54 protein-coding genes (1 of these 54 only partly in view) are annotated in these 55,185 nt (G+C 65.2%); 20 read left to right on the top strand and 34 right to left on the bottom strand.

Annotated elements, in window-relative coordinates:
- A protein-coding gene (locus CUR21_RS01895; protein ID WP_100195330.1) for a hypothetical protein crosses the window boundary here: on the bottom strand, nucleotides 1-484 show its 5' portion. Its footprint begins 71 nt before the window's first position; 484 of the gene's 555 nt are visible here — the first part of the coding sequence; it begins with the start codon at nucleotides 482-484; its stop codon lies off the left edge, out of view.
- 209 nt (nucleotides 485-693) lie between these two features.
- Between CUR21_RS01895 and tkt the strand changes: the two genes are divergently transcribed.
- Nucleotides 694-2,709, top strand: a complete 2,016-nt coding sequence (gene tkt / locus CUR21_RS01885) for a transketolase (protein WP_100195328.1) — start codon at nucleotides 694-696, stop codon at nucleotides 2,707-2,709.
- Nucleotides 2,710-2,778: 69 nt separating this feature from the next.
- On the opposite strand, the gene CUR21_RS01880 is transcribed toward tkt, so the two are convergent.
- The 3 genes from CUR21_RS01880 to CUR21_RS01870 all read right to left on the bottom strand — a co-directional run bounded on the left by CUR21_RS01880 (nucleotide 2,779) and on the right by CUR21_RS01870 (nucleotide 6,246).
- Nucleotides 2,779-3,351, bottom strand: a complete 573-nt coding sequence (locus CUR21_RS01880; RefSeq protein ID WP_100195327.1) for a manganese efflux pump MntP family protein — start codon at nucleotides 3,349-3,351, stop codon at nucleotides 2,779-2,781.
- A 253-nt stretch (nucleotides 3,352-3,604) separates the two neighbouring features.
- A complete protein-coding gene (gene cueR / locus CUR21_RS01875; RefSeq protein WP_100195326.1) occupies nucleotides 3,605-4,030 on the bottom strand; it encodes a Cu(I)-responsive transcriptional regulator in 426 nt (141 codons plus the stop codon).
- Entirely contained in the window at nucleotides 4,027-6,246 is a 2,220-nt protein-coding gene (locus CUR21_RS01870) for a cation-translocating P-type ATPase (RefSeq protein WP_100195325.1), read from the bottom strand. Before CUR21_RS01870 ends, cueR begins: the two co-directional genes overlap by 4 nt.
- A 119-nt stretch (nucleotides 6,247-6,365) precedes the next feature.
- Between CUR21_RS01870 and CUR21_RS01865 the strand changes: the two genes are divergently transcribed.
- Both CUR21_RS01865 and CUR21_RS01860 read left to right on the top strand, forming a co-directional pair.
- On the top strand, nucleotides 6,366-6,557 hold the full coding sequence (locus CUR21_RS01865; RefSeq protein ID WP_100195603.1) for a heavy-metal-associated domain-containing protein: 192 nt from the start codon (nucleotides 6,366-6,368) through the stop codon (nucleotides 6,555-6,557).
- 373 nt (nucleotides 6,558-6,930) lie between these two features.
- Entirely contained in the window at nucleotides 6,931-7,269 is a 339-nt protein-coding gene (locus CUR21_RS01860; RefSeq protein ID WP_100195324.1) for a TfoX/Sxy family protein, read from the top strand.
- Between the two features lie 19 nt (nucleotides 7,270-7,288).
- Here CUR21_RS01860 and ndk read toward each other — a convergent pair whose 3' ends face one another.
- From ndk to CUR21_RS01840, 4 genes are all read right to left on the bottom strand, one after another.
- Nucleotides 7,289-7,711 (bottom strand): nucleoside-diphosphate kinase, encoded by a 423-nt coding sequence (gene ndk / locus CUR21_RS01855; RefSeq protein WP_100195323.1) that lies wholly within the window; start codon nucleotides 7,709-7,711, stop codon nucleotides 7,289-7,291.
- A gap of 107 nt (nucleotides 7,712-7,818) precedes the next feature.
- Nucleotides 7,819-9,279: a ribosome biogenesis GTPase Der gene (gene der / locus CUR21_RS01850; RefSeq protein WP_100195322.1), complete on the bottom strand. Its 1,461-nt coding sequence runs from the start codon at nucleotides 9,277-9,279 to the stop codon at nucleotides 7,819-7,821.
- 54 nt (nucleotides 9,280-9,333) lie between these two features.
- Nucleotides 9,334-10,683 (bottom strand): PQQ-binding-like beta-propeller repeat protein, encoded by a 1,350-nt coding sequence (locus CUR21_RS01845; protein ID WP_232622651.1) that lies wholly within the window; start codon nucleotides 10,681-10,683, stop codon nucleotides 9,334-9,336.
- Nucleotides 10,684-10,724: 41 nt separating this feature from the next.
- Nucleotides 10,725-11,384 carry a hypothetical protein gene (locus CUR21_RS01840; RefSeq protein WP_100195321.1) on the bottom strand — a complete coding sequence of 220 codons (660 nt, stop codon included), beginning with the start codon at nucleotides 11,382-11,384 and terminating at the stop codon, nucleotides 10,725-10,727.
- A gap of 225 nt (nucleotides 11,385-11,609) precedes the next feature.
- On the opposite strand from CUR21_RS01840, the gene CUR21_RS01835 reads away from it, so the two are divergent.
- Nucleotides 11,610-12,746 (top strand): efflux RND transporter periplasmic adaptor subunit, encoded by a 1,137-nt coding sequence (locus tag CUR21_RS01835; protein WP_100195320.1) that lies wholly within the window; start codon nucleotides 11,610-11,612, stop codon nucleotides 12,744-12,746.
- Nucleotides 12,743-16,243, top strand: coding sequence for an efflux RND transporter permease subunit (locus tag CUR21_RS01830; protein ID WP_100195319.1), 3,501 nt, complete (start codon nucleotides 12,743-12,745; stop codon nucleotides 16,241-16,243). The genes CUR21_RS01835 and CUR21_RS01830 overlap by 4 nt, the downstream gene beginning before the upstream one ends.
- Before the next feature lie 28 nt (nucleotides 16,244-16,271).
- Here the strand turns inward: CUR21_RS01830 and CUR21_RS01825 are convergent, their stop codons facing one another.
- Together CUR21_RS01825 and CUR21_RS18830 are read right to left on the bottom strand one after the other, a co-directional pair.
- Nucleotides 16,272-18,086 (bottom strand): ABC transporter ATP-binding protein/permease, encoded by a 1,815-nt coding sequence (locus CUR21_RS01825; protein WP_100195318.1) that lies wholly within the window; start codon nucleotides 18,084-18,086, stop codon nucleotides 16,272-16,274.
- A gap of 61 nt (nucleotides 18,087-18,147) precedes the next feature.
- Nucleotides 18,148-19,692 carry a LysM peptidoglycan-binding domain-containing protein gene (locus CUR21_RS18830; RefSeq protein ID WP_232622650.1) on the bottom strand — a complete coding sequence of 515 codons (1,545 nt, stop codon included), beginning with the start codon at nucleotides 19,690-19,692 and terminating at the stop codon, nucleotides 18,148-18,150.
- Between the two features lie 133 nt (nucleotides 19,693-19,825).
- On the opposite strand from CUR21_RS18830, the gene CUR21_RS01815 reads away from it, so the two are divergent.
- Nucleotides 19,826-20,380 (top strand): TIGR00730 family Rossman fold protein, encoded by a 555-nt coding sequence (locus tag CUR21_RS01815; protein WP_100195317.1) that lies wholly within the window; start codon nucleotides 19,826-19,828, stop codon nucleotides 20,378-20,380.
- A 37-nt stretch (nucleotides 20,381-20,417) separates the two neighbouring features.
- On the opposite strand, the gene CUR21_RS01810 is transcribed toward CUR21_RS01815, so the two are convergent.
- The 3 genes from CUR21_RS01810 to hisI form a co-directional block, all read right to left on the bottom strand.
- Nucleotides 20,418-20,837, bottom strand: coding sequence for a host attachment protein (locus CUR21_RS01810; protein ID WP_100195316.1), 420 nt, complete (start codon nucleotides 20,835-20,837; stop codon nucleotides 20,418-20,420).
- A gap of 142 nt (nucleotides 20,838-20,979) precedes the next feature.
- Nucleotides 20,980-21,579, bottom strand: a complete 600-nt coding sequence (locus CUR21_RS01805; protein ID WP_100195600.1) for a superoxide dismutase — start codon at nucleotides 21,577-21,579, stop codon at nucleotides 20,980-20,982.
- A gap of 93 nt (nucleotides 21,580-21,672) precedes the next feature.
- The gene (gene hisI, locus CUR21_RS01800) at nucleotides 21,673-22,044 is read right to left on the bottom strand and encodes a phosphoribosyl-AMP cyclohydrolase (protein WP_100195315.1); all 372 of its coding nucleotides are present in this window, start codon (nucleotides 22,042-22,044) and stop codon (nucleotides 21,673-21,675) included.
- A gap of 87 nt (nucleotides 22,045-22,131) precedes the next feature.
- Here hisI and CUR21_RS01795 point away from each other — a divergent pair, with 87 nt between their 5' ends.
- The gene (locus tag CUR21_RS01795; RefSeq protein WP_100195314.1) at nucleotides 22,132-22,575 is read left to right on the top strand and encodes an iron-sulfur cluster assembly scaffold protein; all 444 of its coding nucleotides are present in this window, start codon (nucleotides 22,132-22,134) and stop codon (nucleotides 22,573-22,575) included.
- Between the two features lie 136 nt (nucleotides 22,576-22,711).
- On the opposite strand, the gene CUR21_RS01790 is transcribed toward CUR21_RS01795, so the two are convergent.
- From CUR21_RS01790 to CUR21_RS01765, 6 genes are all read right to left on the bottom strand, one after another.
- Nucleotides 22,712-22,858 carry a hypothetical protein gene (locus CUR21_RS01790; protein ID WP_157791915.1) on the bottom strand — a complete coding sequence of 49 codons (147 nt, stop codon included), beginning with the start codon at nucleotides 22,856-22,858 and terminating at the stop codon, nucleotides 22,712-22,714.
- 73 nt (nucleotides 22,859-22,931) lie between these two features.
- Nucleotides 22,932-25,031, bottom strand: coding sequence for an ATP-dependent DNA helicase RecG (recG, locus tag CUR21_RS01785; protein WP_100195313.1), 2,100 nt, complete (start codon nucleotides 25,029-25,031; stop codon nucleotides 22,932-22,934).
- Nucleotides 25,028-27,136, bottom strand: coding sequence for an NAD-dependent DNA ligase LigA (gene ligA / locus CUR21_RS01780; protein WP_232622649.1), 2,109 nt, complete (start codon nucleotides 27,134-27,136; stop codon nucleotides 25,028-25,030). The genes recG and ligA overlap by 4 nt, the downstream gene beginning before the upstream one ends.
- An 80-nt stretch (nucleotides 27,137-27,216) precedes the next feature.
- Entirely contained in the window at nucleotides 27,217-27,828 is a 612-nt protein-coding gene (locus CUR21_RS01775; RefSeq protein ID WP_100195311.1) for a hypothetical protein, read from the bottom strand.
- Nucleotides 27,829-28,720: 892 nt separating this feature from the next.
- Nucleotides 28,721-29,428, bottom strand: a complete 708-nt coding sequence (ctrA, locus tag CUR21_RS01770; protein WP_100195310.1) for a response regulator transcription factor CtrA — start codon at nucleotides 29,426-29,428, stop codon at nucleotides 28,721-28,723.
- 92 nt (nucleotides 29,429-29,520) lie between these two features.
- Nucleotides 29,521-29,799: a DUF1153 domain-containing protein gene (locus tag CUR21_RS01765; RefSeq protein ID WP_100195309.1), complete on the bottom strand. Its 279-nt coding sequence runs from the start codon at nucleotides 29,797-29,799 to the stop codon at nucleotides 29,521-29,523.
- 142 nt (nucleotides 29,800-29,941) lie between these two features.
- Between CUR21_RS01765 and mnmA the strand changes: the two genes are divergently transcribed.
- The gene (gene mnmA, locus CUR21_RS01760) at nucleotides 29,942-31,078 is read left to right on the top strand and encodes a tRNA 2-thiouridine(34) synthase MnmA (RefSeq protein ID WP_100195308.1); all 1,137 of its coding nucleotides are present in this window, start codon (nucleotides 29,942-29,944) and stop codon (nucleotides 31,076-31,078) included.
- Between the two features lie 67 nt (nucleotides 31,079-31,145).
- Here the strand turns inward: mnmA and ispG are convergent, their stop codons facing one another.
- The 4 genes from ispG to CUR21_RS01740 all read right to left on the bottom strand — a co-directional run bounded on the left by ispG (nucleotide 31,146) and on the right by CUR21_RS01740 (nucleotide 35,521).
- Nucleotides 31,146-32,267 carry a flavodoxin-dependent (E)-4-hydroxy-3-methylbut-2-enyl-diphosphate synthase gene (gene ispG, locus CUR21_RS01755; RefSeq protein WP_100195307.1) on the bottom strand — a complete coding sequence of 374 codons (1,122 nt, stop codon included), beginning with the start codon at nucleotides 32,265-32,267 and terminating at the stop codon, nucleotides 31,146-31,148.
- 104 nt (nucleotides 32,268-32,371) lie between these two features.
- Nucleotides 32,372-33,595, bottom strand: a complete 1,224-nt coding sequence (locus tag CUR21_RS01750) for a helix-turn-helix domain-containing protein (RefSeq protein WP_100195306.1) — start codon at nucleotides 33,593-33,595, stop codon at nucleotides 32,372-32,374.
- Between the two features lie 116 nt (nucleotides 33,596-33,711).
- The gene (gene hemA, locus CUR21_RS01745; RefSeq protein ID WP_100195305.1) at nucleotides 33,712-34,941 is read right to left on the bottom strand and encodes a 5-aminolevulinate synthase; all 1,230 of its coding nucleotides are present in this window, start codon (nucleotides 34,939-34,941) and stop codon (nucleotides 33,712-33,714) included.
- Nucleotides 34,942-35,113: 172 nt separating this feature from the next.
- On the bottom strand, nucleotides 35,114-35,521 hold the full coding sequence (locus tag CUR21_RS01740) for a hypothetical protein (RefSeq protein ID WP_100195304.1): 408 nt from the start codon (nucleotides 35,519-35,521) through the stop codon (nucleotides 35,114-35,116).
- Nucleotides 35,522-35,656: 135 nt separating this feature from the next.
- Here CUR21_RS01740 and CUR21_RS01735 point away from each other — a divergent pair, with 135 nt between their 5' ends.
- Both CUR21_RS01735 and CUR21_RS01730 read left to right on the top strand, forming a co-directional pair.
- Nucleotides 35,657-37,027 (top strand): M20/M25/M40 family metallo-hydrolase, encoded by a 1,371-nt coding sequence (locus CUR21_RS01735; RefSeq protein ID WP_100195303.1) that lies wholly within the window; start codon nucleotides 35,657-35,659, stop codon nucleotides 37,025-37,027.
- A 76-nt stretch (nucleotides 37,028-37,103) separates the two neighbouring features.
- Nucleotides 37,104-37,556: a GNAT family N-acetyltransferase gene (locus tag CUR21_RS01730; RefSeq protein WP_100195302.1), complete on the top strand. Its 453-nt coding sequence runs from the start codon at nucleotides 37,104-37,106 to the stop codon at nucleotides 37,554-37,556.
- On the opposite strand, the gene CUR21_RS01725 is transcribed toward CUR21_RS01730, so the two are convergent.
- Nucleotides 37,551-37,874: a hypothetical protein gene (locus tag CUR21_RS01725; protein WP_100195301.1), complete on the bottom strand. Its 324-nt coding sequence runs from the start codon at nucleotides 37,872-37,874 to the stop codon at nucleotides 37,551-37,553. The two genes, CUR21_RS01730 and CUR21_RS01725, sit on opposite strands and share 6 nt — an antisense overlap.
- Nucleotides 37,875-37,952: 78 nt before the next feature.
- Here CUR21_RS01725 and purB point away from each other — a divergent pair, with 78 nt between their 5' ends.
- The 5 genes from purB to CUR21_RS01705 all read left to right on the top strand — a co-directional run bounded on the left by purB (nucleotide 37,953) and on the right by CUR21_RS01705 (nucleotide 42,527).
- Nucleotides 37,953-39,257, top strand: a complete 1,305-nt coding sequence (gene purB / locus CUR21_RS01720) for an adenylosuccinate lyase (protein ID WP_100195300.1) — start codon at nucleotides 37,953-37,955, stop codon at nucleotides 39,255-39,257.
- Between the two features lie 106 nt (nucleotides 39,258-39,363).
- Entirely contained in the window at nucleotides 39,364-39,525 is a 162-nt protein-coding gene (locus CUR21_RS18525) for a hypothetical protein (protein ID WP_157791914.1), read from the top strand.
- Between the two features lie 70 nt (nucleotides 39,526-39,595).
- Entirely contained in the window at nucleotides 39,596-40,678 is a 1,083-nt protein-coding gene (locus CUR21_RS01715; RefSeq protein ID WP_100195299.1) for a flagellar motor switch protein FliG, read from the top strand.
- Nucleotides 40,679-40,750: 72 nt separating this feature from the next.
- Complete coding sequence (locus tag CUR21_RS01710) at nucleotides 40,751-41,635, top strand: DMT family transporter (protein WP_100195298.1); 885 nt, start codon at nucleotides 40,751-40,753, stop codon at nucleotides 41,633-41,635.
- Nucleotides 41,636-41,645: 10 nt separating this feature from the next.
- A complete protein-coding gene (locus CUR21_RS01705) occupies nucleotides 41,646-42,527 on the top strand; it encodes a lysophospholipid acyltransferase family protein (protein WP_100195297.1) in 882 nt (293 codons plus the stop codon).
- A gap of 3 nt (nucleotides 42,528-42,530) precedes the next feature.
- On the opposite strand, the gene CUR21_RS01700 is transcribed toward CUR21_RS01705, so the two are convergent.
- Nucleotides 42,531-43,235, bottom strand: coding sequence for a DUF1223 domain-containing protein (locus CUR21_RS01700; RefSeq protein ID WP_369802500.1), 705 nt, complete (start codon nucleotides 43,233-43,235; stop codon nucleotides 42,531-42,533).
- Nucleotides 43,236-43,488: 253 nt separating this feature from the next.
- Between CUR21_RS01700 and acnA the strand changes: the two genes are divergently transcribed.
- Together acnA and CUR21_RS19000 are read left to right on the top strand one after the other, a co-directional pair.
- Nucleotides 43,489-46,263, top strand: a complete 2,775-nt coding sequence (acnA, locus tag CUR21_RS01695) for an aconitate hydratase AcnA (protein ID WP_100195295.1) — start codon at nucleotides 43,489-43,491, stop codon at nucleotides 46,261-46,263.
- Between the two features lie 192 nt (nucleotides 46,264-46,455).
- A complete protein-coding gene (locus CUR21_RS19000; protein ID WP_255413768.1) occupies nucleotides 46,456-46,581 on the top strand; it encodes a hypothetical protein in 126 nt (41 codons plus the stop codon).
- Nucleotides 46,582-46,589: 8 nt separating this feature from the next.
- On the opposite strand, the gene CUR21_RS01690 is transcribed toward CUR21_RS19000, so the two are convergent.
- The 5 genes from CUR21_RS01690 to ccmA are packed head-to-tail and all read right to left on the bottom strand — an operon-like array spanning nucleotide 46,590 to nucleotide 49,355.
- Nucleotides 46,590-47,126 carry a DsbE family thiol:disulfide interchange protein gene (locus CUR21_RS01690; RefSeq protein ID WP_100195294.1) on the bottom strand — a complete coding sequence of 179 codons (537 nt, stop codon included), beginning with the start codon at nucleotides 47,124-47,126 and terminating at the stop codon, nucleotides 46,590-46,592.
- Nucleotides 47,126-47,296 carry a heme exporter protein CcmD gene (gene ccmD / locus CUR21_RS01685; RefSeq protein ID WP_198431593.1) on the bottom strand — a complete coding sequence of 57 codons (171 nt, stop codon included), beginning with the start codon at nucleotides 47,294-47,296 and terminating at the stop codon, nucleotides 47,126-47,128. The genes CUR21_RS01690 and ccmD overlap by 1 nt, the downstream gene beginning before the upstream one ends.
- Nucleotides 47,293-48,024, bottom strand: a complete 732-nt coding sequence (locus tag CUR21_RS01680; protein WP_100195293.1) for a heme ABC transporter permease — start codon at nucleotides 48,022-48,024, stop codon at nucleotides 47,293-47,295. Before CUR21_RS01680 ends, ccmD begins: the two co-directional genes overlap by 4 nt.
- Nucleotides 48,025-48,078: 54 nt before the next feature.
- The gene (gene ccmB, locus CUR21_RS01675) at nucleotides 48,079-48,735 is read right to left on the bottom strand and encodes a heme exporter protein CcmB (protein WP_100195292.1); all 657 of its coding nucleotides are present in this window, start codon (nucleotides 48,733-48,735) and stop codon (nucleotides 48,079-48,081) included.
- Nucleotides 48,732-49,355 carry a heme ABC exporter ATP-binding protein CcmA gene (gene ccmA, locus CUR21_RS01670; protein WP_100195291.1) on the bottom strand — a complete coding sequence of 208 codons (624 nt, stop codon included), beginning with the start codon at nucleotides 49,353-49,355 and terminating at the stop codon, nucleotides 48,732-48,734. The genes ccmB and ccmA overlap by 4 nt, the downstream gene beginning before the upstream one ends.
- Nucleotides 49,356-49,458: 103 nt before the next feature.
- Between ccmA and CUR21_RS01665 the strand changes: the two genes are divergently transcribed.
- Complete coding sequence (locus tag CUR21_RS01665) at nucleotides 49,459-50,457, top strand: aldo/keto reductase (protein ID WP_100195597.1); 999 nt, start codon at nucleotides 49,459-49,461, stop codon at nucleotides 50,455-50,457.
- 112 nt (nucleotides 50,458-50,569) lie between these two features.
- On the opposite strand, the gene CUR21_RS01660 is transcribed toward CUR21_RS01665, so the two are convergent.
- Nucleotides 50,570-51,181, bottom strand: a complete 612-nt coding sequence (locus tag CUR21_RS01660; RefSeq protein ID WP_100195596.1) for a lytic transglycosylase domain-containing protein — start codon at nucleotides 51,179-51,181, stop codon at nucleotides 50,570-50,572.
- 257 nt (nucleotides 51,182-51,438) lie between these two features.
- Between CUR21_RS01660 and ssb the strand changes: the two genes are divergently transcribed.
- Complete coding sequence (gene ssb, locus CUR21_RS01655; protein WP_100195290.1) at nucleotides 51,439-51,969, top strand: single-stranded DNA-binding protein; 531 nt, start codon at nucleotides 51,439-51,441, stop codon at nucleotides 51,967-51,969.
- Nucleotides 51,970-52,208: 239 nt separating this feature from the next.
- On the opposite strand, the gene CUR21_RS01650 is transcribed toward ssb, so the two are convergent.
- From CUR21_RS01650 to fabD, 3 genes are all read right to left on the bottom strand, one after another.
- Nucleotides 52,209-52,442 carry an acyl carrier protein gene (locus CUR21_RS01650; protein WP_097069993.1) on the bottom strand — a complete coding sequence of 78 codons (234 nt, stop codon included), beginning with the start codon at nucleotides 52,440-52,442 and terminating at the stop codon, nucleotides 52,209-52,211.
- 207 nt (nucleotides 52,443-52,649) lie between these two features.
- Complete coding sequence (gene fabG, locus CUR21_RS01645) at nucleotides 52,650-53,387, bottom strand: 3-oxoacyl-[acyl-carrier-protein] reductase (RefSeq protein WP_100195289.1); 738 nt, start codon at nucleotides 53,385-53,387, stop codon at nucleotides 52,650-52,652.
- Nucleotides 53,388-53,475: 88 nt separating this feature from the next.
- On the bottom strand, nucleotides 53,476-54,405 hold the full coding sequence (gene fabD / locus CUR21_RS01640; RefSeq protein ID WP_100195288.1) for an ACP S-malonyltransferase: 930 nt from the start codon (nucleotides 54,403-54,405) through the stop codon (nucleotides 53,476-53,478).
- Between the two features lie 175 nt (nucleotides 54,406-54,580).
- On the opposite strand from fabD, the gene CUR21_RS01635 reads away from it, so the two are divergent.
- The coding region (locus tag CUR21_RS01635; protein WP_198431592.1) for a cytochrome b at nucleotides 54,581-55,185 on the top strand (605 nt) is incomplete at its 3' end.

The raw sequence follows: 55,185 nt of genomic DNA, 5'->3' as shown, positions 1-55,185 counted from the left end.
CGACCGCCTCCGCCGAACGCAGCGCACGCAACGCCTCAAGCTCGGTCAGCATCGCCTTGTTGATCAGATGCGGCTCCACCCGACCTTCGGCCTGTGCTTCCGCCATCAGGCGCAGCTGTTCCAACAGGCCAACGACCGTGCGCTTCAGGCGCTGCATCTCAAGCCCCTGTGTGTCGAGAAGCTTGCGCAACCGCTCGACCTCGGCCTGCTGTCCCGGCGCAGCGGCGCTTTCGGGCCCGCGCAATTCGGCATTCTGCGTCCGCATGGCGCGGATCTGCGCGTGCAATTGTGCGACACGCCCGCGCTCATCATCCAAGGCTTCGTTCAGACGCGCGATTTCGGCTTCGGCCACCCCATCGGCCAAGGTCGCCACGGGTGCCCCAAGTTCGGCAGGCGCGGGCGCCACCGACAGGGATTCCACCCCGTTTCCAATCCGCATCAGCGCCGCGGTGATCCGGCGCTCCAGTTCGGCAATGTTGTCCATGCCCCCTCTTTCCCGGCTGTCCCGGTTTGTGCTGTCCTCTCTTCCTATCAGTGCGAATCGTGAAAGAACAGGTCAAGGCCGATCTTAGCGCAAAGCACCCCCACAGAACGCCCCATATCGCCCACAGCTTGGCCGCTGTGCTTGATCTTGCTGGCCGGGGTGGTAAGGAACCCGGGACACGCATTGATCCAAGTATGAGGAGCCCGGCCTTGGACATCCAGACCCTGCGCGACCGCCACCCCGACCATTGGATGCGCGCCACCGCCATCCGTGCCCTGACGCTGGACGCCGTCGCCGCTGCCAATTCCGGTCACTCCGGTATGCCGATGGGCATGGCCGATGTGGCCACCGTGCTGTTCGCCAATCACCTGAAATTCGACGCCTCCGCCCCGCGCTGGCCCGACCGGGATCGCTTCATCCTGTCAGCAGGCCATGGCTCCATGCTGCTCTACAGCCTGATGTATCTCACAGGCTACGCCGACATGACGCTGGATCAGGTCAAGAACTTCCGCCAGTGGGGCGCCATCACCGCCGGTCATCCGGAATATGGCCATGTCTCGGCGGCGGAAACCACCACCGGCCCGCTGGGCCAAGGCATCTCCAACGCCGTCGGCTTCGCCATGGCCGAAGAATCGCTGCGCGCACGCTGGGGTGCCAAGGTGCAGGATCACTACACCTACGTGATCGCGGGCGATGGCTGCCTGATGGAAGGCGTCAGCCAAGAAGCCATCGGTTTGGCCGGAAAGCTGCAACTGTCGCGCCTCATCGTCCTTTGGGATGACAATGGCATCACCATCGACGGCAAGGTGTCGCTCTCGGATGTCACCGATCAGGCCGCGCGCTTTACCGCCAGCGGCTGGGATGTGTTCAGCTGTGACGGGCACGACCCGGAAGACATTGACCGAGCCATCACCGCCGCCAAGGCCAGCCCGCGTCCGGCGATGATCGCCTGCAAAACCCACATCGCCATCGGCCACGCGGCGCAAGGCACCTCCAAAGGCCATGGCGCGCTCACCGACAAGGCCCAGTTGCAAGCCGCCAAGGATGGGTATGGCTGGCCCGGTGGTCCGTTCGAGGTTCCGGCGGATGTGAAATCCTGGTGGGAAGCCGTCGGCGCGCGCGGCGCGGTCGACCGGGCCGCGTGGGAATCGCGGCTCGAAAGCCTGTCGCTGGCCAAGCAAACCGAATTTGCCCGCATCTTCGCAGGCGACGCCCCCAACAAACTTTCCGCCACCATCCGCGCCGTGAAAAAGCAGGCGGTGGAAGATCTGCCGAAACTCGCCACCCGCGCCGCTTCGGAAAAGGTTCTGGCCGCCGTCAACCCGGTCTGTCAGGAAACCATCGGCGGCTCGGCGGACCTGACGGGCTCGAACAACACCAAGACCGCCGATCTGGGCGTCTTCTCGGCCGAGGATCGCAAGGGCCGCTACGTCTATTACGGCATCCGCGAACATGGCATGGCCGCCGCGATGAACGGTCTGGCCCTGCACGGCGGCGTGCGCGCCTATGGCGGCACCTTCATGTGCTTTACCGATTACGCCCGCCCCTCCATGCGTCTCTCGGCGCTGATGGGCGTGCCGGTCGTTTATGTGATGACGCATGATTCCATCGGTCTGGGCGAAGACGGCCCGACCCACCAGCCGGTCGAGCATCTCGCGATCAGCCGCGCGACGCCCAACACCTATGTGATCCGCCCGGCCGATCTGGTGGAAACCGCCGAGGCATGGGAAATCGCGCTGTCGACCAAGACCACGCCGACGGTTCTGGCCCTGTCGCGGCAGAACCTGCCCGCAGTGCGCAAGACCCACACCAACCAGAACCTTGTGTCGAAAGGCGCCTATGTTCTGGCCGAAGCCACCGGCAAGCGTCAGGTCATCCTGATGGCCACCGGGTCTGAGGTGGAAATCGCGCTGAAAGCCCGTGATCTTCTGGAAGCCGAAGGCATCGGCACCCGCGTCGTCTCCATGCCGTGCCAAGAACTCTTCGCCGAGCAAGACGCCGCCTATCGCCGCAAGGTGCTGCCCCCCGGTGCGGTGCGCGTGGCCATCGAGGCTGGCGTGCGCTTTGGCTGGGACACTTGGCTCTTTGGCGAAGGCGGCAAGCGCGACAAGGCTGATTTCGTCGGCATGCAGGGCTTTGGCGCCTCTGCCCCGGCAGAGCGGCTCTATGCCGAATTCGGCATCACCGCCGAAGCCGCTGCCGCCAAAGCCAAGGCCTTGCTCTGACACAAGGCAGATCCCGAAAATGAACAGGCCCGCCCCTTTCCGGGGGCGGGCCTTTTCTTCTGGCGCGGCTCAAACGGCGTGGGCCGTCAGATGCTCGTGCAGGATCAAAGCTCCCAGCACGATCAGCGCCAACCCACCAAACGCCTCGGCATAGCGGCCAAAGCGCCGCCCCAGATAGCGCCCCATCACCATACCGGTGGTCGACATCACCATGGTCGCGAGCCCAATCGCCACCGCCACCACCAGTATGTTGACATCCAGAAACGCCAGCGACACCCCAACCGCCATCGCATCCAGCGAAGTGCCGACCGCGGTCACAACCAAAGCCACCAGCGAGGCAGAGCCCGCCGAAACGGGGGCTTCGGGCGATCGGCTCAGCGCGGCCCAAGCCATATGCGCCCCCACCGCCCCCAGCAGGCCAAAGGCAATCCAATGGTCAAAAGCCTGCACATATTGGCTGGCCACCACCCCCAGCAGCCAACCGATCAGCGGCGTGATCATTTCCACCACGCCAAACACAACACCCGTGCCAAGCGCGATCTGAAAACTTGGCCTTTGCACAGCCGCCCCGCGACCCAGCGAGGCGATCATCGCGTCAACAGACATGCCAATGGCCAGCACGCCGATGGAAATCGGAGACATGGTCTTATCCTTCTGGGGCGAGAAACCGGACGGATCTGCACTGCCCTTGCCCAAAAAGGGGCTGCACCGTCACGGTCTCGCAGAACCATTTCTGGTCGAACGCACCACGCAGAAGCCTCTGCGATCATGTTGACACGTTCCCACAATCGGTTGTGGTTGCTACTCCCCGATGGGGGGGGCAATAGGCCGCCACTCGCGCCAAGTCAATGATTTTGTTTGACAATAGTTATGACACGCATTCGCAATTTGCGCATCAGCGCGTCCCGCCGCTGCCCGTTTGTCCCGTCTGCGGCAACCCCGTCTCCAGCCCGGCCAAGATCGGGCAATCGGGCCGCGCGTCCCCGGCGCAGGCCCCCACCAGATGCCGCAGCGCCGCCTCCATCGCGCGCAATTCCGCAATCTTCTCCGCGATCCGCGCCAGATGGGCATTGGCCACCGCTTTCACATCTGCCGAGGCGCGGGCGCGGTCCTCATACAGCGCCAGCAGCGTCCGGCAGTCTTCAATGGAAAAGCCAAGCGAGCGCGCACGCGACAGAAAGGTCAGCTTGTGCAAATCGCTCTCGCGAAAGCTGCGATAGCCGTTCGCCGCCCGCAAAGGCCGGATCAGCCCGATCTCTTCATAATAGCGAATGGTCTTGGCAGGCAGGCCCGACCGGTCAGCCACATCCTTGATGTTCATCGCCTCACCCCCTGATAGCCGCGCAACCGCAGCGCATTGCTGACCACAAACACCGAAGACAGCGCCATCGCCGCCGCCGCCAGCATCGGCGAAAGTCCCGGCCCTCCAAAAGGCACCAGCACCCCCGCCGCCACCGGCACCAGCGCCGCATTATAGCCAAAGGCCCACAGCAGGTTCTGCCGGATGTTACGCAAGGTGGCGCGGGCCAGCCCGATGGCATCCACCACCGCCAGCGGATCACCGCGCATCACCACCACATCCCCCGCCTCGATGGCAATGTCGGTGCCGGTGCCCATCGCAATCCCCACCCCAGCGGCGGCCAGCGCAGGCGCGTCATTGATACCATCGCCCACAAAGGCCAAACCATCCCCCGCGTCGCGGATCGCCTCCAGCTTGCCCTCGGGCAGCACCCCGGCCTCGATTCGCCGGATGCCGATCCCGGCCCCCACCGTCTCTGCCGCCGCCTGCGTATCGCCCGAGATCATGCGCACCGTCAGCCCCATGTCCTGCAAGGCTGCCACCGCCCGCGCCGCCTGCGGCTTCAGCGGATCGGCCACGGTGATCAGCCCACTCACCTCTCCGGCCACCGCAACGAACAGCACCGATTGCCCTTGCGTCGCCGCCCGCGCGGCGGCGGCCGCAAGACCCTCTGGCACCGCATCAAACATCCGCGCGGCCCCCACGGCCACCGTTTGCCCGCCTACCTGCGCCACCGCGCCAAACCCCGGCCGCGCGGCAAAGCCGCTTGCCCCCGGCACAGCCACGCCCTGCCGCACGGCTTCGGCCAGCACCGCCTGTGCCAGCGGATGCTCGGACGCCGCCTCCACCGCCGCCGCACGTGCAAGCGTCCCCGGCGCGCCCATGACCTCTACCACGCTCGGACGCCCCATCGTCAAAGTGCCGGTCTTGTCAAAGGCCACCTCGCGCACGCGGGCCAGCTTTTGCATCGCCGCCCCGCGCCGGAACAGTACGCCCAGTTCCGCCGCGCGCCCGCTCCCCACCAGAATCGACACCGGCGTCGCCAACCCCATGGCGCAGGGGCAAGCGATGATCAGCACTGCCACCGCCGCCGCCACCGCCTGCGCAAGCCCCGGCCCAAAGGCCAGCCACAGCGCGAAACTCAAGGCCGAGATCCCCATCACCACCGGCACAAACCACAGCGTCACCCGGTCCACCAAGGCCTGCACCGGCAGCTTGCCGCCCTGCGCCTCGGCGACCATCGCCGTGATCCGCGCCAGCACCGTGCCCGCGCCGACCTGTGCCACCTGCACCCGCAACGCCCCGGTGCCGTTCACCGTGCCCCCCGTCACCGCATCCCCCGGCCCCTTGGCCACCGGCACAGGCTCACCGGTCAGCATTGCCTCATCCACCGCGCTCTGGCCCGCCAGCACCACCCCATCCACCGGCAGCCGCGCGCCGGGGCGGATCTGCACCACCATCCCGGGCAGCAAGGCCGCCACCGGGCGCTCCACCACGGTGCCGCCGTCTTCCACCCATGCCGTCTTGGGCTGCATGCCGACCAGCCGCGCAATCGCCGCCCCCGCCTGCCCGCGCGCCCGCGCCTCCAGCGCGCGCCCCAGCAGGATCAGCGTCACGATCACCGCTGCCGCCTCAAAATACACCGCGCGTGACGCCTCTGGCACCAAGGCAGGCGCAAACAGCACCACGCTCGACCAGCCCCATGCCGCCACGGTGCCCACCGCCACCAGCGCGTTCATGTCCGGCGCGCCCCGCAGCAAGGCAAGCCCCCCCTTGGTCAAAAACAGCCGCCCCGGAAACGCCAGCACCAGCGTGACCAGCACAAACTGCATCGCCCAAAGCCGCTCCATGCCAAAACTGGCGTGCAGCCAATGGTGAAAGGCTGGCAGCAGATGCCCGCCCATCTCGGTCACGAACACGGGCAGCGTCAGCATCCCGGCCACAGCCGCCGCGCGCCACAGCGCCCGCTCTTCGGCCTCGGGGCTTTGCGGCGCGGCCTCGTCCAAGGGCTGGGCGGCAAAGCCCGCCCCGCGCACCGCCGCCGCCAACGCCTGGGCCTGCACGCCATCCTGCACCTGCACCTGCGCCCGGCGCAGCGCCAGATTGGCGCTTGCCGCCACCACCCCGGCCTGCGCCCGCAACACCCGCTCCACCCGTCCCGTGCAAGCGGCACAGGTCATCCCTTCAACCGAAAGGGTGATCTCGGAAACGGGCTTTGGCTCGGCAAGTTCAGACATGGTCGCTCCTTTGTTCGGGATATAGGGCTTCCAGTCACGGGAAGGTCAAGCCCATCAACTTCCCCCTTGACCTTCCCGCCACTGGACTCCCCATATGCTCCCCAACACAGGAGATGCAGATGACCAAACTGTCCGTCCCCGATATGTCCTGCGGCCATTGCAAAGCCTCGGTCGAAGCCGCGCTTGCGCCCCTTGCCACGCATGTCTCGGTCGATCTGGCGACGCGTCAGGTCACGGTGGAAGGCGGCGATCCCGCCCGTCAGATCAGCGCCCTTGCCGCCATCGGCTTTCCCGCACAAATCCTGCCCTAAGCCTCGGCGCCATTTTGCCACGCAAAGGCGAAATCGAAACCGTGATCACTTCCCCTGTTGCGGCTTTTCCACAGCCAGCATATGGCGTCGCCGCAATGTCATGATTTCGTCTTGATGCGGCCCGAAGCCGTGCCAATGCTGAAGCCATGGCAGCACATGGTCAGATGGAGCAAAACATGACCCCGCAGCAGAATTCGACGCCCCAGCAAAGCGGCCAACAGCAGCAAAGTGGTGGCAAGCCCGCACCGCAGCAGCAAGGTGGCACGCCGGTCTTCAAGGACTGGGCCTCGATCTGAAGAACAGATAAAGAACACGCTTGCATAATGCGGGGTCAGCGGTCACGCTGGCCCCGTTTTGACTCTGTGGATGCGCCATGTCCGACCCGGTTTCCTCGATCCCCAACCTTGGCCCTGCCTCCGAAGCGGCCTTTGCCCGCGCAGGCATCCACACCGCGGCCGACCTGCGCGCGATGGGGGCGGATGAAGCCTATCGCCGCCTGCTTCTGTCGGGCACTGCACCGCATTTCATCGGCTATTACGTGCTGGTCATGGGGCTCCAAGGCCGCCCGTGGAACGATTGCAAGGGCGACGAAAAGGTCGCCTTGCGCAAACGCTTTGATGCGATCAAATCCAGCATGATCGGCACAAAGGAAAAGGGCCGCTCCGATCTGGAGGCGGCCCTTCAATTTTTCGGCGTGGTGGAGCGGCGCTAGCCGCTCCCCCCGGTTGGCCTTAGCCAACCAGTTCAAGACCCGAGAAGAAGAACGCGATTTCGCGCGCAGCCGACTCCGGGCTGTCCGACCCGTGAACCGAGTTCTCGCCTTTCGACAGGGCGAAATCCTTGCGCACGGTGCCGTCAGCGGCTTGTGCCGGATCGGTGGCCCCCATCACTTCGCGGTTCTTCGCAATCGCGCCTTCGCCTTCCAGCACCTGCACAACCACCGGCTCCGACGCCATGAACTCGCACAGCTCGCCATAGAAGCCACGCTCGGAATGCTCGGCGTAAAACGCGCCAGCCTGTGCGGCGGTCAGGTGGATGCGCTTGGAGGCCACAACGCGCAGACCGGCTTCTTCGAACTTGGCAACGATTTTGCCGGTCAGGTTGCGCTTGGTTGCGTCGGGCTTGATGATGGAAAGCGTGCGTTCGATGGCCATTTCGGCGTCTCCTGTAATGGGTCAAGGCCTCTGCCTTGCACCCGTTAAATTTCGGCTCGCGTCCCTATCATGGGTCGCGGATGATGAAAAGCCCGCGAAACGCGCGGCTATTTCTTGTCCATATGCTTGCGCAAGCGGCTGGGCGTGTGGAATTTGCGATCCTTGAACGGGTTCTCATTCGCCTGAGAGCGGAAGAACAACCGGATCGGCGTGCCCGGCATGTCGAAATGATCGCGCAAGCCATTGATCAGATAGCGCTTGTAGCTTTCCGCCAACTCATCCGGACGGCTGCATTTGATGACAAAACCCGGCGGGCGCGTCTTCACTTGCGTCATATAGCGCAGCTTGATCCGGTGGCCGCCCGGGGCCGGTGGAGGGTGCGCCTCGGTCATGGCGCCCAGCCACGTGTTCAGCCGGTTGGTGGTGATGCGCTTGTTCCAAGTGTCATGCGCGCGGCGGATGGCATCATGCAGCCGGTCCAGACCCCGCCCGGTTTTGGCCGACACGGTCACCAAGGGCGCGCCGCGCAGCTGTGGCAGCAGGCGGTCGAACATCTCTTTCAGCTCAGCCAGCTTGTCCTGCTTGTCTTCCTCCAGATCCCATTTGTTCACCGCGATCACCACGGCGCGGCCTTCGGACTCCGCATAATCCGCGATCCGCAAGTCCTGAGATTCAAAGGGAATATCCACATCCAGCAGCACGACGACCACTTCGGCAAAGCGCACGGCGCGCAAGCCATCGGCCACCGACAATTTCTCAAGCTTTTCCGTGACTTTCGCGCGCTTTCTCATGCCCGCGGTGTCAAAGATCCGCACCGGCGTGCCCTGCCATTCGGACCGCACCGAAATCGCGTCCCGCGTGATCCCGGCCTCGGGCCCGGTCAGCAAGCGGTCTTCGCCGATGATCTTGTTGATCAGCGTGGACTTGCCCGCATTCGGCCGCCCGATCACCGCAATCTGCAACGGCTTTTTCACCGTGGGCCGGTGCGCGAATTCATCGGCCTCCAGCTCGGCATCTTCTTCCGAGATGTCCACATCTGTCAGCGGCGTGTTCTCGGCCTCGCGCTCGGCAAACTCACCTTCCAGCGGCTTGAGCAGACGGTACAGATCATCCATCCCCTCGCCATGCTCGGCCGACAGGCGCAGCGGCTCGCCCAGACCCAGGCTCCAGGCCTCCAGCGCGCCTTCTTCACCGGCGCGGCCCTCGGCCTTGTTGACGCCCAGAATAACCCGGGCGGCCTTCTTGCGCAGGATATCGGCAAACACCTCGTCAGAGGGGTTCACGCCCGCGCGGCCATCGATCAGGAACAGGCAGATATCCGCCATATCCACCGCGCGCTCGGTCAACCGCCGCATCCGGCCCTGAAGGCTGTCATCGGTGACTTCCTCCAGCCCGGCGGTGTCGATCACCGTAAAGCGCAGGTCGAACAACTTGGCGTCGCCCTCACGCAGATCGCGCGTCACACCCGGCTGGTCATCGACCAAAGCCAGCTTGCGCCCCACAAGGCGGTTGAAAAGCGTCGACTTGCCCACATTGGGGCGGCCCACGATGGCGAGGGTAAAGCTCATGTCTTATACAGGTTCCGCATTCATTCAAGCCGAACCCCATACAGGTCTTTGGCCTTAACGGAAAGCGTGAAGTTGCCCGTTGCCACCCACCACATACAGGGCACCCCCCGCAAGCGCCGGGGCCGAAGCCGCCCCACCGGGAATTTGGGCGCTGCCCACCAGCGCGCCGTTGGTCGGATCAAACATCCGCAACAGCCCGTCGCCCGAGACCACCACCACACGCCCCCCGGCCAGAACCGGGCCGTAATGCGCGGTGATGGCCTTTTGCCGCCGCGGACGGTCATTCTCGAAATAGGGCATGTCGGCCATCCAGATCACCGATCCGGTCGCCGCATCCATCCGCACCAGCCGCGCCTCGTCGTTCACGACAAAGACCGATCCCCCCACCACCAGCGGCGGGTTCATCGCGCCTTCCACAGCCGTCCAGATGCGCTCACCGGTGCCCGCGTCAATCGCCGCGGTGCGGCCCGCGGCGGTGCCCGCATAGATCGTGCCTCCCACGATCACCGGATCACCTGTCACATCCGTCAACCCGGCATAGCCGCGCCCCGGGCGCTGCCCCGTCACCGGTGCACCCCAGACGCGCACGCCGTTCAGCCGCAGGGCCGACACCAGCTCACCGCTCGGAAACGGGAAAATCACGTTGCGGTCGGTTACCGCCGGGGCCGAAGACCCCGCAACCGAAAGCGCATTGGGCAGGCCCGGCACGGTCCACTGCACCTTGCCATTGCGCGCATCCACCGCCCAGCCCGCGCCATCGCGTGTCGACACATAGACGGTGCCGCCATCATAGGCCGGCGCGCCCGACACCGGGCTGGCCAAGCGCTGACGCCAGACCACCGCGCCGCTTGCCGCCTGCAAGGCCACCAACTCGCCATAGCCCGTCGCGACAAACACCATGCCGCCGCCCATGGCCACGCCCCCGCCCGAGACATTGCCGCCCCGGTCGAATTGCGGGGTCAGGTCAGCGCGCCACAGCGTCGCCCCATTGGTGCCGGTGGCCACCACCTGCGCGCGGCTGTCCATCGTCACGATCCGGCCATCTGCCACCACGGGTGCCGCCGTCAAACGGTTCATCCGGCTTGATCCGGCACCGATATTCGCGCTCCACACCCGTTGCGGCGCGGCGGAAAACCGCCCATGCGGCGAAGAATGGCGGGCAGACCCGCCCCGATGCGTCCATTCGGCATTGGCCGCCGCGGCAGGCAAAGAGATCGGCACGCTTTGATTCACCGGGCGCGACGCGGGCGCGACCGGTGCAGGCTGGCCCGCCACCGGAATCGAGGCCTCCAGATCAGCCCGCACAGGAAAGCGTTCGCCCGGAAGAACCAATTCGCGCTCGCACGCCGACAGCAGCATGACAGCGGCCACCGCCGACAGTCCCAAACAGCGCTTCTGTTTCACCACCCGCTCCACTCCCTCGGACCCAAGCCAGCCGCGCCGGATCACCCGGCGTCACCCACGGGGGCGGTTTCGCCCCCCAGTGCCACAATCATCTGTCCTGCACGGCCACGCAAGCCCGCCGGGGCTTGCTGATCTTGCGACAGGGCCTGCAAAGCGGCGATCGCCTCTTCGGTCCGGCCCTCTTCCACCAGCAGATAGGCCAGTTGCTCCAGCGCCAGCGGGCGGAACGGACGGCCCGGCGCCGCCACCGGGTCCAGCGCCGCGCGACGCTCGGCCAGCGGCAGGTCTGCCCCAGCCAAGATCACCCGCCGCACCACCGCCAGATCGCGGTAGCTTTGCGGCTGCGATGCGTCCGCCGCCAATTGCTCCAGCGCAGCAATACTCGCCGCCCGGTCCTCGGTCGGGTCCGATGCCAGCAAAAGCGACAGCACTGCCTGCTGCGCGCCCGAAACCGGCGCCGCCGCCAATGCTTCGCGCCGCTCGGCGGCACCGCCCAGATCCAGCGCATCCAGCACCGCATCGCCAAAGGCTTGCGCCTGTGCGGCATTGCGCGCCTTCGACCATTCGGTCCAGCCGGTGCCCGCCACAACGCCCACCACGATCAGGGCCGGAATCCAGCCATATTTGCGGAAATAGGCATAGAGCCGGTCGCGGCGCACCTCTTCCGTGACTTCCTGGATGAAATTTTCGGGATTGCTCACGTCACTCTGGCTTTCTACAGGCGCATTTCAGTCCGGGGCGGCAGGGCACGCGCCCTTTGGTCAGGCCAGCCCCTCCGGCCCTGTCTTACACGCAAGCACAAGGGCTTGCCAAGCCCTGCGCCCGCATCGCCCCCGCCTGCCCGCACGCCCGTCCCGCGGCGTGACTTGCCGCGACGCGGCACAGGCCCTAGACTGCACGCAGCCAGAGCGGCCTGAAAGGTGTCCATGCGTATCCTGCCCCCTCTCACTGCTCTGGCCGTCGCCGCCATCCTCTATCTCGCCGTGTTCGAGCGGGATCGTTTGACCGAGCACTCTCTTGGCGCGGCGCCCGCCACGCCCGCCGCCGATCCCGCCCCTGCGGCCTTGCCGGAAAACGGCCCCATTTCGGTGGTGGGTCTGACCTCCACGGCCACACAGGTGCAAGACGCTGTCATCGCGCGCGGGCGCACCGAAGCCGCGCGTCAGGTTGAGGTGCGCGCCGAAACCGGCGGCTTGGTGCGCTCCGATCCCCTGCGCCGCGGTGCCTTTGTCACCCACGGCCAAACGCTCTGTGAACTTGATCCCGGCACCCGCCCTCAGCAAGAGGCCGAGGCGCAGGCCCGTCTGCGAGAGGCCCAAGCCCGCCTGCGCGAGGCCGAGGTGAACGCCGAAGCCGCCACCCGCCTTCAGGAGGGCGGTTTTGCCTCGGAAACACGCCGCATCGGCACGGCGGCCTTACTCGAATCCGCGCGGGCAGGCGTGCAATCCGCGCAATCCGCGCTTGATGCCATCCAGATCGATCTGTCTCGCCTGCGCATCACCGCCCCGTTCCAAGGGCTTTTGGAAAGCGATACCGCCGAACTGGGCAGCCTCGTGCAGCCGGGCAACCCCTGCGCGACCGTGATCCAGCTGGACCCGATCAAGCTCGTGGGATTCGTCCCCGAGGCCGAGGTGGACCGCATCTCTGTCGGCGCCATGGCGGGCGCGCGCCTGATTTCGGGGCGCGAGGTGCAGGGCCGCGTCACGTTCCTGTCGCGCTCTGCCGATCCCGCCACCCGGACCTTCCGGGTCGAGGTCACGGTGCCCAACCCCGATCTCGCCATCCGCGATGGCCAGACCGCCGAAATGCTGATCGCCGCCGATGGCGTCATGGCGCATTTGCTCCCGGCCTCCAGCCTCACGCTCGACAACGCGGGCACCTTGGGCGTGCGGCTCGCGGTGGACGGACAAGCCCGCTTTGCCCCCGTCACCCTGCTGCGCGATACTCTGGACGGCGTGCTTGTCACCGGCCTGCCCGACAGCGCCACCGTGATCACCGTCGGTCAGGACTACGTGACCGAGGGCACCCCCATCATCCTCTCGCTGCCGCAGGCCACCCCATGACCGGGCTGATCGACTGGGCCGCCGCCCGCGCCCGGATGGTGGTGGCCTTCATCCTGCTTTCTGTCGCGGCAGGCGTGCTGGCCTATGTCAGCCTGCCCAAGGAAGGCGAGCCCGACATCGACATTCCCGCGCTGTTCGTCTCGGTCCCCTTTCCCGGCATCTCGGCCGCTGATTCCGAAACCCTGCTGGTCAAGGTGATGGAACAGGAACTTTCGGGCCTCGATGGGCTCAAACGCATCTCGGGCACCGCCGCCGAAGGCTATGGCGGCGTCGCGCTGGAATTCGAGTTTGGCTGGGACAAATCCCAGACCATTGCCGATGTCCGCGACCGCATGAACACCGCCGAGGCAAAGTTTCCCGCAGGCGCCGACAGCTATTCGGTCAATGAGATCAACTTCAGCGAATTCCCGATTCTGGTGATCGCGTTGTCCGGCAACCTCCCCGAACGCACCCTTCTGCGCGCGGCCAAGGATCTGCAAACCAAGATTGCCGCCCTTGAACCCGTGCTGAAAGCCGAACTCGCGGGCCACCGCGACGAAATGCTCGAGGTGCTGATCGACCCTTTGAAGCTCGAAGCCTATAACATCACCGCCGCCGAACTGATCACCGTCGTCACCCGCAACAATCAGCTGATCGCCGCAGGCGAGGTGGAAACCCCCACCGGCGCTTTCGCGGTGAAAATCCCCTCCAGCTTCAACAGCCCCGCCCAGATCTACGCGCTTCCCGTCAAGGTGAACGGCGACCGCGCCATCACTTTGGGCGATCTGGCGCAGATCAACCTGACCTTCGAAGATCCGACCGGCACCGCCCGCTATAACGGCGAATCGACCGTGGCCATTCAGGTGGTGAAACGCAAAGGCTTCAACCTGATCGACACGTCGCGGCTGGTGCAGGAGGTGGTCGCCGCTGAAGTCGCCGCTTGGCCCGAACCGCTGCGCCGCTCTGTCTCGGTCGCGGCCTCGCTGGATCAGTCCACCAATGTCGAAGGCATGGTGCGCCAACTCGAAGGCGCGGTGCTCACCGCGATTGCGCTGGTGATGGTGGTGGTGCTGGCCGCCCTTGGCACCCGCTCGGCCCTTTTGGTGGGCTTTTCCATCCCCACCACCTTCCTGCTCACCTTCGCCTTCTTTGCGGTGCTGGGGATTTCCGTCTCCAATATCGTGATGTTCGGCCTGATCCTTGCGGTGGGGATGCTGGTCGATGGGGGCATCGTGGTGGTGGAATATGCCGACAAGCGCATTCAAGACGGCTCCGGCCCGATGGCCGCCTATACCGAAGCCGCCAAGCGCATGTTCTGGCCGGTGGTCAGCTCCACCGCCACCACGCTTTGCGCCTTTCTCCCCATGCTGTTCTGGCCCGGGGTGGCGGGCGAATTCATGGGGATGCTGCCCGTCACCCTGATCTTTGTGCTGTCCGCCTCGCTTTTGGTGGCGCTGGTCTATGTGCCGGTGCTGGGCGGAGTGGCGGGCCGCATCACCCGCCAGCTCGAGGCCGCCGCCGCCCTGCTGCGCCCGCGCCCGCTCTGGCTGCGGCTGGTGCTGGTGGCGCTGTCAATGGCGCTCCTCTTTGCGGGCGTGGCCCTGATGCTCGCCCCGCGTGGAACCGGTGCCGCTGCGCTTTTGCCCGGGGTGGCGCTTGCCATGGTGGGCGGTTTCGTGGCCTCCATCACGCTCGAAGCCGCCAAACCGCAACGCCGCGCGCCCATCGTCGCAGGCTACCGCCGCACCGCCTTTGGCCACGTCATCCGCGCCCTGACCGGCAACCCCGTCATGCCGCTGGTCACCATCGCCGCCGTGGTGGCCTTTGTCGCCACTGTCTTCGGCCTCTACGCCCAACATGGCAAAGGCGTCGAATTCTTCGTGGCCACCGAACCCGAACAGGCCATCGTCTATGTGCAGGCGCGCGGCAATCTCTCGCTGGCCGAGAAAGACGCGCTCTTGCGTCAGGCCGAGGCGCTGGTGGTTGGCACCCCCGGCGTGAAATCCACCTTCTCCTTTGCCGGCGCAGGCGGGCTCAACGCCAACACCGGCGGCGCTCAGGCCCCGCTCGACAGCGTGGGCCAGATCCAGCTCGAACTCGCCCCGTGGGAAGAGCGCAGCGATGATCCCGCCCAAGGCGGCGAGCGCATCATCGCGGACCTGACCGAACGTCTCAACGCCCTGCCCGGCATCCGCATTCAGGTGCTAGCCGGCGCCTCCGGCCCCGCCTCAGGCAAACCGCTGCACCTGCGCCTATCAGGCGATGATTTCGCGGCCCTCGGCACCGCCACCGAACAGATCCGCGCTCAGATGGCCCGCATGGACGGCATCCGCAGCATCGAAGACAGCCGCCCCCTGCCCGGCATCGATTGGGAGATCACCGTCGATGTCGCCCGCGCCGGCCGCTTCGGTGCCGATGTCGCCACCGTGGGCGGCATGGTGCAACTCGTCACCCGGGGCGTCCTCCTTGATACCATGCGCGTCGACTCCTCGGATGAGGAAATTGAAATCCGCGTCCGCCTCCCCGAAGGTGACCGCCTGCTCTCCACCCTCGACTCGCTCAAGGTGCGCACGAATGATGGCCTCGTGCCCTTGTCGAACTTCATCACCCGCCAGCCCGTCGCCAAACTCGGCCGGATCGAGCGGGTGGACGAAACCCGCATCTATGACATCAAGGCCGATGTCGCCCCCGGCCTGATCCGGCCCGATGGCGTGCCGATCACCCCCACCGAGCGCATCGAAACCCTGACCCGCTGGCTCGAAACCGCGCCGCTTCCCCAAGGCGTCACCTGGGCCTGGACGGGCGATCAGGAAGATCAGGCCGAGGCCGGAGACTTCCTTGCCAAGGCCTTCGCAGGCGCGCTGGGGCTTATGTTCATCATCCTCTTGGCGCAGTTCAACTCGGTCTACAATGCCGTGCTGGTGCTCCTTGCTGTCGTGCTCTCCACCACCGGCGTGCTGATCGGCATGATGGTGATGGGCCAGACCTTCAGCATCATCATGACAGGCACCGGCATCGTGGCGCTGGCGGGGATCGTGGTGAACAACAACATCATCCTGATCGACACCTATCAAGAATTCAGCCGCTACATGCCGAAACTCGAAGCGATCACCCGCACAGCAGAACAGCGCTTGCGCCCGGTGCTCCTGACCACGATCACCACCATGGCGGGGCTCGCGCCGATGATGTTCGGCCTCTCGGTCGATTTCATCGGCGGCGGCTACACGCTCAACAGCCCCTCAGCGCTGTGGTGGATTCAACTCGCCACCGCCGTGGTCTTTGGCCTTGGCGTCGCCACCGTGCTCACATTGGTGCTCACGCCCTCGCTTCTGGCGCTGCGGGTCTGGTTCTGGGCCGGGGCCTATCGCGGCTGGGCGCAGCTTTCGGCCCTTGCCCATGGCAAAACCAGCGCCACCGCGCGCGATTTGGCCCTCGCCCGCACCGCCCGCGCCCTGCAAGGCCCGCTCATCCTGTGGGAGGACGCGCCCGAACCCGCTCGCGCCACAGAAGAGCGATGAGCGCGTGCAAGCGTGGCGAGCGTGGCGCTTACGCCGCCGCGTCTTCCTCTTCCGCCGACTGCCGTGCCCACATCGCCGCATAGCGCCCGCCATTGGCCAGCAGCACCTCATGCGTGCCCTGCTCGACAATCTCGCCCGCCTCCAGCACGATGATCTGGTCGGCATCGGCAATGGTCGACAAGCGGTGCGCAATGGTGATCACCGACCGCCCCTTGCCCATCAGCAGCAGACTGTCCTGAATGTCGCGCTCGGTCTGGGTGTCCAAGGCACTCGTCGCCTCATCCAAAAGCAGGATCGGCGGGTTCTTCAAAAGCGTGCGCGCAATCCCCACCCGCTGCTTTTCCCCGCCCGAAAGCTTCAATCCCCGCTCGCCCACCGTCGTCTCATAGCCTTCGGGCAGCGACAGGATGAAATCATGGATGCGCGCCGCCCGGGCCGCCGCCTCCACTTCTTCGCGCGTGGCCCCGGCGCGGCCATAGGCGATGTTGTAATAGACCGTATCGTTGAACAGCACGGTGTCTTGCGGCACCACCCCGATATTGGCATGCAGGCTCGTCTGCGTCACATCGCGCAAATCCTGCCCGTCAATCCGAATGGCACCTTCGCGCACATCATAAAACCGGAACAGCAGCCGCCCGATGGTCGACTTGCCCGATCCCGACGGCCCGACCAGCGCCACCCGCTGCCCCGGTGCCACCGTAAAGCTGACGCCCTTCAGGATGGGGCGCGAGGGATCATAGTCAAAGCGCACATTGTCAAACCGCACCTCGCCTGCGCGCACGTCCAGATCGGGCGCGCCCGGCTTGTCCACCACTTCGGCTGGCTGCGCGAGCAGGCCAAACATCTCGCCCATATCCACCAGCGCCTGCCGGATCTCGCGGTAAACCGTGCCCAGAAAGTTCAGCGGCATGGTGATCTGGATCATATAGGCGTTCACCATCACGAAATCGCCCACCGTGAGCGTGCCCGCCTGCACCCCGCGCGCCGCCATCACCATCACGATCACCAGCCCGCTGGTGATCACAAACGCTTGGCCCAAGTTCAGAAACGCCAGCGACAGCCCGGTCTTGACCGCCGCCACCTCATAGCGCTGCATCGCATGGTCATAGCGCTGCGCTTCCATCGCTTCGGCGTTGAAATACTTCACCGTCTCATAGTTGAGCAGGCTGTCGATCGCCTTCTGGTTGGCATCCGTGTCCTGCGCGTTCATCTCGCGCCGCAAGGCCACGCGCCATTCCGTCACCTTGAAGGTAAAGGCGACATAGATCGAGATCACCACCACCACCACTGCCGCATATTGCCAGCCAAACAGCACCGCAAAGATGATCGACACCATCGACAGCTCAAGGATCAGCGGCCCGATCGACAGCAGCATGAAGCGCAGCAGGAAATCGACGCCCTTCACCCCGCGCTCGATGATCCGGCTCAGCCCCCCCGTTTTGCGGGTGATGTGATAGCGCAAACTCAGGCGGTGAATATGCGTAAAGGTTTCCAGCGCCAATTGGCGCAGGGCGCGCTGCCCCACCCGCACGAACACCGCATCGCGCAGTTCCTGAAACGCCACCGTCATCAGCCGCGCCACACCATAGGCAATCGTCAGCCCCACGGCCGCCAGCCCCAGCAGGGTGCCCGCCTCCGGGGCCTCCCCCGCCAGCGAATCCACCGCCTGTTTGTAAATGGCCGGGGTCGAGACCGAGACCACCTTGGCCAGCACCAACAAGAGCAGCGCCGCCACCACCCGCCGCTTCACCCATCCCAGACCCGGCGGCCACAGATAGGGCAGCACACGCGCAATCGTCTGGAACCCGGTGGCGGGCACGTCTTTCTGGGAAGGATCAAACATGAGGGGCCTCTTTTCCGGCGACAACACCTAGGCGCTGGCGCCGCAAATGGCCAGAGCCGCCTTAGGGTCTGGCCGGAATCGTAAACACCTGCCCCGGATAAATCAGGTCCGGATTGCGGATCTTGTCGCGGTTGGCCTCATAGACCTGCACATAAAGCACGCCATCGCCAAAATTTTCCCGTGCGATTCCCCACAGCGTAAAGCCGGGCTGCACCGTCACGCTCACCGGCGGGGGCGGCGCGGCAGTGGCCGCCGGGGCATCTGCCGCCACGGCCTCGGGTGCGGCGCGCGCCTCGGCCACCGGCACCGCATCCGCGCCTGCCACAACCGGCAAGGACTCGGTCCCGGCGAAGGGCGCGCCTGTCACGGCCAAAGACGGGGGCGCCGCCGAGGGCTGCGCCAGCGCCGCCAAAGCCTCCACCGTCTCGCGCTTGAACGGCGTCTCAAAGCGGGCCGTCACCTGCCCCACCGCGTCCAGCTGATCGGCGCGCAGCGTGTAAACGCCGGGTGCCGTCTCGCCCAAAGTCACCTGCCACGTGCCATCCTGCGCAATCGCCACATCGGCCACCGCCGCCCCGTCAAGATAAAGCCGCACCGTCTGCCCGGCCTCTCCGCGCCCCGACAGCTGCACCGCACCATCGGGCGCATAGGCAATCGTATCCAGCGTCACCAAATCCGCCTGACCGGCCTCCGCCAGCGCCACCGGGGCCTGCACCACCGCCGCGCCCTCTTCCGTCAGCAACAGCGCCACGGGCGGCGGCGCACTCGCCACCGCGCCCGATCCGGCCTGCCGATCCGGCGCAGGCTCTGCCCCGGCAGACGGGGCCTGCGCCACGCGCGGCGCCTCTTCCTCCGTCACCGCTTGCGACAGCGGCGCTGGCGCGGGTGCCGCCTCGGCCAAAGCCTCCGGTCGCACCGGCCCTGCAATTGGCCCCAAGGCCACCGATTGCGCCGAGACCAGCCGCCGCCCGTCGCCCAGCACGGCCTCCAGCGTCATCAGGCTGGCCGCAGGATTGGGCGGCAGCGTGAACAGGGCGGCAAAACTGCCATCCGCCCCTGCCGCCGCCTCGGCCACGGTGGCCCCGTCCACCTGCACCCGCACCGCGGCGCGCGGCTCCGTGCGGCCCGACACCACCGCCGCCCCATCCGCCTCGATGCGATAGCTGTCAAACCGAGGCAGAACCGGCTCTGGCAGCGCGGCAACCACTTCAGCCTCCGCCTCTGTCTCAGCCTCCGCCACGGGCGCCGCCTCTGTCTCCGCCACAGACACCGCCCCTTCTTCCGGCGCCGCCTCTGTCTCCGCCACGGGCGCCGCCCCTTCTTCCGGCGCCGCCTCCGCCTCGGCCACGGGCACCGCCTCCGCGTCCGGCGCCGCCTCCGCCACAACCTCTGCTTGAGCCTCAGGCGCAGGGGCTGGCACCTCTGGCGCGGGGGTCACCGCCGCCACCGGCGCCGCCGCCTCTGGCACCGTTTCTGGCACCGTGTCTGGCGCCGGCGCTGGCCACAGCAAGGCCACCACGCCCACCGCCACCGCAGCTCCCACCGCAGCTCCCGCCGCAACGCTTGCCGCGCGCGCGCCGCTGCTCATCCCCTGCCAAACCGCCATCACATTTCCCCGTCCGTTCCCCACCCCGGTCCTGCGCCGGGCCCGCGCGGCCTGTTTCCGGCCACTGCTTTCCTTTGCATAGGAACCCAGATATCACTGGGCTTGCAACGAATAATACCATCAGGAAGCCCGCATGACCCCGCTTCGTTCTGTCTGTGTCTTTTGTGGATCACGCCCGGGCCTGTCGCCCGCCTACGCGGCCGAAGCCCGCAGCCTTGGCCAAGCCATCGCCGCGCAAGGCTGGCGGCTGGTCTATGGCGCCGGGGATGTCGGCCTCATGGGCGAGGTCGCCCGCGCGGCCATCGCAGCCGGGGCGGGCACCATGGGGGTGATCCCCACCCATCTGATGAACAAGGAAAAGGGCAAGCGCGACCTGAACCAGCTGGTCATCACCGAAGACATGCATGAACGCAAAAAGGTGATGTTCATGAACTCGGATGCCATCGTGGTGCTGCCCGGTGGGGCCGGCAGCCTCGATGAGTTTTTCGAAGTGCTGACATGGCGGCAGATCGGCCTGCACACCAAGCCGATTTTTCTTTTGGATACAGATAGATATTGGCAACCGTTGATTGCGCTGATGGATCATGTCATCGCACAGGGCTTTGCCGAAGATCACATCCGCCACGCCTTTACCGCCGTGCCGGATGTGCCCGCCCTGATGACTAAGCTCAATCAGGTTTTATCCTGATACCCCAAAGCCTTAATCGGCTTTCTTCAACTTATGCCTAAGCTGCGCGCAGCATGGCTTCATTAATCACCGCCACCACCTGCTCCAGCGGGTGGTGCGTCAGTGTCTTGGGCAGCATGATGACAACGCGGCTGCGCAAATTGTCGTCCAGCCGGGTGCGGATCGCTTCCAGCAGATGCGGCGGCGCTGCAATCGCAAGGCGCGACATCCGCGACTGCCGCACCGCAAAAGCCAGCCGCGTCATCAGCATGGCCACCATCGCGGTCTCGGCCAAGCGCGCCCGATCACTCGCCTCTTCGCGCGCGGGCCACCGATCGGCTGCCCCCATCGCGCCCGGGGTGGCGATCCGGTCGATCACCCGCAGATCCGGCGCCGTCACGGTGCCCGCATTTTCCAAGATCATCGCGCCATCGCCATCCACCACCACCAGCCAGCAGTTGCGCGTCATCGTCGTCATCTCAAGCCTCCCATCGTTTCTTGTTGCTCTCGCCCCTAAATGGGAAGTCCACTCTGGACCACCAGTGTGACACCTTGACCACAGCAAAAAGCCGCGCAAGCTTTGCTTGCGCGGCTTTTGTTTAAAATCAGAGGTTTAACCCTTACATGCGGGCGGCGACGGCTTCCCAGTTCACCAATTTGTCAAGGAAGTTCGTCAGATAGGCCGGACGCTTGTTGCGGAAGTCGATGTAGTAGGAATGTTCCCACACATCACAGCCCAAAAGCGCGGTCTGGCCAAAGCACAGCGGGTTCACGCCGTTCTCGGTCTTGGTCACCTTCAGCGCGCCGGAGGCATCTTTCACCAGCCACGCCCAGCCCGAGCCAAATTGCCCGGCGCCTGCGGCCGAGAACTCTTCCTTGAACTTATCGACCGATCCGAACGACTCGGTCAGCGCCTTTTCCAGCGCACCCGGCATCTTCTTCTCGCCCGGCCCCATGATCTCCCAGAACAGGGCATGGTTCCAATGCTGGCTCGCGTTGTTGAAGATGCCATTCTGCGCGACGGCAGTCTTGTTATAGGTGCCAACCACGATCTCTTCGACCGACTTGCCTTCCCATTCGGTGCCAGCAATCAGCTTGTTGCCGTTGTCAACATAGGCCTTGTGGTGAATGTCGTGGTGATACTCCAGCGTCTCCTTCGACATGCCAAGGTCCGCCAAAGCATCATGGGCATAGGGCAGGTCGGGAAGTGTGAAAGCCATCGTTTTCATCCTTTGTCGATTGTGGTCGCCGCAAATAGCGGCCTTTCCGGGCCGAAGGTCAAGGCCTTCGCCCGCTATAACTGAGACAATAGCTCAACGAGCCTCGCCTTCCATGGGTTCCATCACAATCACCTCGGCCCCATCGCGGACCACCGTGTAAAAGCACGACCGGCGGTTGGTGTGGCAGGCAGGCCCCTGCTGACGCACCCGCACCAACAGGCAGTCGCGGTCGCAATCCACCCGCATCTCCACCAGATGCTGCACATGGCCCGAAGTCTCGCCCTTGACCCAGAACGCCATGCGCGAGCGCGACCAATAGGTCACCCGCCCCGTCGCAAGCGTCTGCGCCACGCTTTGCGCATTCATCCAAGCCATCATCAGCACATCGCCAGACTCGTCGTCCTGCGCGATACAGGGAATCAGCCCGTTGGCATCATACTTTAGGCTTGCAGGGTCAAAAGCCATGCGCGGTCTCCTTGGCGGCGGCAAGGGAAGGGTCTATCTAATCCCGACAAGAAGGAAAAGCGCCATGAGCATCAGCGGTCCCCGGCAATGAGCGACAGCGATCTGATCAGCCTCTATTCGGCCCGCATCCTCGCCCTCGCGGCCGAGATCCCGCATCATGGCCGCCTGCCCGCGCCGCAGGCGACGGTGCGCAAGCGCTCTCCGCTTTGCGGCTCGACCGTCACCGTGGATCTGGTGATGGATCAAGGCCGCGTCTCGGCCTTCGCGCAGGATGTAAAGGCCTGCGCGCTGGGTCAGGCCGCCGCCAGCCTGCTCGGCGCGGTGGTGATCGGTCGCAGCGCCGCCGAACTTGCCACCGCCCGCGATGCTTTGCGCGCGTTGCTGAAAGATGCGGGCCCCGTGCCTCCCGCCCCCTTCGATGGCTTTGTCGTCCTGACCCCGGCGCGGGACTACAAGAACCGCCACGCCTCGATCCTGCTGGCCATCGAAGCCGCCGCCGAGGCGGCCGCCCAAGCCGACGCCGCCCCCTGACCTGCGCGCCCCGGCGTAAAAAAAAACCGCCGCACGTCTGAAAGACGGCGGCGGCCAGTGGCGTGTCTGGTGCGCGCGCGGGCATCACTTGGGGACAGATGCAGAAAAACGCGCGATCGGCAGACCGCAGGCAGTGTCAGAGCGAGGTAAAGGACAAGCAAACAAACAGGATGGCAAACAGCGCCGCCACGCCCAGCAGATCTTCAATCAGGGTCGCGCGCGACCGGGTGACGATATCCTTGACTTGGGCAACCATCGCATCCTCCTGTTTGCGTGTTGCCATATTGTTCTCATGGATTCCCTGAGTCTGTAAAGAACTTTTTAAGAACAAGTGAGAACAAAAGGTGAATAAAGCCCTAACCCACTGTGATCAAACGGATCGCCCGATCCTGATCCAGCAGCCACAACAGCCCCCGCGCCGCCTGCCCGCGCGGGGAGGTAAGCGCCGGGTCCATCGTCAAAAGCGCCCGCGCATCCGATTGCGCCACCGCCATCAGTGCCGCCTGCCGCTCCAGATCCGCCACCCGGAACCGGGGCAGCCCCGATTGCGCGGTGCCGATCAGATCGCCTGCGCCGCGCATCTCCAGATCGGCCTCGGCAATGCGGAACCCGTCCTCGGTGTCGCGGATCGTGGTCAGCCGCCGCTCTCCGGCCTCGCTCAGCGGTGCCTGATATAGCAAAAGGCACGTCGACTGCGCGGCCCCGCGCCCCACGCGCCCGCGCAACTGGTGCAACTGCGCCAGCCCGAAAATCTCGGCCCGCTCAATCACCATGATCGACGCATTGGGCACGTTCACCCCCACCTCGATCACCGTGGTGGCCACCAGAACCCGCGTCTCGCCGCGCTGAAACCGCGCCATTGCGGCGTCCTTCTCGGCGGGGGGCAACTGGCCATGCACCAGCCCCACCACATCGCCCCCGCCCTGATTTTGGAACGCGGCGCGCAAAGTGGCAAAGCGCGCCTCGGCGCTTGCGTAATCCAGCACCTCCGACTCTTCGACCAAAGGACAAACCCAGTAACATTGCCGCCCCTCAGCCACCGCGCGGGCCAGATGCGCCACCACCTCCTCGATGCGCGCCGCCGCAATCATCACCGTCTTGATCGGCTTGCGACCCGCTGGCTTTTCATCCAGCACCGACACATCCATATCACCATAACTGGCCAGCGCGAGGCTGCGCGGGATCGGCGTCGCCGTCATCACCAGCACATCCACAGCCCGTCCCTTGGCCCCAAGCTCCATCCGCTGCGCCACGCCAAAGCGGTGCTGTTCATCCACCACCGCCAGCCGCAGATCGGCAAAGGCCACATCCTTTTGAAACACCGCATGGGTGCCCACCAGCATGTCAATCCGCCCTTCGGCCAAATCGCGCAGCTTGGCCGCCCGCTCCGCCCCTTTGTCGCGCCCGGTCAAAAGCTCCAGCCGCACGCCCGCCGCTGCCGCCAGCGGCGCCAGCCCCTCATGGTGCTGGCGCGCCAGAATCTCGGTCGGCGCCATCATCACGCCCTGCCCACCGGCTTCGGCCACAATCAGCAGCGCCATGAAAGCGACTAGCGTCTTGCCCGCCCCCACATCGCCTTGCAGCAGCCGGTTCATCCGCACAGGGGCCGCCAGATCCGCCGCAATCTCGGCCACCGCCCGCTTCTGCGCGCCTGTCGGTGCATAAGGCAGGCTGTCCAGCACCCGCGCCTGCAACCGCCCCGTGCCCCGCGTCACCACGCCCTTGGCCTTGCGCAAGGACACCCGCGCCAAAGCCAGCGTCAGCTGATGCGCAAACAGCTCGTCATAGGCCAGCCGCGCCCGCGCCGGATCGGTCAAGGCCAGCCCCGCCGCCCCATGGGGCCGATGCACCGCCGCAACCGCCGCGCGCCAATCGGGCCAACCCTCGCGCGCCTTGAGGTTTGGGTCGATCCATTCCGGCAGATCGGGCGCCCGCGCCACCGCCCCCTCGACCGCACGGGCCACCACCCGCTGCGTCACCCCGGCGGTCAGCGGATAAACCGGCTCATAGGCGGGCAAGGCCCCCGCCTCTTCCAGCCGCAGCACATGATCGGGATGCACCATCTGCGCGATGCCGTCAAAAAGCTCGATCCGGCCCGAGACAATGCGCCGCTGCCCCGTGGGCAGCAGCTTTTGCAAGTAGTCCCCCCGCGCATGGAAAAACACCAAGGCCCATTCCAGCTCGGCATCCCGCACCAGCACCCGGTAAGGCTTGCCCTTACTGCGCGGCGGCAGATGCGCGCCCACCTCCACCTCTACCGTGAGCACGCAGGGCGGCACCACATCGCGGACCGAGGCCTTGCGGCTGCGGTCCACCCCGGAATGCGGCAGCAGGAACAGCAGATCCTTGGGCCGCGTCACCCCCAAGGTCTCCAGCGCGCGGGCCGTCTTTGGCCCCACGCCTTCCAGCGTCTCCAGATCCGCGAACAGCGGAAACAGGGGCTCGGGCCGGCTCATGCGCCCTCGATCAGCGCAAGCCAGCCATCCTCGTCCAGCGTGGTCACGCCATGCTTGGCCGCGTCCTTCAACTTGGACCCGGCGCCCGGCCCCGCCACCAGAATATCGGTCTTGGCGCTCACGCTCCCCGCCACCTTGGCGCCCAGCGCCTCGGCCCGCGCCTTCGCCTCGGCCCGCGTCATCTTTTCCAGCGTGCCGGTGAAGACCACGATCTTGCCCGCTACCGGGCTTTCGGTCGCCGCCTTCCACACCACGGGCTGCACCTGCAATTCGGCCACCAGAGCATCGATCGCCGCCCGTTCGGCCGCGTTCTGGAACGCCGCTGTCAGGCTTTCCGCCAGCGTGGTCCCCACCCCGTCAATCGACAGCAATTCGGCCCAAGCCTCGTTGCCCGGGCGAGCATGGGTCACCGCCGCCTCAAACGCTTCCCACGTGCTGTAATGCCGCGACAGGATCTGCGCCGCCACCTCCCCCACATGGCGGATGCCCAGCGCAAAGATCAGCCGATCCAAACCGATCCGCCGCTTGTCCTCAATCGCGGCAAACAGCTTGCGGGCCGAGGTTTCGCCAAAGCCATCCCGGTTCTTCAGCCGCTTCAACCCGTTGGCCGCATCGCGCGCCGCCAGCGTAAAGATCTCCGCCGGGGTCTTTACCGGCAGATCGGCATCGCGGAAGAACATCTCCACCTGCTTGGCGCCCAGACCTTCGATGTCAAAGGCATGGCGGCTCACGAAATGCTTCAACCGCTCCACCGCCTGCGCCGGACAGATCAACCCGCCCGAGCAGCGCCGCACCGCATCGCCTTCCTCACGCAAGGCCGGGCTGCCGCATTCCGGGCAGCTGTGCGGAAAGGCAAAGGGCACCGCCCCTTCGGCGCGGCGAGCCAGATCCACATCCGCGAGCTTGGGGATCACATCGCCCGCGCGATAGACCTGCACCCAATCGCCAATGCGAAAATCCTTGCCACCGCGGATCTCCTGCCCCTTGGCATCGCGCCCCGCGATGTAATCCTCATTGTGCAGCGTCGCATTGCTCACCACCACACCGCCCACCGTCACCGGCTGCAAGCGCGCCACCGGCGACAGCGCCCCAGTGCGCCCCACCTGAATGTCGATCCCCAACAACCGTGTCCAGGCAAGCTCGGCCGGGAACTTATGCGCAATCGCCCAGCGCGGCGTCGCCGAACGAAAGCCCAGCCGCGCTTGCAGCCCCAGATCGTTCACCTTGTAGACCACGCCATCAATGTCATAGCCCAGCGTTGCCCGCTGCGCCTCGATCGCGCGATACTGCGCCAGCATTTCTTCCGGGCCGTCACACAGACGCGTCAGCGGGTTGGTCTGAAACCCCAATTCCGCCAGCCGGGCAATCGCCTCCCATTGCGTGGCGGCAAGCGGTGCCGAAAGCGCCCCCCAGCTATAGGCGAAAAAGCGCAAAGGCCGCGCCGCCGTGATGCTGGCATCCAATTGCCGCAGCGACCCCGCCGCCGCGTTGCGCGGATTGGCAAAGGTCTTGCCCCCCGCCGCCGCCTGCCGCGCGTTCAGCGCCGCGAAATCGGCGTGGCTCATGTAGACCTCGCCCCGCACCTCCAGCACCTCGGGCGCGCCATCAAGGCGCTGCGGCACATCGGCAATGGTGCGGGCGTTTTCGGTGACATTCTCCCCCACCTCGCCATCGCCCCGCGTCGCCGCCTGCACCAGCACCCCGTTCTCATAGCGCAAGGACAGCGACAGCCCGTCAATCTTGGGCTCGGCCGTAAAGGCCAGCGCGCCCGGATGATTCAGATACTTGCGCACCCGATCTTCAAAATCGGACACGTCCGCGTCGTCGAAAGCGTTCTCAAGGCTCAGCATGCGCACCGCATGCGCGACCTTGCCGAAGCCCTCCGCCACCGCCGCGCCCACCTGATCGCTGGGGCTGTCGGCACGTTTCAACGCAGGAAACCGCGCTTCAATCGCGGCATTTCGGTGCTTGAGCGCATCATAATCCGCGTCCGAAATCTCGGGCGCGTCTTCGGTGTGATAGGCCCGGTTGGCCCGCGCCAAGGCCTCGGCCAGCCGCGCCAGTTCTGCGCGCGCCTCGTCCTGTGTCAGCTGCTCCACGTCCATCCCGGTCCCCATCCCCGCCACATGCCCCCTTGGTTTAGGAGCGGCACCCGGCAAGGGCAAGGGCATGGCGCACCCCCCCCTCACAGCCGCCGCCTTTCAACACACAGCGACAGGCCCCCCCGCTGAAGGCAAAACAAGCCGTCCCCCCGCGCCCGCAAGACAGAGGCGCGCATCCAGACGATCCGGTCCGCCCAAAGCCCAAAAGCGGCGATCACAAGCGCCAAGCTGCCCCCCGCGCCTGCAAGGCAGAGGCACGCCCACAGCCGATCCAGTCCGCCCAAAGCCCAAAGGCGGCGATCACAAGCGCCAATCTGCCCCCCGCGCCCGCAAGGCAGAGGCGCGCCCGCAGCCGATCCAGTCCGCACACAGCCGAAAGACGGCATCACAAGCGCCAAGCTGTCCTCCCGCACCTGCAAAACGAAAGCGCGCACCCAGCCGATCCGGTCCGCCCAAAGCCCATAAGCGGCGATCACAAGCGCCAAGCTGCCCCCACGCGCCTGCAAGACGGAGGCGCGCACCCAGCCGATCCGGTCCGCCCAAAGCCCAAAAGCGGCGATCACAAGCGCCAAACTGCCCCCCCGCGCCTGCAAGACGAAAGCGCGCGCACAACCGATCTGGTCCGCCCAAAGCCCAAAGGCGGCGATCACAAGCGCCAAACTGCCCCCCCGCACCTGCAAGACGATGGCGCGCACACAGCAGATCCGGTCCGATCACAGCCCAAAGACAACGATCCCAATCGCCAAGCCGTCCCCCCGCGCCTGCAAAACGAAGGCGCACACACAGCCGATCCAGTCCGCTCACAGCCCAAAGACAACGATCCCAATCGCCAAGCTGTCCTCCCGCGCCTGCAAGACGAAAGCGCGCACACAGCCTATCCGGTCCGCTTACAGCCCGAAGGCGGCGATCCGAAGCGCACAGCAGAAATTCTGCTTCATGCACCGAGCTTTTCCTCTGTTTCTCGTCAAGGCCTCGCCTTCGCGTCACCGTCCACACGCCGTCCGACCTCCCCCCGGTCAGGCCGGCCTTTCTCCCTCACGCCCGCCTTTCAGCAGAAAACCGCAAACGCCCCTCAATACATCGCAGTAAGCATCAATCCCCAAACCGGGTGCCCCAGCGGCCGTGGGCACAAGACCCCCGCCTCATCTGCACAGCAGGCCCGCCACCGCGCACGAACGCAAACGCCCCTCGATACATCGCGGCAAACATCAATCCCGATACCGGGTGCCCCTGCTGCCATTAGCACCAGCCCCCCGCCTCATCTGCACCGCAGGCCCGCCACCGCACACGAGAGCAAACACGCCTCGATCCATCGCGGCAAGCACCAATCCCCATACCGGGTGCCCCTGCGACCGTAGGCACCAGCCCCCCACCTCTTCTGCACAGGAGTCGCGCCATCGCGCACGAAAGCAAGCGCCCGGGCGCGCGCCACCTTCGCCTTCGCACAGACAAAGGTGTGACCACACCAACCATCGCTTTCCGCCGCCCTAGAGCCAAACACCACGCGCGGCAGAGCGCCAAAACCGCCGTGTCCCCCGCGGCACATCTCTCTGCGCCAACAGGGCAGCAGCGCCGCGGAACAGGGTTTCAGGCCGTCGCCGCCAGCTTGCGTGACACCCCCACCGGATCGCGCAGCACATAGCCCCGGCCCCAGACCGTCTCAATGTAATTCTGCCCGCCCGTGGCCTCGGCCAGCTTCTTGCGCAGCTTGCAGATGAACACATCAATGATCTTCAGCTCAGGCTCATCCATCCCGCCATAAAGATGGTTCAGGAACATCTCCTTTGTCAGTGTCGTCCCCTTGCGCAACGACAAAAGCTCCAGCATCTGATACTCCTTGCCGGTTAGATGCACGGCCTTGCCTTCCACCTCCACGGTCTTGGCATCCAAATTCACATTGACCTTGCCGGTGATGATCACGGATTGGCTATGCCCTTTTGACCGGCGGATGATGGCATGGATGCGCGCCACCAGTTCTTCGCGGTGAAAGGGCTTGGTCAGGTAATCATCTGCGCCAAAACCAAAACCCTTCAACTTGGAGTCGGTGTCGTCCGAGCCTGACAAGATCAGGATCGGCGTCTCGATCCGTGCCAGACGCAATTGGCGCAACACCTCATGCCCGGACATGTCGGGCAGGTTCAGGTCAAGCAGGATCAGATCATAGTCATAAAGCTTTGCCAGATCGACCCCGTCCTCGCCCAGATCGGTGCAATAGACGTTCAGATTGGCATGTGTCAGCATCAGTTCGATGCTGCGCGATGTGGTGGGGTCATCCTCAACAAGTAGAATACGCATGTACAAACTCCGCAACAACCGACTCCGTTAACGACACTGACCTTGAATGGTTAACTGACGGTTACTCTGCCTGAGCGCGACATAAAAACAATTCAAAGTTGTCGATAGCGCTGAAGAGCCGTCACTTTCAGCGCGTTTTCACCATGCTGTGCCACCGCCTGCCGCCACAGCGCAAACTCCTCTTCCGAGAGGGCATAGCGCTCCAGCGCCTCTGCCTCGGTGATCAGCCCATGCACCACCGCCCGCACCACCACCGCCTTGCGGCTGGCCACCCAGCGCCGCGTGTCCGGCGCCGGCAAATCCGCCCGCGTCAGGATGCTGCCATCGGGCAGGGTCACCTGTCGCGGGCCATCCACACGTTTGAGATACATGGCGAAAACTTCCCGTTGAACCACCCGGAGTGCGGCCAAGGTGCGGCATCGGACTTAAGCGATGGTGAAGGCATCGGCACGGCAGGGGTTGAGAGTGTCGCGCATTTTCCTATATTGCGCGCAATTCCTGAAAGGTAATGCCATGCTGGACCACCCGCTCAATTCGCTGGGGCTGCCAAAGCCGCCCGCTGCCACCCGTGTCGTGGTGGCGATGTCGGGGGGCGTGGATTCGTCGGTCGTGGCGGCGATGCTCAAGGAAGAAGGCTATGATGTGGTGGGCGTCACCCTGCAGCTTTATGACCATGGCGCCGCGCTGGCCAAGAAAGGCGCCTGCTGTGCGGGGCGCGACATCCACGATGCGCGCCGCGTGGCCGAAACCATGGGCTTTCCGCATTACGTGCTCGATTACGAAAACACCTTCCGCGAAGCCGTGATGGAAGAGTTTGCCGATGCCTATCTGGCCGGGGCCACGCCCGTGCCCTGCATCCGCTGCAACGAACGGGTGAAGTTCAAAGACCTGCTCGCCACCGCCCGCGATCTGGAGGCCGATTGCATGGCAACCGGCCATTATATCCAACGCAAACAAGGCGCTGCCGGACCAGAGCTGCATTCTGCCGCCGATGCGGGCCGCGACCAGAGCTATTTCCTTTTTTCCACCACGGCCGAACAGCTCGATTACCTGCGCTTCCCCTTGGGCCATCTGGCCTCCAAGGCGGAAACCCGGGCGCTGGCGGCGAAATACGGCCTGCCGGTGGCCGACAAGCCCGACAGCCAGGACATCTGTTTTGTCCCGAATGGCAATTACGCCGCCGTGATCGAAAAGCTGCGCCCCGGTGCCGCCGATCCGGGTGAGATCGTCGATCTCGAAGGCCGCGTGCTGGGCCAGCACCGCGGGGTGATCCATTACACCATCGGTCAGCGCAAGGGTCTGGGCATCGGCGGCTTGGGCGATCCGCTCTATGTGGTGCGGCTCGATCCAGAAAGCCGCCGGGTGATCGTGGGCCCGCGCGAATCGCTGGCCACCCGCACGGTCCCCGTGCGCGAGGTGAACTGGCTGGGCGACGCGCCCTTCGACTCCGCCGCCGAATGGCATGTGCATGTCAAGGTGCGCTCCACCCGGCCACCGCGCCCGGCGGTGATCCGGCCGCTCTCGGCCACCGAGGCCGAGGTGGAATTGCTGGACCCCGAAGATGGCGTCAGCGCTGGACAGGCTTGCGTCTTCTATGCCCCCGAAGGCAGCCGGGTGCTGGGCGGCGGCTGGGTCTGGCGCGGGCGCTGACAGGCACGAATATTCTGCGAATATTCGGTCCCCCCGCCGGGCGCCGAATTTTCGCAGAAAATTCGTCCTATTCCGCCGCTTCTGCAGCCGCCTCGATCTCGGCCGCCTTTTTCTCGACCAGTTCGACGATATGGTCGATCATTGCCTCATTGCCCAGCTTATGGCTTTGCTTGCCCGCCAGATACACCATCCCCGACCCGGCCCCGCCGCCGGTAAAGCCGATATCGGTCATCAGCGCCTCGCCCGGCCCGTTCACCACACAGCCGATGATCGACAAGGACAGGCTCGTCGTCACATGCGCCAAACGGTCTTCCAATGCGCTGACCGTCTTGATCACGTCAAAGCCTTGCCGCGCGCAGGACGGGCAGGAAATGATCGTCACGCCCCGGTGCCGCAGGCCCAGCGATTTCAGGATCTCGAAGCCAACCTTCACCTCTTCCACCGGGTCTGCCGACAGGCTCACCCGGATCGTGTCGCCAATCCCCATCCACAAAAGATTGCCCAGACCGATCGCCGATTTCACCGTGCCCGACACCAGCCCCCCGGCCTCGGTGATCCCCAGATGGATCGGCGCATCCGTCGCTTCGGCCAGTTGCTGATAGGCCGCCGCCGCCATGAACACGTCGGATGCTTTCACAGAAATCTTGAACTCGTGAAAGTCGTTGTCCTGCAACAGCTTGATATGGTCCATGCCGGATTCGACCATCGCATCCGGGCAAGGCTCGCCGTATTTGTCCAAAAGGTGCTTTTCCAAAGACCCCGCATTCACGCCGATGCGGATCGAACAGCCATGATCCTTCGCCGCCTTCACCACCTCGGCCACGCGCTTGGCATCGCCGATATTGCCCGGGTTGATCCGCAGGCAGGCCGCGCCCGCCTCGGCCGCCTCGATCGCGCGCTTGTAGTGGAAATGGATATCCGCCACGATCGGCACCGGGCTTTCGGCACAAATCTCGCGCAAGGCCAGCGTGCTTTCCCGGTCCGGCGTTGACACCCGCACGATATCGGCCCCGGCAATCGCCGCGCGCTGGATCTGCGCGATCGTCGCCGCCACATCGGTGGTCAGCGTGTTGGTCATCGTCTGCACCGAGATCGGCGCATCCCCTCCGACCAGCACCTTGCCGACCCGGATCTGCCGCGATTTCCGGCGATAGATATTGCGCCAAGGACGAACAGGGTTGTGGCTCATGCTGCGCGCTTCCTCAAAGGTTTGCCCATGGATAATACGACAAAGCCGCCCCGGCAATGCCAAGGGCGGCGTCAGTCATCACGTTTGCCAGATTTGGGCGCGGCTTACTCGGTCGCCGCAGGCAGCACCTGCGAGGCATCCGCCACGTTCACAATCGCCGCCAGATCCGCGTCGCGGCTCAGATCCGCCACCGCGAATTTCTCGGTCAGCGCTTCGGGCGACAGCGCCACATTGCGCACCACCTGTGCGCCGGGCGCAGCCGGGCCATAGGTCTGGCCGTTCACCGCGAAGTAAAGCGAGCCGGAATTGCCCGCCCGCAACACCGGCGGCGCTTCCAGCTGTGGCACCGCCCAGCGTTCGCCTGCATCCAGAATCTTCTCGAAGAGCACCGTGCCATCCGCCGCCGACACCCGCACCCAAGACGGGCGCACCGCCAGAAGCTCCACCCCCGGCTGTGCCTCGGCCACCACCTGCACAGGCTGCGCTTCGGTCGCCAGCGCCTCGGCCACCGCCGCGCTCACCGCATCCGGCGTCACCGCTGTCGCGGCCAGCCGTGGGTTGATCCCGGCAATCGGCCCATCGCGCGAGGTCAGCACCGGCACATCCAGCGCCTGCGGGCGATACAAGCGATCCACCGCCTCGGCCCCTTGCTGCACCGGATCGGCCGAAGCCAGCGCGGTGCCCGCATCCGCCGGAGCCGAGCGCACCAAAGGTGCGGCCCCGCTCACATTCCCCAACGGATCAATCTCCGCCACCACCGTGGGGGCCTGATCCACCGGCGAAAGCTGCACCCGCTGCACCTCTTGCAACACCGACCAGCCGCCATAGCCAATGGCCCCGATCAGCGCCACCAGCACCAGAAGCGAGCCTACTGCCCCCGGCTCAACCCGGGCAAACATGCTCTCGCCACGCGGAATGAAGCTGGCATTGGGGTTGGCCAAGGGGTCGCTGAACACCTGCGTGCTGCGGCTGCGCGCCGCGGTCATCCCCGAGGACGAGGCCGCCGCACTCATCCCATGCGCCACTTCGAAATTGGCTTCCCTCGAAAAGCGGGCGAAAGCCATGTCGGGGTCCATGCCCAGATAGCGCGCATAAGACCGCACATAGCCCGCCACAAATCCTTGGGTCTCGAAGGCCGAAACATCGGCATTCTCGATCGCGGCAATATAAGCGGCCTTGATCTTCAGCTCGCGCTGCACATCCAGCAGCGACTTGCCCATCGTGGCGCGTTCGCCCCGCATCAAATCGCCCAGACGCAGATCAAAATCATCAAAGCCTTTCGGCTTTTCCATCTCCGGTTCCGAAGGTTTTGCCCTCCGCCCGATCATGCGCTCTGCCCCATGATAGTACCATGTCCCCGTCGTCGTTTGGATCACGACTCATTTTGTTCGTATTAGGGATTCGTTACCACAGCACAAGGTCCTTTGCACCTGCGAGAAACCTTTCAGGCCGAGACCTCGGCACGATTCAGCGCACAATGTCCCCACAGCTGATCCATCGCCCGGATCAGGGCATCGATCTGCCGGGAATCATGCACGGGCGACGGCGTGAAACGCAGCCGTTCCGTGCCACGCGGCACCGTGGGAAAATTGATCGGCTGCACGTAAACGCCGAACTGATCCAGCAGCATATCGGACAGCATCTTGCAATGGATGGGGTCGCCCACATGCACAGGCACAATATGCGACCCGTGGTCGATGATCGGCAGGCCCAAACCCTTGAGGCGCATCTTGAGCGTGCGCGCATGCGATTGCTGCAAATCGCGCAGTTTCTGGCCCTCGGCCGTCTTCAGAAACCGCACGCTGGCCGCCGCACCCGCCGCAACCGCTGGTGGCAAGGATGTGGTGAAAATAAACCCCGGCGCGTAAGACCGGACCGCATCCACCATCTTCGCACTTGCAGCAATATAGCCGCCAAACACGCCGTAAGCCTTGGCCAAAGTGGCGTTGATGATGTCGATCCGGTGCATCTGCCCATCCCGCTCGGCCACGCCTGCGCCGCGCGGTCCATACATGCCCACGGCATGCACTTCGTCGATGTAGGTCAGCGCGCCGAATTCCTCGGCCAGATCGCAGATCGCGGCAATCGGGCCGAAATCGCCATCCATCGAATAGATCGATTCAAAGGCAATCAGCTTGGGCGCCTCCGGGTCATCCGCTTCCAGCAAGGCGCGCAGATGCGCCACATCATTGTGCCGGAAAATCCGCTTCAGCCCACCGCCACGGCGCACGCCTTCGATCATGCTCGCATGGTTCAGCGCATCGGAATAGATGATCAGCCCCGGGAAAATCTGCCGCAACACCGACAGGGTGGCATCATTGGCGATATAGGCGCTGGTGAACACCAAGGCCGCCTCCTTGCCGTGCAGATCCGCCAGCTCTGCCTCCAGTCGGTTGTGATAGACCGTGGTGCCCGAGATGTTGCGCGTCCCGCCCGAACCCGCGCCGGTGGCATCCAGCGCCTCGTGCATCGCATTCAGCACCACCGGATGCTGCCCCATGCCCAGATAATCATTGCCGCACCACACGGTGATGTCCTTGGAACTGCCATCGGGCCGGGTCCAGACCGCATGCGGGAACTGGCCCTTCTGCCGCTCAATGTCGATGAAGGTGCGGTAACGCCCTTCGTCATGCAGGCGCTGCAGGGCGGTCTCAAGGGCGGCATCATAACGCATCGGGTCTTCTCCGTGTCTTCCCGCACCGCTGGCACGGGAACAATTGGCTTACAGCTCTGCCTGCTTATCCGGCAACAGCGCTGTGGCTTGCCTTGACATGCATCAAAACGGTAGCCGAAGGGAACAGGTCAATTTGACGCCCCGCCCCGGCCACCGCTCCACTTCCGGCAGATCAAGACGAAGGCGCAACCTCCAGCACCACCACGCAAGGCGCGGCGCCCTTGCGCAGCTTGTCGCATTCGGCCAGCGCCGCCATGCGCGCCGCAGCCGCATCGGGCAAATCGCCCAAAGCCACCGCCGAAGGCACCGGTGCCCCGCTGCGCACGAACCCGTCCTCGGGCGACACGGCCAGCGCCGCATGCCCGCTCCGGCTGCTCACGAAAAGCGACAAGGCCTGCTCGTTCGACGCCACCACCCGCAGCGTGCTCACCTCTTCCGGCGTAAGGAACGGGTGCAGATACAGGCTGACCGCCGATCCGCCGTTCACGCCGGTTTCCACCGGCACATCTTGCGCCTGCGCGATCCCGGCCCACAGCACAGCTGCCAGAATGCCCGCCGTTCTCATGGTTTTACGGCCCATGTGTCCTCCTTTTGCCTGTGCGGCATCTTCTTTCCCTTGGCCCCGATGTAGCGCAAGCGCAGCCCTCTGGACAGTGCCCCGCATCCTGTTACGGTCGGTCAACCATTCACTTTCTTTAGAGAAGCGAAAGAAATCATGTCTTTGGACACAGTCCTTGCCCGCATCGACGCCGATCTGGATCAGTCGCTGGACCGGCTGCTCGATCTGCTGCGCATCCCCTCGATCTCGACCGATCCCGCCTACAAGGCCGATTGCGCCCGCGCCGCCGATTGGCTGGTGGCCGAACTGAACAGCCTTGGCTTTGACGCCTCAAGCCGCGCCACCCCCGGCCATCCGATGGTGGTCGCGCATGGCGGCACCGGCGACAAACACCTGCTGTTCTACGGCCATTACGATGTGCAACCCGTCGACCCGCTCGACCTGTGGGACCGCGACCCCTTTGATCCGCAGGTGCAGGACACCGCAAAAGGCCGCGTGATCCGTGGCCGCGGCTCGGCCGATGACAAGGGCCAGCTGATGACCTTCATCGAAGCCTGCCGCGCGTGGAAAGCGGTGCATGGCACCCTGCCCGGCAAGCTCACGATCTTTCTGGAAGGCGAAGAGGAATCCGGCTCGCCCAGCCTGATCCCCTTCATGCAGGACAATGCCGCCGAGCTGAAAGCCGATATCGCGCTGATCTGCGACACCGGGATGTTCGAAGACACCACCCCCGCCATCGTCACCATGCTGCGCGGGCTCTTGGGCGAAGAGATCACGCTGCACGGGCCGGACAAGGACCTGCACTCGGGCATGTATGGCGGCGCCGCCATCAACCCGATCCGGGTGCTGACGAAAATCCTTGGCAACCTGCATGACGATCAAGGCCGGGTCACCGTCCCGCATTTCTACGACGGCGTGCAGGAATTGCCCGACGCCATCCGCGCGCAGTGGCAGGCGCTCGCCTTTGACCACGGCAAGTTCTTGGGCGATGTCGGCCTGTCGGTCCCGGCAGGCGAGCAGGACCGCACCCCGCTCGAGATGCTGTGGTCGCGCCCCACCGCCGAGATCAACGGCATCTGGGGCGGCTACACCGGCCAAGGCTTCAAGACGGTGCTGCCCGCGCAGGCGCATGCCAAGGTGTCGTTCCGTCTGGTGGCGGGCCAAGACCCCGATGGCTTGCGCACCCATTTCCGCGCTTGGGTCGAGGCGCAACTGCCCCCTGATTGCCGGGTGGAGTTCCACGGCCATGGCAACAGCCCCGCAGGCGTGATGTCAGTCGAGGCCCCCGCCTTTGACGCCGCGCGGCAGGCGCTGACCGAAGAATGGGGCAAACCCGCCGCCTTTGTCGGCTGCGGCGGCTCGATCCCGATCGCGGGCTATTTCAAGACCTATCTGGACATGGACGCCATGCTGATCGGCTTTGGCCGCGATGATGACCTGATCCACAGTCCGAACGAGAAATACGATCTGGAAAGTTTTCACAAGGGCATCCGCTCTTGGGCACGGGTGCTGGCGAAACTGGCCTGACGCGGCGGGCGTCGCGCTGGCGGAAAGGCCGGGGGGCTGTCTGCCCCCCGGACCCCCCGAGGATATTTGTGAACAGATGAACGAAACAAGTGTGCAGATCAGAACGGCAGAGGCGCGGGATTCGCCCGCCTGGCATCGGCTTTGGGACGGGTTTCTGGGCTATTACGGGGTGCAGCTTGACCCGGCGGTGACGGCGGCGACCTGGGCGCGGATCGTGGATCCGGCGCATCTGATGACCTGTCGGATGGCCTTTGACGGGGCGACCGCGCTGGGCTTTGCCATTCACCACCCGCATTGTTCCACTTGGGTGGCAGGGGATGATGTCTATCTCGAGGATCTGTTTGTCGCGCCAGAGGCACGCGGGCGCGGCGTGGGGCGGGCGCTGATCGGCGATCTGATCGCCATCGGCCGCGCGCGCGGCTGGCACCGGCTCTATTGGAATACGGCGCGCGACAATGCCGAGGCCCGGCGGCTTTATGACAGCTTCTGCGCCGAGGATGGCCACATCCGCTATCGCCTGACCCTATAGGTCGCCGTAGCGCCCTGCCCGCACGAAACCGCTTTCTTCGCGAAAGCGCAGATCGCTGCCGTCGCTGTCAACCTCGGCGCAGATCGGGCGCTTGCCCGACCAGCTTTCGCAATAGCGGTTGTCATCGACGCGCCATTCCCCCCAAGACCCGGCCCGGATGGTGCGGCCATCTTCAAGGAAATACTGCGCCACCCCTTCGGGAAACACCACCACCCGCGCGGCAAGGGCATCGCTGATCTGATCGCCGGACAGCTTTTGCCAACCTTCGGCCAGCGCCACCCCCGGCCACAGCATGATCAGCACCCCTAAACGCAGCATCCGGTCCCCTTTGCCTTGCGTCACTGTGCTGCGCAGTCTAAGGGGGCCGCGCACCCCCTTTCCAATGATAGGTTCGTGATGATCCCGCGTTATTCCCGCCCCGAGATGGTTGCCCTCTGGTCTCCGGCCACGAAATTCCGCATCTGGTATGAGATCGAGGCGCATGCCTGCGATGCCATGGCCGATCTGGGCGTGATCCCGCGCGCCAATGCCGAAGCGGTCTGGCGCGCCAAGGATGTGGAATTCGACGTGGCCCGCATCGACGCGATCGAGGCGGTGACCAAACATGACGTGATCGCCTTTCTGACCCATCTGGCCGAGCATATCGGCAGCGAGGATGCGCGCTTCGTGCATCAGGGGATGACCAGTTCCGATGTGCTCGACACCACGCTGAACGTGCAGCTGGTGCGCGCGGCCGATCTGCTTCTGGCCGGGATGGACCGGGTGCTGGCCGCGCTGAAGGCCCGCGCCTATGAGCACAAGGACACGGTGCGCATTGGCCGCAGCCACGGCATCCATGCCGAACCCACCACCATGGGCCTGACCTTCGCGCGCTTTTATGCCGAGATGGCGCGCGGCCGGGCGCGTCTGGTGAATGCGCGGGCCGAAGTGGCCACGGGGGCAATTTCCGGCGCGGTCGGCACCTTTGCCAACATCGACCCGCGGGTGGAAGAGCATGTCTGCGCGCAGCTTGGCCTGACGCCCGAGCCGATTTCGACGCAAGTGATCCCGCGCGACCGCCATGCGATGTTCTTTGCCACGCTCGGCGTGATCGCCTCAAGCATCGAGAACATCGCCACCGAATTCCGCCACATGCAGCGCACCGAGGTGCTGGAGGCGGAAGAGTATTTCAGCCCCGGCCAGAAAGGCTCCAGCGCGATGCCGCACAAGCGCAACCCGGTGCTCACCGAGAATCTCACGGGGCTTGCCCGGCTGGTGCGCATGGCGGTGGTGCCCGCGATGGAGAATGTGGCGCTGTGGCATGAGCGTGACATCAGCCATTCGTCGGTGGAACGCGCCATCGGGCCGGATGCCACCATCACGCTGGATTTCGCGCTGCACCGTTTGGCCGGAGTTGTTGAAAAGCTCGTGGTTTACCCCGAAAACATGATGCAGAACATGAACAAGTTCCGCGGTCTGGTGATGAGCCAGCGGGTGCTGCTGGCGCTGACCCAAGCCGGCGTGTCGCGCGAAGACAGCTATCGTCTGGTGCAAAGAAACGCCATGAAGGTTTGGGAACAAGGCGCTGACTTCAAAACAGAATTGCTGAATGACGCCGAGGTGTTGGCCGCCCTGACACCCGAGCAGATCGAAGAGAAGTTCGACCTTGGCTATCACACCAAGCATGTCGACACGATTTTCGCCCGCGTGTTCGGCGCGTAACGAAAGCGTGACCGGCGGCCCGCCCGGGCCGCCGGAAAGCCTGCTTGAATTGGCGCGCGCCGTGCTACCCTTCCCCTACGGAAACCAATCAAGGGAAGGACGACTGATGAAGACCAAAATCACCACCGCCGTCATCGCGCTCATGCTGCTGCCCTCGATGTCGATGGCCTATTGCTCGGGCATGAAAGAGGTGACCGCATCGTCTTGCAAGGAAGGCAGTTCTTGGGATCAGGCCAAGGGCGAATGCATTCCCACCCCCACCACCTGACATCCCGTAATCCGTCTTTAACCCCGGGATGACAGCCTGCCGCGGCAGGATCACCAGAACGGGGAATCGGATGTCGGATAGCTTTGGTCAGGCCTTGGCGCGCCTCACCCCGGTGCAGCGCGCCGTTTCGCTGGGCGGCACCTCGGGCGAACGTCGCGCCCCCACGCCGCGCGAAAAGGCCGCCATCATCGTCCGCCTGATGCTGGCCGAAGGGGGCAGTCTGCCTGTCTCGGCGCTCCCCGATCATCTTCAGGCCGCGCTGACCGAACAGATCGGTCAGATGCGCATGGTCGACCGCGCCACACTGGCGCAGGTGGTGGAAGAATTCCTGCAAGAATTGGAAGAGGTGGGGCTGTCCTTTCCCGGTGGCATCGATGGCGCGCTTACCATGATGGACGGGCATATCAGCCCCACGGCCGCCAGCCGCCTGCGCCGTCTGGCAGGCGCCTCCGGCACAGCCGATCCGTGGGAACGCCTGACCATCCTGCCCGCCGACCGCATTCTTCCGGTGATCGAAGCGGAAAGCATCGAGGTGGCGGCGGTGATCTTGTCGAAACTGCCGGTGCCCAAGGCGGCCGAACTGCTGGGGCGCCTGCCCGGGAAAAAGGCGCGGCGCGTGGCCTATGCCGTCTCTATGACCGGGAATGTCGCGCCTGAAACCGTGCGCCGCATCGGCCAATCCTTGGCGGCCCAGCTCGATGCCCAGCCGGCGCGCGCCTTTGATGCGGGGCCGGTGGAACGGGTCGGCGCCATCCTGAACGTCTCCACCGCCGCCACCCGCGATGACGTGCTGACCGGGCTTGATGCCGAAGACGCCGATTTTGCCGAACAGGTGCGCAAGGCGATTTTCACCTTCGCCCATATCCCCGCCCGCATCATGCCGCGCGACATCCCCAAGATCGTGCGCATGGTCGACGCCGCTGTTCTGGTCACCGCCTTTACCGCCGCGCAGGCAAGGCCCAGTCAGGCTCCGGCGGTGGACTTCTTCCTTGCCAACATGTCGCAACGCATGGCGCAATCCTTGCGCGAAGACATGGCCAGCCGGGGCAAGGTCAAGGAAAAAGACGCGGAAGAGGCGATGACCACCATCGTCACCACCATCCGTCAACTCGAAGGCGCGGGGGAAATCGTCATGAACCGCGAAGAAGAGTAATCTGCACCCGCCTGCCAATGGCTTGTGAACCGCATCCGCGCAGGCTAGCGTCCGCCCCGTAAAGGACGCAGCATGACATCCCCCAGCCTGAAAGACACCAAAAGCGGCATTCTCCTGATGGTGATTGCGATTTTCTGCTTTGCCGCCATGGATGCCGCAGCCAAGGGGCTGATCGCGCGCTACCCGGTGCCGCAGGTCATCTGGGCACGTTTTGCCGGACAGGTGCTGATCGTGGCGCTGCTCTTGGGGCCGCGCCTGCCGCAGATGTTGCGCACGCAATGGCCGGTGCTGCATCTGGTGCGCTCGGCCTGCCAGCTTGGCGCTATTGCCTGCTTTTTCTCGGCGCTGCCCTATATCGGATTGGCCGAAGCCACTGCCTTGGGCGATCTGAACCCGGTGCTCATCACCTTGGGGGCCGCGCTTTTTCTGGGGGAACGTCTGGGGCCACGCCGCCTTGCGGGGGTGATCGCCGCGCTGATCGGCGCGCTCATCATCATCCGCCCGGGCCTGTCGGTGTTCACCCCGGCCGCCCTGCTGCCTCTGGCCGCGGCGGTGTTCTACTCGATCAACGCGCTTCTCACCCGCCGCCTTGGGCCCCATGAAACCGCGTGGACGCCGATGATCCTTGCCGCGCTCTTTGGCATGGCCGTCACCAGCCTCAGCCTGCCCTTCGTCTGGGTGCCCGTCCCCATGGCCGACTGGCCACAGTTCGCGCTCATCGGTCTGTTGGGCACCGTGGCCCAGCTGGCGCTGATCCGCGCCTTCACCTTGGCCGAGGCGGGGAGCGTCGCCCCTTTCGCCTATGTCGGGCTGATTTTTGCCACAGGCTGGGGCTATATCCTTTATGACGAGGTGCCGGATCTGCCGACGATCATCGGTGCGCTTGTGATCGTGCTGGCGGGTCTCTATGTCTGGCACCGCGAAACCCGGGTGCATGGCGCATCCAAAAGCCTGTAAAACGGACCGGATGACCGAAACGCCCGCCCATACCACCGGAACATGGACCCAATGGCTGTCCGACCGCGCCATCCGCGCGGTGATCGGCCTGCTGCTCGCCTTGCCTTACCGCTGGCGCGTGCCGCTCTGTGGCTGGGTGATGGCGCGCATCGTGGCGCCGCTTGCCGGCTGGCCGCAGCGCATCCGCGACAACCTTGCCCTCACCCTGCCAGACCTGCCCGCCGATCAGATCGACCGCATGGTCGCCCGCGTGCCCGAAAACATCGGCCGCACCGTGATCGAGATCTATTCGGGGGCCGAGTTCATCGCGCGCACCACCAAACTGCCGCTTACCGGCGACGGTGTCGCGGCACTCGAAGCGGCCCATGCCGCCAAGCGCCCCGTGATCCTCGCCACCGGGCATTTCGGCAATTACGATGCGGTGCGCGCCGCGCTGATCGCGCGCGGCTATCCTTTGGGCGCGCTTTACCGCCCGATGTCGAATCCGTGGTTCAACGATCATTACGTGCAAGCCATCGGCACCATCGGCCAGCCCCTGTTCGAACGCGGCCGCGCAGGGATGGGCCAGATGCTCAAGCACCTGCGCGCGGGCGGCATGCTGGGCATCCTGCCCGATCAGCGCATGCACAAGGGCGTGAAGCTCACCTTCTTCGGGCAAGAGGCGCTCACCGCGCTCTCCGCCGCCGACATGGCCTTGAAATACGATGCCGAACTGATCCCGACCTATGCCATCCGTCAGCCCGATGGCCTCTCCTTCCAGATCATCGTCGATCCGCCGATCCCGCACGGCACCCCCGAAGAGATGACGCAAGCGTTGAATGACAATCTCGAACGTTTGATCCGGCGCTATCCGGAACAATGGTTCTGGATTCACCGCCGCTGGAAGCCGTAAGGCTTATTTCAACTGCACCGCCGCCAGCACATCGGCGGGCCCGTCGCTTTGCACGATCACCACCACAGGGTCCGGCCCCGCCGCCACCGCGGTCAATTCCAGCGGCGCTTGCCCCGGCCAATCGGCCACGGCCTGCCAATCGGTGACGATATTGGTATAGGTCACCTCGCGCCCTTCATTCTCGCCGCGGCCAATCGCCACCGTGGCCTCGGGCAGATAGCGCACCACCTGAATGCGCGCGGGCGCGCTCAGCGGCGGGTCGGCTTCAGCCTGAATGAAAATCTGATCGCCGTCGCGCGTCACCGTCAACCGCACCGGGCTCACCCGGGCCTGCTGGCGGCGGATCGCTTCCGAAACCTGCGCCGGGTCATTGCCTTCCACCCGGTCCAGCCCGCCCACAATCATCTGCGGCGTATAGATCATCCGGCTGCCCACCGCCTTGGCATAGGCCTTCTGGCGCTGGGTAAAATGCGGGCTCGCAAACGTATCGCGCCAGCCGATGTAATCCCAGTAATCCACATGCAGCGACAGGGCGATCACATCCGGGCTTTTGACCAGCTCTTCCATAAAGGCATCGGCAGGCGGGCAGGACGAACAACCCTGCGACGTGTAAAGCTCAACCAGAACAGGCGAAGTCTGCGCCAGTGCTGCCCCGGAAAGGCCAAGCCATAGCCCAAAAGTCGCGCTGACCAACTGTCGCTTCGTCACGTCTGTCATCCCTACACTTGCCCTTTCGTTCTACAGGCGCCGACATTGACCCGCCAATCAAGGTTTTGCGAGGGAAAGATCAGTTCCCCAAGAAGGCAAACGCGTGGCAAGATCATCACAAGATCACCGCAACTTCGCAGAAACGAGGGCTAGATTCTTGGCATACAATTGTATACAAAGCCAGCGATTCCCCGGCCCATCCGGTCGGACAAGACCTTAAGCCAATCCCGATCCCCTAGCCAAGAGGCCCAAAATGACCGTCACCGTCGGACATGACAGCCAAAAAACCCGCAAGACCCTCACAGCGGGCGGCCAGACCGTCAGCTATTATTCAATCCCCGCCGCCGAGGCCGCGGGCTTGGGCGAATTTTCCCGCCTGCCCGCCGCGCTGAAGGTGGTGCTGGAAAACATGCTCCGCTTCGAAGATGGCAAGACTGTCTCGGTCGAGGACATCAAAGCCTTTTCCGATTGGGGCAAGAACAACGGGCAGAACCCGCGCGAAATCGCCTATCGCCCGGCCCGCGTCCTGATGCAGGATTTCACCGGTGTGCCGGCCGTGGTCGACCTCGCCGCCATGCGCGATGGCATCCTCGGGCTTGGGGGGGATGCACAGCGCATCAACCCGCTCGCCCCGGTCGATCTGGTCATCGACCACTCGGTGATGATCGACGAATTCGGCACCCCGCGCGCTTTCCAAGCCAACGTGGACCGCGAATATGAACGCAACATGGAGCGTTACGTCTTCCTGAAATGGGGTCAGAACGCCTTCAACAACTTCCGCGTGGTGCCGCCCGGCACCGGCATCTGCCACCAAGTGAACCTTGAATATCTGGCGCAAACCGTCTGGACCGACACCGATCAGGATGGCAACCTTGTCGCCTATCCCGATACGCTGGTGGGCACCGACAGCCACACCACCATGGTCAACGGTCTGGCCGTTCTGGGCTGGGGCGTGGGCGGGATCGAGGCCGAGGCCGCGATGCTGGGCCAGCCCGTCTCCATGCTGATCCCCGAAGTGGTGGGCTTCAAGCTGACCGGACAGATGATGGAAGGCACCACCGCCACCGACCTCGTGCTCAAGGTCGTGCAAATGCTGCGCAAGCATGGCGTGGTCAACAAGTTCGTCGAATTCTACGGCGACGGGCTCGACCGCCTGCCGCTCGCGGACCGCGCCACCATCGCCAACATGGCCCCGGAATATGGCGCCACCTGCGGCTTCTTCCCGATCGACGACGAAACGCTGCGCTACCTGCGTCAGACGGGCCGTGAAGAATCGCGCATCGCTCTGGTCGAAGCCTATGCCAAGGAAAACGGCATGTGGCGCGGCGCTGACTACAGCCCGATCTATTCCAGCACGCTGGAACTCGACATGGGCACCATCGTTCCGGCCATCTCGGGCCCGAAACGCCCGCAGGATTACCTGCCGCTCACCAGCGCCGCGACCGCCTTTGGCGATTACATCCGCGGCCTGCGCAAGGCCCCCGAAGCGCCAAAGCTGGAAAAGGCCGAGATGACAGCCGAAGGCGGCGCACCCGCCCCGGCACCCGAAGAGATTCCGGGCAATGCCGATGGTCTTTCCACCGCCAAGGTCGAAGGTCAGGATTACGTCCTGCGCGATGGCTCGGTGGTGATCGCCTCGATCACCTCCTGCACCAACACCTCCAACCCCTATGTGCTGATCGGTGCAGGCCTTGTGGCCCGCAAGGCCCGCGCGCTGGGTCTGAACCGCAAGCCATGGGTGAAAACCTCGCTGGCCCCCGGATCGCAGGTGGTGTCGGAATACCTCAACGCCGCTGGCCTGCAAGAAGACCTTGATGCCGTCGGCTTCAACCTTGTTGGCTATGGCTGCACCACCTGCATCGGCAACTCCGGCCCGCTGGACCCGGCGATCTCCAAGGCGATCAACGAAGGCGATCTGGTGGCCACCTCGGTGCTCTCGGGCAACCGCAACTTCGAAGGCCGCATTTCGCCCGACGTCCGCGCCAACTACCTCGCGTCACCGCCGCTGGTGGTGGCCTATGCGCTGGCAGGCGACATGAACATCGACCTGACCAAAGAACCGCTGGGCACCTCCAAGGATGGGAAGCCGGTCTATCTGAAAGATATCTGGCCCACCAACAAGGAAATCGCCGACATCGTTCATGCGGTCGTCACGCGCGAAGCCTTCCAGAAGAAATACGCCGATGTGTTCAAGGGCGATGAAAAGTGGCAAGGCGTGCAGGTCACGGATTCGGAAACCTATGATTGGCCCGCCTCCTCGACCTACATCCAGAACCCGCCTTACTTCAAAGGCATGGCCAAAACCCCGGGCACCATCTCGAACATCGAAGGCGCGCGTGTTCTGGCCCTTCTGGGCGACATGATCACCACCGACCACATCAGCCCCGCAGGTTCCTTCAAAGCCTCCACTCCGGCTGGCAAGTATCTGACCGAGCGTCAGGTTCCGGTGTCCGAGTTCAACAGCTACGGCTCGCGGCGCGGCAACCACGAGGTGATGATGCGCGGCACCTTCGCCAACATCCGCATCAAGAACGAGATGCTGGATGGCGTTGAAGGCGGCTACACCAAAGGCCCCGATGGCGCGCAGACCAGCATCTATGATGCCTCGATGGCCCACCAAGACGCGGGCACCCCGCTGGTGATCTTTGGCGGCATCGAATACGGCGCAGGCTCCAGCCGCGACTGGGCGGCCAAGGGCACCGCGCTCTTGGGCGTCAAGGCGGTGATCGCCGAATCCTTCGAACGCATCCACCGGTCAAACCTCGTCGGCATGGGCGTGATTCCCTTCGAATTCACCGAAGGCGCCACCCGCAAATCGCTGGGCCTGACCGGGGATGAAGTCGTGTCGATCCATGGGCTCGACGGCGATCTGAAACCGCTGAGCCTCGTGCCCTGCACGATCAAATACGCCGATGGCCGCGAGATCACGATCCAGCTCAAGTGCCGGATCGATACCGAGATCGAGATCGAATACGTCGAACACGGCGGCGTGCTGCATTACGTGCTGCGCGATCTGGCAAGCCGCTGACCCGGCGCTCTTCCGCCCTTGCGGGGGTCTTCGCTGCGAAGACCCCCGCAAGGGAGGGATCAGGCCCCCCACACAGACAAACGGCCCGATCCGCAAGGATCGGGCCGTTTTGCATGCGCCACAGATGCGTGGCAATCTTCCGTTCAAACCTCTGTGTCAGGCTGGGGCCAACCCTCAGCACAGGACACTGCCATGCCCCACCGCTTCCCGCCGCTTGCCCCACAGCCGCCCGCGCGCAGCACCGCGCGCGCCGCAGCCCCGCTGCCGCTCGCGGAGCTCGCGCTTTTCACCCTGATGACGCTGCTCTTGCTGGCCTAAGGCCCGGCTCAGCCGCCCGCCAGCGCCGCCTCCAGCGCCGGTTTGAACCGCGCTTCATAATCGGCCCCGATCAGCGGCCCGATAAAGCGCATCGCCACCGTGCCATCGCCGCGCAGGATGAAAGTCTCGGGCGGCGCCGTCACCCCCCATTCCACCCGGTTGCGCCCCTGTGGATCGGTCGCCACCGCAAAGAACGGATTGCCGTCCTCGGCCAGATAGGCGATCGCCTTGGCATCATCATCCATGATGTTGATGCCCGCCACCCGCACCCCCGCCTCGGCCATCTCCAACAGCACCGGATGCTCCGCCCGGCACGGCGGGCACCATGTGGCAAAGAAATTCACCACCGTCACCTCGCCCGTGCGCAAATCCGCATCCGTCAGCTGCGGCACCCCCGCAAGCCCCGTCGCCGGCACCACCGGGGCCGCCCGGTCCTGAAAGGCGGTCGGCATGTCATTGGGGTTGTTCGTCACCATCGACACATAGAACGCCCCCGCCAGCCCGGCAAACAGCACCGGCGGCAACACCATCAACCATTTTGCCATCACGGCTCTCCTTTGGTCGCGCGGGCTTGCCGCGCCTCCACCTCGGCCAGCTGACGCTTCACCCGTGCGCCCCGCCACCACGTCAGCGCCACCAGCGCCACCAGCATCGCCAGACTCGCGCCATAAGACGACAGCACCGCCACCGCATAACGTCCCAGATCCGGCATCATGCCAACCGCTCCCGTGCGAGCAGCGCCGACAACCGCCGCGCGCGAATCTCTGTCCGTGTCCGCATCAGCACCAGCGCCACGAACAGCAGCACAAAGCCAAAGATGCACACCACCAGCGGCACATAAAAGACCGGAGCGATCGGGTCCTTCTCGCCCACCTTCAGAATGGTCGAATCCTGATGCAGCCCCTGATTCCAGAACTTCACCGCATAGCGCGACAACAGCGCAAACACCGATCCCACCATGCACATCACCGCCGTCAGATCCGCCGCCGTGTCGGGGTCCTCCACCGCCTGCCACAGCGCGATATAGCCCAGATAGAACAGCGCCAGAATCAGGAAGGCCGTCAACCGAGGGTCCCAGGCCCACCAGGTGCCCCACATCGGCTGCCCCCACAGCGCCCCCGTCACCAGCGCAATCGCGGTGAAGGTCAGGCCCACGGGTGCGGCCGCGCGCGCGGCCAGCGCGCTCACATGATGCCGCCGCACCAGCCAGATCAGGCTCGCCACCAGCATCATCACCCACGCATTGATCGCCATCATCGCAGAGGGCACATGCAGGAAGATGATCTTCACGGTCGACCCTTGCCGGAAATCATCAGGCGTGAAGAAAAATCCCCAGATCAGCCCGACCCCCAGACACAGCCCAGTCAGCCCCGCCATCCAAGGTAAAACCCCGGCCGAGACCTGCATGAACTTCTTCGGATTGGCATATTCCCACAACGACATCAGATTGGCATACCCTCTCTCACGATGCGTCTCAAGTCACACTCCTGTCAAAGCTCAGCGCAGATTGACGCGGAGCGCCGCCGCCGCCGCAAAGGGCAAAAGCGCCACCGCCCCCGCCGTGATCCCCGCGAGCAGCAGCAGCGGCACCGAAACCTCGGTCCCGCTCGCGCCCCGCTTCACCACCTCGGCGCCAAAGATCAGCGTTGGCACATAAAGGGGCAAGACCAGCAGCGACAACAGCAATCCCCCCCGCTTCACCCCCACCACCAGTGCGGCGCCAAAGGCCCCGATCACCGACAGCGCCGGAGTGCCGGCAAGCAAGCTCACCACCAGCCACAGATAGCCCGGCCCCGGCAGGTTCAACAGCACCGCCAGCACCGGCGCCACCAGCGTCAAGGGCAGCCCCGTCACCAGCCAATGCGCAAAGGCCTTGATCGCCACCACCCCTTCCAGCGGAATCGGCGCGGTGGCCAGCAGATCCAGCGAGCCATCCTCAAAATCCAGCGCAAAGATCCGGTCCAGCGAGAGCAGACAGGCCAAAAGCGCCCCCACCCACAAAATGCCCGGCGCAATCTTGGCCAGCGTCGCCGGTTCGGGTCCCACACCCAAAGGCACCAGCACCGCCACCAGCAGGAAAAACGCCAGCCCCAGCCCAAAGCCACCGCCCGCCCGGATCGCCAGCCGCACATCACGGAGCAAAAGCGCCTTCATGCAAAGGCCTCGTCAAAGCCGCCACCCGAAGCCACCGGCATCCGCGCCTTGAACGGCGCAAGGTCCAGCACCGCCGCCTCCTCCAGCCCCAGATCAATATGGGTGGCGATCAGCGCCATGCCGCCGCGCGCCAGATGCGCGCGCACCACCCCCGCAAACAGCGTCACGCTCGCCTGATCGAGCGACACCGTCGGCTCGTCCAGCACCCAGATCGGCCGCCCGGTCACCAAAAGCCGCGCCAGCCCCAGCCGCCGCTTCTGCCCCGCCGACAGGTTGGCCGCCCGGCGGTCACGCAGCTCGGTCAGGTTCATCTCGGCCATCGCGGCCTGCACATCGCCCCCGCCATGGATCTCGGCCCAAAAGGCCAGATTCTCCGCCACCGTCAGCACCGCCTTCAAACCGTCGGCATGGGCCGCATAGGTCACGCTTTCGGGGGGCACGCGCAGCGTGCCGGCCACGGCGGGCTGCAATCCGGCCAGCGTGCGCAGCAAAGTGGTCTTGCCCACCCCGTTGGGGCCGCGCAAGATCAACGCCTGACCGGCGGCCAGCGCAAAGCGCACGCCCTCCAGCACCGTCAGGCCGCCACGGGCCACGCCCAGATTGTCCACCACCATCTCCATCCGCAACCCCTAGCGCAGCGCTGCCCCGCCGAAAAGGCCCTGCGTCACCATGGCCATCACCGCCGCCGCGCCCTATCTTGCCCCCAGCAAACGGAGATCACAGATGCACACCCGCACATTCGGCCGCACCGGCCACAGCACCACCCCCATCGGCTTCGGCGCTTGGGCCATCGGCGGCACTTGGGGTGAGGTCACTTGGGACGACGCCAAGGCCACGCTGCACGCCGCCCTCGACGCCGGCCTCACCTTCATCGACACCGCCGATGTCTATGGCGATGGCCGCAGCGAACAGATCATCGCCGAGGTGCTGGCCGAACGTGCCGCCGCCGGCATGGGCCCCCGCCCCTTTGTCGCAACCAAAGCGGGCCGCCGCCTCTCCCCCCACAGCGCCGAGGCCTATACCGGCACCGCCATCGAATCCTTCATCGACCGCAGCCTGAAAAACCTTCGCACCGATTGCCTTGATCTCGTGCAACTGCACTGCCCGCCCACGCCTGTCTACCGCAACGCCGCGCTGTTCGACGCGCTCGACGCCCTCAAGGCCAAGGGCAAGATCGCCCAATACGGCGTCTCGGTCGAAACCGTGGACGAGGCGCTGACCGCGATCCAGCACCCGGGCGTCGTCTCGGTGCAGATCATCTACAACCTCTTCCGCATGAAACCCGCCGAGCGTTTCTTTGCGCAGGCCCGCGCGCAAGACGTCGCCGTCATCGCCCGCGTGCCGCTGGCCTCGGGCCTCCTGACCGGCAAGATGAACGCCAACAGCCAGTTCGCCGCCGATGACCACCGCGCCTTCAACCGCAACGGCGAGGCCTTCGACAAAGGCGAAACCTTCAGCGGCGTGCCCTTCGATGTCGCCCTCGACGCGGTCGAGGCGCTGCGCCCCCTCGTGCCGCAAGGCACCGCCATGGCCGCCTTCGCCCTGCGCTGGATCTTGATGGAAGAAGCGGTCACCGTGGTGATTCCCGGCGCCAAAACCCCGGATCAGGCCCGCGCCAATGCCGCCGCCGCCGATCTCCCGGCCCTCACCCCCGATCAGATGCAGGCCGCGCGCGACATCTACACCCGCCTGATCGCCCCCCACGTCGCCCATCTGTGGTGAATTCAAAAGGGCGGCGCCCTCCAAAGCGCCGCCCCCTCATCTGTTCATAAATATCCCGCAGGGGGTCCGGGGGACGCGACGTCCCCCGGCGGCTGGCCAAAAGCGCCGCCCCTCAGCCCAGAATCGCCTTCACGTAATTCACCGTCTCGGCATAGGGCGGAATCCCGTTGTGCTTTTCCACCGCGCCCGGTCCCGCGTTATAGGCCGCCAGCGCCAGCCGCCAGCTGCCAAACTTGGTGTACATCATCTTGAGATAGCGCGCCCCGCCTTCCAGATTCTGGTGGGGATCGTGAATATCCACCCCCAGCTTCTGTGCCGTCCCCGGCATCAGCTGCGCCAGTCCCGTGGCGCCCTTATGTGACACCGCGCCCGGGTTCCAGCCCGATTCCTGCTGCACCAGCCGCAGGAACAGGTCCTCCGGAATCCCGTGCCGCGCCGCCATCGTCCGCGCCACCGCCAGATACTCGCCCTTGTAACGCCCGCTGTAGCGCGGGGCCGGCCCCTCCACCGGGGCCGCCACCTTGCCCTTCGGCGTCAGCCGGACCGAGGCCTCGTATTGCTTCGACAGCCGCCCATCCAGCAATTTCTTCTGCGAATTGAACAGCGACGCCCGGCTCTTGCTCGACCCCGACAGGTTCAGCCCATCCGCCTCCGCCCCCCCCGGCACAAAAACCGACAGCGCCACAGCCAGACAGCCAGACAGAAGAACAGGGCTCAGCTTCATCAGGATCTTCCCGCTTGCCTCAGACGCGGTGACTATAGGCAAATCCGCGCCACATTCCAGTGCCCAGATGCACGCCCCCACCGCATCAGCCGCATCGGCAGGGTTCCGCCCGCCAAATTGCCCCCCCGCCGCATTGCAGCCCCCCGTCCCGCCCGATATAGATTTGGCGACGGTATCCATTTCTTAACCAAGACCGGACAGGCTCCGGTCACCCATCCGGCCCCGGCGCCGGGGCACATCCAAAGCGAGGAATTTCCATGGCAGGCTCGGTCAACAAGGTCATCATCGTCGGCAATCTCGGCCGCGACCCCGAGGTGCGCAGCTTCGCCAATGGCGGCAAGGTGGTGAACCTGCGCATCGCCACCTCGGAAAACTGGCGCGACAAGCAAACTGGTGAACGCAAGGAGCGCACCGAATGGCATTCGGTCGCCATCTTCAACGAAGCGCTCGCCAAGATCGCCGAGCAATATCTGCGCAAAGGCTCCACCGTCTATATCGAAGGGCAGCTCGAAACCCGCAAATGGCAGGATCAATCCGGCCAAGACCGCTACACGACCGAAGTGGTGCTGCGCCAGTATCGCGGGGAACTCACCCTGCTGGGCGGCCGGGGCGAAGGCGGCGGCGGTGGCGGGCAAGGCGGCTATGACGACCGGGGCGGCTATGACGATTACGGCAGCGGCAGCTCGGGGGGCATGGGCGGCGGCAGCATGGGCGGCGGTGGCGGCAGCCGGGGCGGCGACCGCGCGCCGATGGGCCGCAACGACCTCGACGACGAAATCCCCTTCTGATCCCGCACAGCCCCGGTCCCCGCGACCGGGGCTTTTTCCTGCCGCGCCAGCCCCACCCGCGCCATTCCCGGCAGCCCCCGGCGCCCCTCCGCGCCCTTCCACCGTCGCACACCGCGCAACTCCGCGCGCAGCCCCATCCCAGCGCCAAAGCCCCCGCTCCCGCAGATGCGCCCGCCCCCAATGCAAAAGGCACCCGCCAAGGGGTGCCTTTCTTCGTCTGTCAGACCCGGATCTGCGGATCAGGCGGCTTCGGTGATGAACTTCACCGCATCGCCAAAGGTCTGGATGGTCTCGGCGGCGTCATCCGGAATCTCGATCCCGAACTCTTCCTCGAACGCCATGACCAGTTCGACAGTGTCGAGCGAGTCCGCGCCCAGATCGTCGATGAAGGAAGCGGTCTCGGTGACCTTCTCCTCTTCAACGCCCAGATGCTCAACGACGATCTTCTTCACGCGGTCAGCGATGTCGCTCATGTCACTTCCTCTTATATCAGCGGGAGGGCTTCCCGTCTCTTGTCCTTGCCCCTTTCGGGGGCGATTGCGCCGCCACGGCGACGACACCGGCGTGAACCGGCGATTTCCAGCGCGCCTATAGCAAGGGCGGCTGCTTTAGGCAAACGCTTTCACAAAGCCGTGCCCGACCTGCGCCCCGAGGCCCGTCAGGCCCCTTTGCGGGCGCGCTTATATCATGGCCATCCCGCCATTTACATGCAAGATGGCACCCGTCACATATCCCGCCTCGGCCGAGGCCAGATACAGCACGGCCGCCGCAACCTCTTGGGGCGTGCCCATGCGTCCCGCTGGCACCCCGTCCAGAATCGATCCGCGCTGGCTGTCATTCAGCTTTTCGGTCATCGCCGTCTCGATGAAGCCCGGCGCCACACAGTTCACCGTGATGCCCCGGCTTGCCACTTCCGCCGCCAGTGATTTCGACATCCCCACCATGCCCGCCTTGCTCGCGGCGTAATTGGCCTGCCCCGGATTCCCGATGGCCCCCACAACCGAGCTGATGTTCACGATCCGGCCCCAGCGCGCCTTCATCATCCCGCGCAAGGCCGCCCGGCACAGGCGGAAGGTGGCGGTCAGGTTGACGTCGATCACCGCCTGCCAATCCTCGTCCGACATCCGCATCATCAGACCGTCCTTGGTGATCCCGGCATTGTTCACCAGCACATCCACCGATCCCATCGCCTCGGCGGCCCGCTTGATCAGCGCCTCCACCTCGGCAGGGTCCGACAGATTGCAGGTCAGCACATGTGTGCGCTCTCCCAGCTCGGCCGCCAGCGCCTCCAAAGGTGCCAGCCGCGTCCCCGACAAGGCCACGGTGGCCCCCGCCCCATGCAAGGCCCGTGCGATCTCGGCGCCGATGCCGCCCGAAGCCCCGGTCACCAAGGCCGTTTTTCCGGTCAGATCAAACATGATCCTGTCCCTCTTTCATCTGTTCAAAAATATCCTCGGGAGGTCCGGAGGGCAGACAGCCCTCCGGGGCCAGCCAAGGGCACACCGCTCACCCTTTGAGCGCCAGCACATCCGCCGGCACCCCGATCGCCCGCGTCTCGGCCCCGGGCACGATGCGCTTGATCATCCCCGAAAGCGCCTTGCCCGCGCCAATCTCCCAGAATTCGGTCACGCCTGCGCGCTGCATCCATTCCATGCTCTCGCGCCAGCGCACCGATCCGGTCACCTGCGCCACCAGCAGATCGCGGAACCGGTCCGGCTCTTCCACGGCCTCGGCCCGCACATTCACCACCACCGGGCAGACGGGCTTGGAAATCACCACCGCCGCCAAGGCCTCCGTCATCACCTGCGCCGCCGGCGCCATCAGCGCGCAATGAAACGGCGCCGACACCGGCAAGGGCAGCGCCCGCTTGGCGCCGCGCGCCTTGGCCAAAGCCATCGCCCGCTCCACCGCGTCCTTATGGCCCGAAATCACCACCTGCGCCGGGTCATTGTCATTGGCGGCCTGACAAACCTCATCCTCCGCGGCCTCGGCGGCAATCGCCGCCACCGCCTCGAACTCCAGCCCCAGAATCGCCGCCATCGCGCCCACGCCCACCGGCACCGCCTCTTGCATGGCCGCCCCGCGAATGCGCAACAGCCGCGCGGTGTCCGAAAGGCTCAGCGCCCCCGCCGCACAAAGCGCCGAATATTCGCCCAAGGAATGCCCGGCCACGAAATCCGCCTGCTCCATGCCAAAGCCTTCCGCCTCCAGCGCGCGCAAGGCCGCAATCGACGTTGCCATCAGCGCGGGCTGCGCATTCTGCGTCAGCGTCAGCTCGGCAATATCGCCCTCCCAGATCAGCTTGGACAGCGCTTCTCCCAGCGCGTCATCCACCTCCTGAAACACGGCCCGCGCCGCCGGATAGGCCTCGGCCAAGGCCTGCCCCATCCCGATGGTTTGGGCCCCTTGGCCCGGAAATACGAATGCGCGGCCCATGCTGCCTCCCGTCTGATCACCCAACCCAGATAGCGCGCCCCTGCCGCCAGCGCAATCACCGCCCCGGTTTTCAGCGCACGCGCCCCGCTCTGCACAGGCCCTGTGCATTCCGCCCTGCTGCATGCGCGCGGCAAAACCGCTAGCCTGCCGCGCAGATCATTGACCGGAGTTTCCCATGCCCGCCCGCAATTCCCCCGTGTCCTATGGCAAGGTCGCGCGCCTGTTTCACTGGACCACCGCCAGCCTGATCCTGATCGCCATCCCGCTTGGCATCATCGCCAACCGCCTGCCCTATGACACCGCCGAGGCGCTGGCCCGCAAGGCGCAGCTGTTTTCCCTGCACAAGACCTTGGGCGTTGTCGTCTTCTTCGTGGCCTTGGGCCGCATCCTCTGGGCGCTGGCGCAGCCGCATCCGGTGCCCTTGCACCCCGAGCGGCGGCTGGAGCTCGCCCTCGCCCGGCTGGTGCACTGGATGCTGTATATCAGCCTCGTCGCCGTGCCGCTCACCGGCTGGGTGCATCACGCGGCCGTCACCGGCTTTGCGCCAATCTGGTGGCCCTTTGGCCAAACCCTGCCCTTCGTGCCGCAATCGGAAAGCGTGGCGCAAATCGCGGTCGGCCTGCACTGGGTGTTCACCAAGCTGATGATCGCCGCCATCCTCTTGCACATCGCAGGCGCGCTGAAACACCATATCCTTGACCGGGATGACACTTTGCGCCGCATGACGCGCGGCACCCGCGCCCCCGCCGTCGCGCGCGCGGCCCCGCCCGCGCGCCTGCC

Origin of the sequence: Pseudorhodobacter sp. MZDSW-24AT (assembly GCF_002794355.1) — a bacterium.
In the GTDB taxonomy this organism is placed as follows: Bacteria; Pseudomonadota; Alphaproteobacteria; order Rhodobacterales; family Rhodobacteraceae; genus Pseudotabrizicola.
This window is presented reverse-complemented; position numbering and strand designations above follow the sequence as displayed.

Excerpts from the sequence above, each read along its gene's own strand:
- CUR21_RS01665 (WP_100195597.1), top strand. The coding sequence starts at position 49,459 with ATGCACACCCGCACATTCGGCCGCACCGGCCACAGCACCACCCCCATC.
- CUR21_RS01660 (WP_100195596.1), bottom strand. The coding sequence starts at position 51,181 with ATGAAGCTGAGCCCTGTTCTTCTGTCTGGCTGTCTGGCTGTGGCGCTG.
- CUR21_RS01860 (WP_100195324.1), top strand. The coding sequence starts at position 6,931 with ATGTCCGACCCGGTTTCCTCGATCCCCAACCTTGGCCCTGCCTCCGAA.
- CUR21_RS01830 (WP_100195319.1), top strand. The coding sequence starts at position 12,743 with ATGACCGGGCTGATCGACTGGGCCGCCGCCCGCGCCCGGATGGTGGTG.
- CUR21_RS01865 (WP_100195603.1), top strand. The coding sequence starts at position 6,366 with ATGACCAAACTGTCCGTCCCCGATATGTCCTGCGGCCATTGCAAAGCC.
- hemA (WP_100195305.1), bottom strand. The coding sequence starts at position 34,941 with ATGCGTTATGATGCCGCCCTTGAGACCGCCCTGCAGCGCCTGCATGAC.
- CUR21_RS01730 (WP_100195302.1), top strand. The coding sequence starts at position 37,104 with ATGAACGAAACAAGTGTGCAGATCAGAACGGCAGAGGCGCGGGATTCG.
- purB (WP_100195300.1), top strand. The coding sequence starts at position 37,953 with ATGATCCCGCGTTATTCCCGCCCCGAGATGGTTGCCCTCTGGTCTCCG.
- ccmB (WP_100195292.1), bottom strand. The coding sequence starts at position 48,735 with ATGAAGGCGCTTTTGCTCCGTGATGTGCGGCTGGCGATCCGGGCGGGC.
- recG (WP_100195313.1), bottom strand. The coding sequence starts at position 25,031 with ATGAGCCGGCCCGAGCCCCTGTTTCCGCTGTTCGCGGATCTGGAGACG.
- CUR21_RS01680 (WP_100195293.1), bottom strand. The coding sequence starts at position 48,024 with ATGTCGTTGTGGGAATATGCCAATCCGAAGAAGTTCATGCAGGTCTCG.
- ispG (WP_100195307.1), bottom strand. The coding sequence starts at position 32,267 with ATGAGCCACAACCCTGTTCGTCCTTGGCGCAATATCTATCGCCGGAAA.
- der (WP_100195322.1), bottom strand. The coding sequence starts at position 9,279 with ATGAGCTTTACCCTCGCCATCGTGGGCCGCCCCAATGTGGGCAAGTCG.
- CUR21_RS01650 (WP_097069993.1), bottom strand. The coding sequence starts at position 52,442 with ATGAGCGACATCGCTGACCGCGTGAAGAAGATCGTCGTTGAGCATCTG.
- ccmA (WP_100195291.1), bottom strand. The coding sequence starts at position 49,355 with ATGGAGATGGTGGTGGACAATCTGGGCGTGGCCCGTGGCGGCCTGACG.
- CUR21_RS01835 (WP_100195320.1), top strand. The coding sequence starts at position 11,610 with ATGCGTATCCTGCCCCCTCTCACTGCTCTGGCCGTCGCCGCCATCCTC.
- CUR21_RS19000 (WP_255413768.1), top strand. The coding sequence starts at position 46,456 with ATGCCCCACCGCTTCCCGCCGCTTGCCCCACAGCCGCCCGCGCGCAGC.
- fabD (WP_100195288.1), bottom strand. The coding sequence starts at position 54,405 with ATGGGCCGCGCATTCGTATTTCCGGGCCAAGGGGCCCAAACCATCGGG.
- CUR21_RS01705 (WP_100195297.1), top strand. The coding sequence starts at position 41,646 with ATGACCGAAACGCCCGCCCATACCACCGGAACATGGACCCAATGGCTG.
- CUR21_RS01750 (WP_100195306.1), bottom strand. The coding sequence starts at position 33,595 with ATGATCGGGCGGAGGGCAAAACCTTCGGAACCGGAGATGGAAAAGCCG.
- ccmD (WP_198431593.1), bottom strand. The coding sequence starts at position 47,296 with ATGATGCCGGATCTGGGACGTTATGCGGTGGCGGTGCTGTCGTCTTAT.
- CUR21_RS01690 (WP_100195294.1), bottom strand. The coding sequence starts at position 47,126 with ATGGCAAAATGGTTGATGGTGTTGCCGCCGGTGCTGTTTGCCGGGCTG.
- CUR21_RS01805 (WP_100195600.1), bottom strand. The coding sequence starts at position 21,579 with ATGGCTTTCACACTTCCCGACCTGCCCTATGCCCATGATGCTTTGGCG.
- CUR21_RS18525 (WP_157791914.1), top strand. The coding sequence starts at position 39,364 with ATGAAGACCAAAATCACCACCGCCGTCATCGCGCTCATGCTGCTGCCC.
- CUR21_RS01735 (WP_100195303.1), top strand. The coding sequence starts at position 35,657 with ATGTCTTTGGACACAGTCCTTGCCCGCATCGACGCCGATCTGGATCAG.
- CUR21_RS01765 (WP_100195309.1), bottom strand. The coding sequence starts at position 29,799 with ATGTATCTCAAACGTGTGGATGGCCCGCGACAGGTGACCCTGCCCGAT.
- CUR21_RS01790 (WP_157791915.1), bottom strand. The coding sequence starts at position 22,858 with ATGGCAACACGCAAACAGGAGGATGCGATGGTTGCCCAAGTCAAGGAT.
- hisI (WP_100195315.1), bottom strand. The coding sequence starts at position 22,044 with ATGGCTTTTGACCCTGCAAGCCTAAAGTATGATGCCAACGGGCTGATT.
- cueR (WP_100195326.1), bottom strand. The coding sequence starts at position 4,030 with ATGAACATCAAGGATGTGGCTGACCGGTCGGGCCTGCCTGCCAAGACC.
- CUR21_RS01870 (WP_100195325.1), bottom strand. The coding sequence starts at position 6,246 with ATGTCTGAACTTGCCGAGCCAAAGCCCGTTTCCGAGATCACCCTTTCG.
- ssb (WP_100195290.1), top strand. The coding sequence starts at position 51,439 with ATGGCAGGCTCGGTCAACAAGGTCATCATCGTCGGCAATCTCGGCCGC.
- CUR21_RS01725 (WP_100195301.1), bottom strand. The coding sequence starts at position 37,874 with ATGCTGCGTTTAGGGGTGCTGATCATGCTGTGGCCGGGGGTGGCGCTG.
- CUR21_RS18830 (WP_232622650.1), bottom strand. The coding sequence starts at position 19,692 with ATGGCGGTTTGGCAGGGGATGAGCAGCGGCGCGCGCGCGGCAAGCGTT.
- mnmA (WP_100195308.1), top strand. The coding sequence starts at position 29,942 with ATGCTGGACCACCCGCTCAATTCGCTGGGGCTGCCAAAGCCGCCCGCT.
- CUR21_RS01740 (WP_100195304.1), bottom strand. The coding sequence starts at position 35,521 with ATGGGCCGTAAAACCATGAGAACGGCGGGCATTCTGGCAGCTGTGCTG.
- CUR21_RS01715 (WP_100195299.1), top strand. The coding sequence starts at position 39,596 with ATGTCGGATAGCTTTGGTCAGGCCTTGGCGCGCCTCACCCCGGTGCAG.
- ligA (WP_232622649.1), bottom strand. The coding sequence starts at position 27,136 with ATGGACGTGGAGCAGCTGACACAGGACGAGGCGCGCGCAGAACTGGCG.
- fabG (WP_100195289.1), bottom strand. The coding sequence starts at position 53,387 with ATGTTTGATCTGACCGGAAAAACGGCCTTGGTGACCGGGGCTTCGGGC.
- CUR21_RS01710 (WP_100195298.1), top strand. The coding sequence starts at position 40,751 with ATGACATCCCCCAGCCTGAAAGACACCAAAAGCGGCATTCTCCTGATG.
- ndk (WP_100195323.1), bottom strand. The coding sequence starts at position 7,711 with ATGGCCATCGAACGCACGCTTTCCATCATCAAGCCCGACGCAACCAAG.
- CUR21_RS01815 (WP_100195317.1), top strand. The coding sequence starts at position 19,826 with ATGACCCCGCTTCGTTCTGTCTGTGTCTTTTGTGGATCACGCCCGGGC.
- ctrA (WP_100195310.1), bottom strand. The coding sequence starts at position 29,428 with ATGCGTATTCTACTTGTTGAGGATGACCCCACCACATCGCGCAGCATC.
- CUR21_RS01795 (WP_100195314.1), top strand. The coding sequence starts at position 22,132 with ATGAGCGACAGCGATCTGATCAGCCTCTATTCGGCCCGCATCCTCGCC.
- CUR21_RS01880 (WP_100195327.1), bottom strand. The coding sequence starts at position 3,351 with ATGTCTCCGATTTCCATCGGCGTGCTGGCCATTGGCATGTCTGTTGAC.
- CUR21_RS01825 (WP_100195318.1), bottom strand. The coding sequence starts at position 18,086 with ATGTTTGATCCTTCCCAGAAAGACGTGCCCGCCACCGGGTTCCAGACG.
- CUR21_RS01810 (WP_100195316.1), bottom strand. The coding sequence starts at position 20,837 with ATGACGACGATGACGCGCAACTGCTGGCTGGTGGTGGTGGATGGCGAT.
- acnA (WP_100195295.1), top strand. The coding sequence starts at position 43,489 with ATGACCGTCACCGTCGGACATGACAGCCAAAAAACCCGCAAGACCCTC.